The sequence below is a fragment of the Modestobacter sp. KNN46-3 genome (assembly GCF_011039295.1).
The window spans coordinates 1-48127 of record NZ_JAAKGN010000017.1 but is presented as its reverse complement, the minus strand read 5'-3'; the positions used below and the strand labels follow the sequence as shown (position 1 = coordinate 48127).

At 74.3% G+C, this 48127-nt stretch carries 40 protein-coding genes, 1 tRNA gene and 1 pseudogene; 23 read left to right on the top strand and 19 right to left on the bottom strand.

What is annotated here, in order from left to right; translation table 11 throughout:
- Together G5C62_RS06545 and G5C62_RS06540 are read left to right on the top strand one after the other, a co-directional pair.
- Window positions 1-1557: TrkH family potassium uptake protein (locus tag G5C62_RS06545; RefSeq protein WP_206330500.1), on the top strand; the 1557-nt coding region annotated here is incomplete at its 5' end.
- Window positions 1550-2212, top strand: coding sequence for a TrkA family potassium uptake protein (locus G5C62_RS06540; RefSeq protein WP_164700373.1), 663 nt, complete (start codon window positions 1550-1552; stop codon window positions 2210-2212). The genes G5C62_RS06545 and G5C62_RS06540, both read left to right, overlap by 8 nt.
- Before the next feature lie 5 nt (window positions 2213-2217).
- On the opposite strand, the gene G5C62_RS06535 is transcribed toward G5C62_RS06540, so the two are convergent.
- The 4 genes from G5C62_RS06535 to G5C62_RS06520 all read right to left on the bottom strand — a co-directional run bounded on the left by G5C62_RS06535 (window position 2218) and on the right by G5C62_RS06520 (window position 5721).
- A tRNA-Arg gene (locus G5C62_RS06535) sits at window positions 2218-2293 on the bottom strand.
- A gap of 151 nt (window positions 2294-2444) precedes the next feature.
- The gene (locus G5C62_RS06530; RefSeq protein ID WP_164700372.1) at window positions 2445-3371 is read right to left on the bottom strand and encodes a glycine betaine ABC transporter substrate-binding protein; all 927 of its coding nucleotides are present in this window, start codon (window positions 3369-3371) and stop codon (window positions 2445-2447) included.
- A 99-nt stretch (window positions 3372-3470) separates the two neighbouring features.
- Window positions 3471-4469 (bottom strand): proline/glycine betaine ABC transporter permease, encoded by a 999-nt coding sequence (locus G5C62_RS06525; RefSeq protein WP_164700371.1) that lies wholly within the window; start codon window positions 4467-4469, stop codon window positions 3471-3473.
- On the bottom strand, window positions 4462-5721 hold the full coding sequence (locus G5C62_RS06520) for a glycine betaine/L-proline ABC transporter ATP-binding protein (RefSeq protein WP_164700370.1): 1260 nt from the start codon (window positions 5719-5721) through the stop codon (window positions 4462-4464). Before G5C62_RS06520 ends, G5C62_RS06525 begins: the two co-directional genes overlap by 8 nt.
- Window positions 5722-6402: 681 nt before the next feature.
- Between G5C62_RS06520 and G5C62_RS06515 the strand changes: the two genes are divergently transcribed.
- From G5C62_RS06515 to G5C62_RS06505, 3 genes are all read left to right on the top strand, one after another.
- A complete protein-coding gene (locus G5C62_RS06515; protein WP_036334715.1) occupies window positions 6403-6723 on the top strand; it encodes a GNAT family N-acetyltransferase in 321 nt (106 codons plus the stop codon).
- A gap of 58 nt (window positions 6724-6781) precedes the next feature.
- Window positions 6782-8149 (top strand): deoxyribodipyrimidine photo-lyase, encoded by a 1368-nt coding sequence (locus G5C62_RS06510; RefSeq protein WP_164700369.1) that lies wholly within the window; start codon window positions 6782-6784, stop codon window positions 8147-8149.
- A gap of 104 nt (window positions 8150-8253) precedes the next feature.
- Window positions 8254-9063: an Fpg/Nei family DNA glycosylase gene (locus G5C62_RS06505; protein WP_164700368.1), complete on the top strand. Its 810-nt coding sequence runs from the start codon at window positions 8254-8256 to the stop codon at window positions 9061-9063.
- On the opposite strand, the gene G5C62_RS06500 is transcribed toward G5C62_RS06505, so the two are convergent.
- On the bottom strand, window positions 9060-9368 hold the full coding sequence (locus G5C62_RS06500; RefSeq protein ID WP_164700367.1) for a putative quinol monooxygenase: 309 nt from the start codon (window positions 9366-9368) through the stop codon (window positions 9060-9062). The genes G5C62_RS06505 and G5C62_RS06500 overlap by 4 nt on opposite strands.
- A gap of 81 nt (window positions 9369-9449) precedes the next feature.
- On the opposite strand from G5C62_RS06500, the gene G5C62_RS06495 reads away from it, so the two are divergent.
- Window positions 9450-10847 (top strand): FAD-dependent oxidoreductase, encoded by a 1398-nt coding sequence (locus G5C62_RS06495; RefSeq protein ID WP_206330499.1) that lies wholly within the window; start codon window positions 9450-9452, stop codon window positions 10845-10847.
- A 33-nt stretch (window positions 10848-10880) separates the two neighbouring features.
- Window positions 10881-12011, top strand: a complete 1131-nt coding sequence (locus G5C62_RS06490) for a PLP-dependent aminotransferase family protein (RefSeq protein ID WP_206330498.1) — start codon at window positions 10881-10883, stop codon at window positions 12009-12011.
- 52 nt (window positions 12012-12063) lie between these two features.
- Here G5C62_RS06490 and ppc read toward each other — a convergent pair whose 3' ends face one another.
- A complete protein-coding gene (gene ppc / locus G5C62_RS06485; RefSeq protein ID WP_164700366.1) occupies window positions 12064-14868 on the bottom strand; it encodes a phosphoenolpyruvate carboxylase in 2805 nt (934 codons plus the stop codon).
- A 55-nt stretch (window positions 14869-14923) separates the two neighbouring features.
- Here ppc and G5C62_RS06480 point away from each other — a divergent pair, with 55 nt between their 5' ends.
- On the top strand, window positions 14924-15841 hold the full coding sequence (locus G5C62_RS06480) for an SMP-30/gluconolactonase/LRE family protein (protein WP_164700365.1): 918 nt from the start codon (window positions 14924-14926) through the stop codon (window positions 15839-15841).
- A 157-nt stretch (window positions 15842-15998) separates the two neighbouring features.
- Here G5C62_RS06480 and G5C62_RS06475 read toward each other — a convergent pair whose 3' ends face one another.
- A complete protein-coding gene (locus G5C62_RS06475) occupies window positions 15999-17201 on the bottom strand; it encodes an ABC transporter permease (protein ID WP_164700364.1) in 1203 nt (400 codons plus the stop codon).
- Complete coding sequence (locus G5C62_RS06470) at window positions 17198-18106, bottom strand: ABC transporter ATP-binding protein (protein ID WP_036334706.1); 909 nt, start codon at window positions 18104-18106, stop codon at window positions 17198-17200. Before G5C62_RS06470 ends, G5C62_RS06475 begins: the two co-directional genes overlap by 4 nt.
- A gap of 102 nt (window positions 18107-18208) precedes the next feature.
- On the opposite strand from G5C62_RS06470, the pseudogene G5C62_RS06465 reads away from it, so the two are divergent.
- Window positions 18209-18937 (top strand): annotated as a pseudogene (locus G5C62_RS06465) (UdgX family uracil-DNA binding protein); the annotation flags it as partial.
- Window positions 18938-18983: 46 nt separating this feature from the next.
- Here G5C62_RS06465 and G5C62_RS06460 read toward each other — a convergent pair.
- From G5C62_RS06460 to pdxH, 3 genes are read right to left on the bottom strand one after another with little or no spacing between them, the layout of a single operon-like run.
- Window positions 18984-20165, bottom strand: coding sequence for a glucose-1-phosphate adenylyltransferase family protein (locus tag G5C62_RS06460; RefSeq protein ID WP_164700363.1), 1182 nt, complete (start codon window positions 20163-20165; stop codon window positions 18984-18986).
- 29 nt (window positions 20166-20194) lie between these two features.
- Window positions 20195-21613 carry an MFS transporter gene (locus G5C62_RS06455; protein WP_241175736.1) on the bottom strand — a complete coding sequence of 473 codons (1419 nt, stop codon included), beginning with the start codon at window positions 21611-21613 and terminating at the stop codon, window positions 20195-20197.
- Window positions 21610-22257 (bottom strand): pyridoxamine 5'-phosphate oxidase, encoded by a 648-nt coding sequence (pdxH, locus tag G5C62_RS06450; protein ID WP_241175735.1) that lies wholly within the window; start codon window positions 22255-22257, stop codon window positions 21610-21612. The genes G5C62_RS06455 and pdxH overlap by 4 nt, the downstream gene beginning before the upstream one ends.
- A 143-nt stretch (window positions 22258-22400) precedes the next feature.
- Between pdxH and G5C62_RS06445 the strand changes: the two genes are divergently transcribed.
- Both G5C62_RS06445 and serC read left to right on the top strand, forming a co-directional pair.
- Window positions 22401-23531, top strand: a complete 1131-nt coding sequence (locus G5C62_RS06445) for a citrate synthase 2 (protein WP_036334701.1) — start codon at window positions 22401-22403, stop codon at window positions 23529-23531.
- 29 nt (window positions 23532-23560) lie between these two features.
- A complete protein-coding gene (serC, locus tag G5C62_RS06440; protein ID WP_164700362.1) occupies window positions 23561-24676 on the top strand; it encodes a phosphoserine transaminase in 1116 nt (371 codons plus the stop codon).
- Window positions 24677-24730: 54 nt separating this feature from the next.
- On the opposite strand, the gene G5C62_RS06435 is transcribed toward serC, so the two are convergent.
- From G5C62_RS06435 to G5C62_RS06425, 3 genes are all read right to left on the bottom strand, one after another.
- Window positions 24731-26191, bottom strand: a complete 1461-nt coding sequence (locus G5C62_RS06435; protein ID WP_164700361.1) for a circularly permuted type 2 ATP-grasp protein — start codon at window positions 26189-26191, stop codon at window positions 24731-24733.
- A 7-nt stretch (window positions 26192-26198) separates the two neighbouring features.
- Window positions 26199-28055, bottom strand: coding sequence for a S9 family peptidase (locus tag G5C62_RS06430; RefSeq protein ID WP_164700360.1), 1857 nt, complete (start codon window positions 28053-28055; stop codon window positions 26199-26201).
- A gap of 138 nt (window positions 28056-28193) precedes the next feature.
- Window positions 28194-29978: an N-acetylglutaminylglutamine amidotransferase gene (locus tag G5C62_RS06425; protein ID WP_164700359.1), complete on the bottom strand. Its 1785-nt coding sequence runs from the start codon at window positions 29976-29978 to the stop codon at window positions 28194-28196.
- A 287-nt stretch (window positions 29979-30265) separates the two neighbouring features.
- Here G5C62_RS06425 and sepH point away from each other — a divergent pair, with 287 nt between their 5' ends.
- From sepH to G5C62_RS06405, 4 genes are all read left to right on the top strand, one after another.
- Window positions 30266-31267 carry a septation protein SepH gene (gene sepH, locus G5C62_RS06420; RefSeq protein WP_164700358.1) on the top strand — a complete coding sequence of 334 codons (1002 nt, stop codon included), beginning with the start codon at window positions 30266-30268 and terminating at the stop codon, window positions 31265-31267.
- Window positions 31268-31336: 69 nt separating this feature from the next.
- Window positions 31337-33160 (top strand): ABC transporter ATP-binding protein, encoded by a 1824-nt coding sequence (locus G5C62_RS06415; RefSeq protein WP_164700357.1) that lies wholly within the window; start codon window positions 31337-31339, stop codon window positions 33158-33160.
- Window positions 33157-35025, top strand: a complete 1869-nt coding sequence (locus G5C62_RS06410; protein ID WP_164700356.1) for an ABC transporter ATP-binding protein — start codon at window positions 33157-33159, stop codon at window positions 35023-35025. The genes G5C62_RS06415 and G5C62_RS06410 overlap by 4 nt, the downstream gene beginning before the upstream one ends.
- 231 nt (window positions 35026-35256) lie before the next feature.
- Window positions 35257-35730, top strand: coding sequence for a general stress protein (locus tag G5C62_RS06405; protein ID WP_241175734.1), 474 nt, complete (start codon window positions 35257-35259; stop codon window positions 35728-35730).
- A 57-nt stretch (window positions 35731-35787) separates the two neighbouring features.
- Here G5C62_RS06405 and G5C62_RS06400 read toward each other — a convergent pair whose 3' ends face one another.
- Entirely contained in the window at window positions 35788-36018 is a 231-nt protein-coding gene (locus G5C62_RS06400) for a hypothetical protein (protein WP_164700355.1), read from the bottom strand.
- 53 nt (window positions 36019-36071) lie between these two features.
- Window positions 36072-36881, bottom strand: a complete 810-nt coding sequence (locus G5C62_RS06395) for an RNA methyltransferase (RefSeq protein WP_241175733.1) — start codon at window positions 36879-36881, stop codon at window positions 36072-36074.
- A 62-nt stretch (window positions 36882-36943) separates the two neighbouring features.
- Here G5C62_RS06395 and G5C62_RS06390 point away from each other — a divergent pair, with 62 nt between their 5' ends.
- The 8 genes from G5C62_RS06390 (at window position 36944) to G5C62_RS06355 (ending at window position 46493) form a co-directional block, all read left to right on the top strand.
- Window positions 36944-37918: an NAD(P)/FAD-dependent oxidoreductase gene (locus tag G5C62_RS06390; RefSeq protein WP_164700353.1), complete on the top strand. Its 975-nt coding sequence runs from the start codon at window positions 36944-36946 to the stop codon at window positions 37916-37918.
- A 161-nt stretch (window positions 37919-38079) separates the two neighbouring features.
- Complete coding sequence (locus G5C62_RS06385; RefSeq protein ID WP_164700352.1) at window positions 38080-40158, top strand: bifunctional diguanylate cyclase/phosphodiesterase; 2079 nt, start codon at window positions 38080-38082, stop codon at window positions 40156-40158.
- Window positions 40159-40245: 87 nt separating this feature from the next.
- Window positions 40246-40956: an ABC transporter ATP-binding protein gene (locus G5C62_RS06380; RefSeq protein ID WP_036334689.1), complete on the top strand. Its 711-nt coding sequence runs from the start codon at window positions 40246-40248 to the stop codon at window positions 40954-40956.
- The gene (locus G5C62_RS06375) at window positions 40953-41720 is read left to right on the top strand and encodes an ABC transporter permease (protein ID WP_164700351.1); all 768 of its coding nucleotides are present in this window, start codon (window positions 40953-40955) and stop codon (window positions 41718-41720) included. The genes G5C62_RS06380 and G5C62_RS06375 overlap by 4 nt, the downstream gene beginning before the upstream one ends.
- A gap of 74 nt (window positions 41721-41794) precedes the next feature.
- The gene (locus G5C62_RS06370; protein WP_206330497.1) at window positions 41795-42364 is read left to right on the top strand and encodes a TetR family transcriptional regulator; all 570 of its coding nucleotides are present in this window, start codon (window positions 41795-41797) and stop codon (window positions 42362-42364) included.
- A 12-nt stretch (window positions 42365-42376) separates the two neighbouring features.
- Complete coding sequence (locus tag G5C62_RS06365; RefSeq protein ID WP_164700350.1) at window positions 42377-43120, top strand: ABC transporter ATP-binding protein; 744 nt, start codon at window positions 42377-42379, stop codon at window positions 43118-43120.
- Window positions 43117-43803 (top strand): ABC transporter ATP-binding protein, encoded by a 687-nt coding sequence (locus tag G5C62_RS06360; RefSeq protein ID WP_164700349.1) that lies wholly within the window; start codon window positions 43117-43119, stop codon window positions 43801-43803. Before G5C62_RS06365 ends, G5C62_RS06360 begins: the two co-directional genes overlap by 4 nt.
- Complete coding sequence (locus G5C62_RS06355; protein ID WP_164700348.1) at window positions 43800-46493, top strand: FtsX-like permease family protein; 2694 nt, start codon at window positions 43800-43802, stop codon at window positions 46491-46493. Before G5C62_RS06360 ends, G5C62_RS06355 begins: the two co-directional genes overlap by 4 nt.
- Before the next feature lies 1 nt (window position 46494).
- On the opposite strand, the gene G5C62_RS06350 is transcribed toward G5C62_RS06355, so the two are convergent.
- The 3 genes from G5C62_RS06350 to G5C62_RS06340 all read right to left on the bottom strand — a co-directional run.
- Entirely contained in the window at window positions 46495-47319 is an 825-nt protein-coding gene (locus tag G5C62_RS06350; protein WP_164700347.1) for a thioesterase family protein, read from the bottom strand.
- 43 nt (window positions 47320-47362) lie between these two features.
- On the bottom strand, window positions 47363-47905 hold the full coding sequence (gene thpR / locus G5C62_RS06345; protein ID WP_241175738.1) for an RNA 2',3'-cyclic phosphodiesterase: 543 nt from the start codon (window positions 47903-47905) through the stop codon (window positions 47363-47365).
- A 35-nt stretch (window positions 47906-47940) separates the two neighbouring features.
- Window positions 47941-48127 (bottom strand): hypothetical protein (locus G5C62_RS06340; RefSeq protein ID WP_206330501.1); only part of this gene is annotated, 187 nt, incomplete at its 5' end.

The window sequence follows — 48127 nt, the reverse complement described above, 5'->3', positions numbered from 1 at the left end:
GCTGATACCGGGCCGCGGGCCGCCCAGAGCCCTCGCCCCCTGACCGACGAGGCGCGCGAGCTGCTCGACGCCCTCCTCGCCCACGACTTCCTCGGCGTCGCCGAGCTGCGGGCCCAGATCGGCCGGGGAGGTGTGGCACCGTGTCGCCGTGCTCGCCCGCCCCTGTGCCCGCCCGCCGGGCCTGCGGTGACGCAGGGCATCCGCAGCCCGGCCGGCCGCCCGACCCCCGCTCGCGGCTTCCACCACCCGGGCCGGGTCATCGCCGGCGCCTTCGCCGTGGCCGTCGCCGTCGGCACCGCGCTGCTGTCGCTGCCCGTCGCCGTCGCCGGCCCCGGTCGCGCCGACCTCCTCACCGCGCTGTTCCACGCCACGTCCGCGGTGTGCGTCACCGGACTGGTCACCGTCGACACCGGCACCTACTGGTCCGGCTTCGGCCAGGCGGTGATCCTGCTGCTCATCCAGGCCGGCGGCCTGGGGATCATGACGCTGGCCACCCTGCTCGCGGTGGTGCTGTCCCGCCGACTGGGGCTGCGCGCCCGGCTGATCGCCCAGGCGGAGACCAAGGCGCTGTCCGCCGCGGACGTCCGCCGGGTCATCCGCAGGGTGGTGCTCTTCAGCCTCGGCGTCGAGGCCGTGGTCGCCGTCGTACTCGGGATCCGGTTCGCCACCGGTTACGACCAGCCGCTGTCGTCGGCGGCCTACTCGGGTGTGTTCCACGCCGTCTCGGCGTTCAACAACGCCGGCTTCGGGCTCAACGCCGACAGCCTCGTGCAGTACGTGGCCGACCCGTGGATCAGCCTGACGATCTGCGCCGCCGTCATCCTGGGCGGCCTGGGCTTCCCGGTGGTCTTCGAGCTGGCCCGCGAGTGGCGGACGCCGAAGAGCTGGTCGGTGCTTACCCGGATCACCGTCATCGTCACCGTCGTCCTGCTCGTCGGCGGGACCCTGCTGTTCCTGGTCGCCGAGGGCGGCAACCCCGGGACCCTCGGCCGACTGGGCGCCGGGGCGACGTTGCTGGCCGCGTTCACCGCGGCGGTGATGCCGCGCACCGCCGGGTTCAACAACCTCGACATCGCCGCCTACCAGCCCGAGACTCTGCTGCTCACCGACGCGCTGATGTTCATCGGCGGCGGCAGCGCCGGGACCGCCGGCGGCATCAAGGTGACCACCTTCGGCCTGCTGGCCTACGTCCTGTGGGCGGAGATGCGCGGTGACCCCGACGTCGAGGTCGGCCGTCGCCGGGTGCCGAGCACCAACCAGCGCCAGGCGCTGGCGATCGCACTGCTCGGCATCGGCGTGGTCGCCGTCTCCACCTTCGTCATGGAGGCCCTCACCGACTTCAGCTTCGACGTGGTGCTCTTCGAGGTCGTCTCCGCCTTCTCCACCGTCGGCCTGTCCACCGGCATCACCGCCGACGTCCCGCCAGCGGGGCAGGTGCTGCTCGTGCTGCTCATGTACATCGGCCGGATCGGGCCGCTCACCCTGGCGTCGGGGCTCGCGCTCCGCGACCGCGGCCGCCGGCACCAGCTCCCCGAGGAGAGGACCATCGTTGGCTAGCCACAAGGACCCCGTCGCCGTGCTCGGCCTGGGTCGGTTCGGCACCGCACTCGCCCTGGAGCTGGCCCGCGGCGGCACCGAGGTGCTCGCCGTGGACAACCGGCCCGACATCGTCCAGCGACTGTCCGGGCAGCTGGGCCAGGTCGTCATCGCCGACTCCACCGACGCCGACGCGCTGAGCGAGATCGGCATCGCCGACTTCAGCCGCGTCGTCGTGGCCATCGGCGGCCACCTCGAGGCCAGCATCCTCACCACCGCGCTGCTGTCCGAGCTCGAGGTCCCCGACATCTGGGCCAAGGCCGTGACCCGGCAGCAGGCGACCATCCTGAGCCGCATCGGCGCCCATCACGTCGTCTTCCCCGAGCAGGAGATGGGCGAACGGATCGCGCACCTGGTCGCCGGCCGGCTGCTGGACTGGGTGGAGCTGGACCCGCAGTGGGTCTTCGCCAAGACCAAGCCGCCGAGGGAGATCGTCGGCGTCCCGCTCGGCCAGACCGGCCTGCGGAAGAAGCACCACGTCACCGTGGTGTCGGTGAAGCCGGAGAACACGGCGAGCTACACGCACGCCGGCTACGACACCGTGCTCACCTACGGCGCGGAGATCGTCATCGCCGGCCGGCCGGTCGACGTGGAGCGCTTCGTCGAGCTGCAGTGACCAGCTGGTGCCCCCGGCAGGATTCGAACCTGCGGCACACGGTTTAGGAAACCGATGCTCTATCCCCTGAGCTACGGGGGCTGCGGCGGTGCGGCTGCACCACCACCGGGCCGCTGCGCGCGGGCCGGTTGCCGACGAGAGGGTATCGGACGACCGAGGGGCCCGACGGCAGGCGCCGTCGGGCCCCTCGGGTGTGTGCTCCGGTCGCTCAGCGAGCGGCGGTGCGCACCGATCAGGCCTGCAGGGACTCCATGAAGTCCGGGTTCTCCTCGAGCCAGGCGTCGACGGCCTCGTCGTACCGGCCCTCGCCGTACTCGTTGACGACCATGTTCTCCAGCGAGCCGTACTGCTCGTCGGTGAGGGTCGCGTTCTCCATCATCGACGCCACGTCGGCGCAGTCGGCGGAGAAGCCCTCACGGGCCAGTGTGTGCAGACCCTCGGACCCGCCCAGTGCGCCCTCGGGGTCGGCCAGGTCCTTGACCGGGAACTCGCTGTTGGCCCAGAACGGGCGCCACAGGGTGACGACGATGTCCTCGTTGGCGTCGGTCGCCGCCTGCAGCTCGGCCAGCATCGCGGTGGTGGAGGACTCGACCAGCGTGTAGTCCTCCTCCAGCCCGTAGGTCGGCATGACGCTGTCCTTGGTGGTGGCGGTGAGGCCCGCACCAGGCTCGATGCCGACGATCCGGCCGTCGAACATCTCGGCGTTGCCGGCCAGGTCGGCGATCGACTCGATGTCGGTGTACTCCGGGACGGCGAAGGTCAGCTTCGCGCCCTCGTACCAGGCACCGAGGTCCTCGAGCTGGTCGCCGTACTCCTCCATGTAGGCCGCGTGCGTGACCTCGGACCAGGCGGACGGGTAGACGTCGACGTCGCCCCCGGCCAGGCCGGCGTACAACGGAGCCGCCTCGGAGATCTCGGTCATCTCGACCTCGATGCCCTGCTCGCCGAGGACGCTGTCCCACAGGTGGGCCATGCTCAGGCCGTCGGTCCAGGAGGGGATGAAGCCCAGGTTGACGGTCTCGCAGCCGCTGCCGGACGACGTCCCACCGGCGGCGGTGGTCTCCTCCTCGGCGTCCCCACCGCAGGCGGTGGCGGTGAGGGCGACGGCGGCGAGTCCGGCGGCGAGACGCGCGCCTCGGGTGGTCAGGTGCTTGTTCATGTGGTCGTTCCTCTCCTACATCTGGTGGCGGTCGACTGCCCCGCGCACCGTTGGTGCTCCGGCTCCGCGGCAACGGCCCGGGAGGGCCGCGCCGGTCGGCTACCGGGCAGGTCGGTTCGGTGAGTCCTGGTCGGTCCCGACGGGCATGACCGCGTCGGCGGACCGGCTGCTGGCGCCGAGGCCAGCCTTGCCGACCGTGCCGCCGCGGCTGAGGAAGGACGGGAAGCCGGACAGCCGCCCGCGCCGCTGGCCGAAGGCGCTGGTCAGCCGGTCGAGGTAGATGGCGAGGATGACGACCGACAGGCCGCCCTCGAAGCCCAGCCCGACGTCGAGCCGGGAGATGCTGGTGACGACGACGCCACCCAGCCCGGCCGCGCCGATCAGCCCGGCGATGACCGCCATGGACAGCGCCAGCATGATCACCTGGTTGACCCCGGCCATGATCGTCGGCAGGGCGAGCGGCAGCTGGATGCCGCGCAGGATCTTCCCGGGCGGGCTCCCGAAGGCGTGTCCGGCCTCCACCAGCTCCGGGTCGACCTGCCGGATGCCCAGCTCGGTGAGCCGGATGGCGGGCGGCATGGCGAAGATGATCGTGGTCACGACGCCCGGGACGAGGCCGATGCCGAAGAAGGTCACCGCAGGCACGAGGTAGACGAACGCCGGCATCGTCTGCATGAAGTCGAGCACCGGTCGGAGGACGGCGCTGACCCGGTCGCTCTTGGCGGCCGACACCCCGATCGGGATGCCGATGGCGACCGCGATGACCGCGGACACCAGCACCAGTGCCAGCGTCGCCATGGCCGGCTCCCACATCCGCATGCTGATCAGCAGCAGCAGGCCCAGCAGCGAGACGACGGCGAAGCGCACCGACCGCACGACGCCACCGAGCACGGCCAGCAGCACGGCCAGCAGGATCGACGGGGGGAAGAGCAGCGCGTCCCGCAGCCCCTCCACACCGGTCTCGGTACCGGCGCTGATCAGGTCGAAGACCGGGGAGAAGTTCTCGGTGACCCAGTCGAAGCCGGTGTCGATCCAGTCGCCCACCGGGATCTGCGGCAGGGCGCCGTCCTCGGCGGCCCGGAGCACGGTCTCAGCCACGGATGATCTCCTTTGTCGCCACAGCGGTGGCGCCCACCGGGTCGGCCGGTGCAGGCGCGGCGGACGGCACGGGGCGCGGCACGCCCCCCAGGGCAGCCAGGACCGCGCCTCGGGGCACCACCCCCAGCAGCCGGCCGGCGTCGTCCACGACGGTCACCGGCACCTCGTCCTGGGCGGCGGGGGCGAGCAGCTCGCTCAGCGTCGTGGTCGCCCGGACGTCGACCGGAGGCAGCAGGGCGAGCCCGGCCAGTGACGGTGCCCCGGTCGCGACGGCGGCCCGGACGGCGTCCTCGGTGGCCACGCCGGCCACCCGGCCGTCGCCGTCCCCGACGAGCACGGAACCGGAGCGGTGGTCCTGCATCGCCTGCAGCACCTGCGCGGGCGCAGCCGTCGGGGAGACCAGCGTGGGGGCCTCGACCATCACGTGCCGGGCGGTGAACACCCGCCCACGGTCGACGTCGGCGAGGAACTGGCGGACGTAGTCGTCGGCCGGGGTCTCGAGGATCTGGTCGGGCGTGCCGATCTGCACGATCCGCCCGTCGCGCATGATCGCGATCCGGTCACCGAGGCGCATGGCCTCGTTGAGGTCGTGGGTGATGAAGACGATCGTCTTGCCCAGCGAGGCCTGCAGCTCCAGCAGCTGGTCCTGCATCTCGCGGCGGATCAACGGGTCCAGCGCGCTGAACGCCTCGTCCATCAGCAGCAGGTCGGTGTCGGCGGCGAGCGCGCGGGCCAGGCCGACCCGCTGCTTCATGCCACCGGAGAGCTGCCCCGGCTTCTGGTCGGCCCACTGCTCGAGCCCGACGAGCGCGAGGGCCTCCTGCGCCTTGGCCCGGCGGGTGGCGCGGTCGACGCCGCGCACCTCGAGGGCGTAGGCGGCGTTGTCCAGCACGCTGCGGTGCGGGAAGAGCGCGAAGTGCTGGAACACCATGCTCATCCGCTCCTGCCGGAGCCGGCGCAGCGCCTTGTCGTCCAGCGCGGTCAGCTCGGCGTCGCCCACCCGCACGGTCCCGGCGGTGGCCTCCAGCAGCCCGTTGAGCATCCGCAGCAACGTCGACTTCCCCGAGCCGGACAGCCCCATGACCACGAAGATCTCGCCCGGCTCGACGGTGAAGCTGACGTCGATGACGGCCGGGATCGCGCCGCGCTCCCGCACGTCGGCCACGGAGGCGCCGTCGCGGAGCCGGTCGACCGCCTCGGCGGTGCGCCGGCCGAAGACCTTGAACAACCCCTCGGCATGTACTGCGGGCACGGGCAACCTCTCGTCAGCGGACACGGCCCGGGCCTGGCGGCACGACGAGCAGGCGGGCGACCGCTCCGCGGAGCGATCACCACCTGCCGTGTCGTCCCGCCGGGCGCACCGCTCCTGGAGCGGGCGCCACGGGGCGCGGGTGCGGCTCACCGGCCACGACGCCAGGGCGTCGGCACGCACGTCGCGGTGCGCCGGTCAGCGAGCCGGGGTGGGGCAGGCAGGGCCCGCTCCCATCTCGGAACAGGACGCTAACAGCGGATGGCGGACACAAATGACACTTTCAGCCCATCGGGCAATTCCGTTATGTCGTCGTGACTCGCACGGGGTGTCGAACAGCACAACGACAATTCAGCCGCTCGGTCGAGATCGGCACCGTCCGGTAGGTGTCACCCGCCTGAACTGCGGGTATGTGTACTGGAGCGCGGCCCGAGGGCAACCGAGAAATGTGTTTCCACACTGTCATTGAATCGTCATCAGATCTTCATGTGACACCAGCTGGAGTGCAATTGACCCCCGGCCGATCACCGCATCGGCGACTGTGGTGCGCGTGGGACGGGGAACCTCTGGGGTCCCCGACGCGTGGGAGGAGATGCGGGCGACACCGTGTCGCAACCGTTACCTTGTGTCAGCAGATACGAGCCCCGGCAACGGCGCCGGAGGCGCGGGAGGTGGAGAGCACCGATGGAGATCACGGTTGTCGACGTCCCCGAGCGGGGCCGCTTCGAGATCCGGGACGGCGAGCGAGTCGTCGGCCTGGCCAGCTACCACGTCGACCAGGGCGTGATGACCCTGCCGCACACCGAGATCGACCCGACGATGGGCGGTCGAGGTCTGGGCACCCAGCTGGTGTCCGCCGTCCTCACCGCCGCGCGCGAGCGGGGCCTGCACGTGCTCCCCTACTGCTCGTTCATCCGCAAGTACCTGGTCGACCACCCCGAGCAGCTCGACCTCGTCGCCGAGGCCGACCGGCCCACCTTCGGCCTCGCGCCCGCCCACAGCTGAGCCACCCGGCAGCTGGTCCACCCAGCGGCGCCGGTCGTGGCTTCCTAGGCTCGGTCGGGTGCCCACCGCGCTGCTCTGGTTCCGCCGCGACCTGCGCCTGGACGACCACCCGGCCCTGCTCGCCGCCGTCGACGCCGCCGGGCCCCAGGGCAGCGTCGTCCCCGTCTTCGTCTTCGACGACCGGCTCTACGGCCCCTCGGGCGAGCCGCGCCGGCGGTTCCTGCTCGACTGCCTCGCCGAGCTCGACACCGCGACCGGCGGCGCCCTCGTCACGCGCACCGGCGACCCGACCGCCGTCCTCCCCCGGCTGGCGGCAGAGCTGGGCGCGGTGAGCGTGCACGTCACCGCCGACGCCGGCCCGTACGGACGGCGCCGGGACCAGGCGGTCGAGCGGGCGCTGGGCGACGTCCCGCTGGTGCGCACCGGCTCGCCGTACGCGGTCGCTCCCGGGCGGGTGGTCAAGCGGGACGGCACGCCGTTCCAGGTGTTCACCCCGTTCGCCCGCGCCTGGCGGGAACACGGCTGGCACTCCCCCGCCGTCCGCCCGGACCCGGTCCCGTGGCAGCGCGACGTCCGCTCCGACGACCGCCCACCGCGACCGGCCCTGGGCGACGTCCAGCTGCCCGCCGCCGGCGAGGCCGCGGCCCTGGAGGCCTGGCACCGGTTCCGCGACGAACGGTTGCTCGGCTACGACGAGGGGCGCGACCGGCCGGCGACCAACGGGACGAGCCGGTTGTCGGCCTACCTGAAGTACGGCTGCATCCACCCGCGCACGCTGCTCGCCGACCTGGCCGCCGAGGAGGGTTCGGAGTCGGTGCGCCGCTACACCGACGAGCTCGCCTGGCGCGACTTCTACGCCGACGTCCTGTGGCACCGGCCCGACTCGGCCCGCGAGTACCTCAAGCCCGAACTGCAGAGCATGGGCTACGACTCCGGGCCGGACGCCGAGGAGCTGGTGCGCGCCTGGGAGACCGGCCGCACCGGCTTCCCGATCGTCGACGCCGGGATGCGGCAGCTGCTCGGTGAGGCCTACGTGCACAACCGGGTGCGGATGATCGTCGCCTCCTTCCTGGTCAAGGACCTGCACCAGGAGTGGACGCTGGGCGCGAAGTACTTCATGGAGCACCTGGTCGACGGCGACCTGGCCAGTAACAACCACGGCTGGCAGTGGGTGGCCGGCACCGGGACCGACGCCTCGCCGTACTACCGGGTGTTCAACCCGATCACCCAGGGCAAGAAGTTCGATCCGGACGGCAGCTACGTGAAGCGCTGGGTGCCCGAGCTGCGCGACCTCGACCCGAAGCACGTGCACGAACCGTGGACGGCGCCCGGCGGCGTCCCGGCCGGCTACCCCGAGCCGGTCGTCGACCACGCCCATGAGCGCCAGGTGTCCCTGGACCGCTACGCCGCCCTCCGCGCCCGCTGACACCTCGACAGGAATGGCCATTTCTGTCGAGGTGTCGGCTGGGTCACCGGTGCCGTCGTGGCGAGCGGGGCCCCGGCGGGTGAAGCTGGACGGCGTGATCGTCGGTGCCTGAGGGCCACACCCTGTTCCGGTTGGCCCGCGAGCAGCAGGCCGCGTTCGCCGGCCGCGAGGTGCACGTGACCAGCCCGCAGGGCCGCTTCGCCGGGCAGGCCGAGCTGCTCGACGGCCGGGTCCTCGACGAGGTCACCTCCTACGGCAAGCACCTGTTCGCCTTCTTCGGCCCGGACGTCGTCCACGTCCACCTGGGTCTCTACGGGAAGTTCACCTCCGGCACCGGGCTGCCCCCGGTTCCCCGCGGCGCCCTGCGGATGCGCTGGGAGGGCCCGGGTGAGGACGGCGAGGGCGTGTGGACCGACCTGCGCGGCGCCACCGCCTGCGACCTGATCACCGACGGCGAGGTGCAGCTGATCCTCGACCGGCTCGGCCCGGACCCGCTGCGCCGGCGGTCGGACCCGGCCAAGGCGTTCGCCCGCATCTCCCGCAGCCGGACCACCATCGGCGCGCTGCTGATGGACCAGGCCGTGCTCGCCGGTGTCGGGAACGTCTACCGGGCGGAGGTCCTGTTCCGGCAGCGGCTGAGCCCGTTCCGGCTGGGCCGGGACGTCGACGCCACCACCTGGGACGCGATGTGGGCGGACCTGGTGACGCTGATGAAGGCCGGGGTGAAGGCCGGCCGGATCGTCACCACCGAGCGCGCCGACCGCGAGCGCCGGCGCGGCCCGGCGCTCCGGGAGGACGCCCACTACGTCTACCGGCGCGCCGGGCTGCCCTGCCGGATCTGCGGCACCGAGGTGCGCACCGAGGTCATGGTCGGCCGGAACCTCTTCTGGTGCCCCACCTGCCAGGCGGTCTAGAGGGCGCCCTTCGCCTCGTCGCCGGCGGGCAGGGCGTGCAGCAGCCGGACGCCGATCGGCTCGGTCAGGTCGTCCTTGACGGCCTCGGTGAGCTGGTTGAACGTCTCGCCTGCCCCGTGGGCCTTGACGTCGTCCTGGGTGGCCCAGCGCTCGATCATCACGAAGCCGTAGCCGTCCTCGTGCAACGCGTAGAGCTCGCAGCCGGGCTCCTCGTGCACCTTCGGGATCGCCGCGGTGAACGCCTCCCGGACGGCGTCGGCCCGGCCGGGCTTGGGCGAGATGGTGGCGACGATCGTGATGGACACGCAGGGCTCCTCAGCGGTGACCGGGCACGGCTGCCCGGGTTCACCCTGGCGCCTACCCGGCAACGGGACGACGATGCGGGCGTGGCCGAACCCGCTGTGCCCGACCGATCGCTGCCCGGACGCCCGCTGCGCGTCGCCGTCGTCGGTGCCGGGCCGGCGGGCATCTATGCCGCCGACGCGCTCGCCGGGCAGGACGACGTCCCGGTCGCCGTCGACCTGATCGACCGGCTGCCCACCCCGTTCGGCCTGGTGCGGCACGGCATCGCCCCGGACCACCTGAAGATGCGGGCGCTGCGCGAGACGCTGCACCACACCCTGGACCACGACCGGGTGCGCTTCGTCGGCAACGTGGAGATCGGCACCGACCTGGCCCTGGACGAGCTGCGCCGGCACGTCGACGCCGTCGTCTACACCTACGGCGCGGCCGGTGACCGCACGCTGGGCATCCCCGGCGAGGAGCTGCCCGGCAGCCTGGCCGCCACCGACGTCGTCGCCTGGTACTGCGGGCACCCCGACGCCGACCGGGCGCGGGTCGAGGAGCTGGTGGCGCGGGCCCGGGACGTCGTGGTGGTCGGCGTGGGCAACGTGGCCCTGGACGTGGCCCGCGTGCTGGCCCGCTCCCCCGCCGAGCTGCACCCCACCGACATGCCGCACCACGTGCTCGACACCCTGGCCGCCGCCCCGGTCGAGCGGATCACCGTGCTCGGCCGCCGCGGCCCGGCCCAGGCCAGCTTCACCACCCAAGAGCTCCGCGAGCTGGGCCACCTGGCCGCCGCAACGGTGCTCGTCGACCCGGCCGACCTCACCGACGCCGGGGACGCCGCCCTGGCCGCCGAGGACCGGCACGTCGCGCGCAACCTCGCCGCACTCGCCGACTACGCCGGCCACGAGGCCGTGGACGGCACGGTCAGCGTGCGGCTGCGCTTCCACGCCCGCCCGGTGCGGCTGCTCGGCACCGACCGGGTCATCGGGGTGGAGGTGGAGCGCACCCGGGTCGACGTCGACGGCCGGGCGGTCGGGACCGGCGAGCTCGACGTCGTCCCGGCCGACCTGGTGGTGCGCTCGGTCGGCTACCGCGGGCACGCGCTGCCCGGGCTGCCGCTGGACGGGGGCACCGTGCCGCACGACGCCGGCCGGGTGGTCCGGGACGGCGAGGTCAGCCGCGGCGAGTACGTGGCCGGGTGGATCAAGCGGGGCCCGACCGGCGTCGTCGGCACCAACAAGCACGACGCCCGGGAGACCGTCGCCTCGCTGCTGGCCGACGTCGCGTCCGGGGTGCTCCAGCCCGGTGGGGACGACGACTGGGTCGACACCCTGCTCGCCCGCGGCGGGCACCCGGTGCTGCTGGCCGACTGGCGGGCGATCGACGCCGCCGAGATCGCGCTGGGTGCGGTGCACGGCCGGGCCCGCACCACGCTGCACGAGCGGGAGTCGCTGCTCGCCGCCGTCCGGGCCGCCGCGGCAGCGCAGGAGGGCTGAGGTGGGGTGGCGCGGTACGGCAGACTCGGTGACGTGACCGGCTCAGCACAGACCTCGCCCGCCACCACGATGATCTCCTTCGCCCGCGGTGCCCCGTCCACCGACATCGTCGACGTCGAGGGCCTCAAGCAGGCCGCCGTCGCCGCGTTCGACTCCGACCCGGCCGGGATGACCGGCTACGGGACGGCGGTCGGCTACGTGCCGCTGCGCGCGTGGATCGCCGAGAAGCACGGCGTCCCGGTCGAGCACGTGCTGGTGACCAACGGCTCGATGCAGGCCGATGCCTTCCTCTTCGACGAGCTGGCCACGCCGGGCGCCGCAGTGGTGACCGAGCGGCCCACCTACGACCGCACCCTGCTCGGGCTGCGCAACCGCGGCGCCGACGTGCACCTGGTGACGCTGGAGGAGGACGGCATCTCCGTCGACGAGCTCGCCGCCCTGCTCGAGGGTGGGCTCCGGCCGACGCTGGCGCACGTCATCCCCAACTTCCAGAACCCGGCCGGCTACACGCTCTCGCTGGCCAAGCGTGAGCGACTGCTGGAGCTGGCCCGCGAGCACGACTTCGTGCTGTTCGAGGACGACCCGTACGTCGACATCCGGTTCAGCGGGGAGCCGCTGCCGCGGATGCTGGAGCTGGACGGCGGCGCGGCAAGCGAGCACGTCGTCTACGCCTCGTCGTTCTCCAAGACGGTCTGCCCGGGCATCCGGGTGGGCTACCTGGTCGGGCCGCCGGCGCTGATCAAGAAGATCCAGGTCCGGGCCACGAACACCTACATCGCGCCGAACATGGTCGCCCAGGGCACGGTCCACGCCTACCTGCAGGGCGAGCGGTTCCCGGCCGCGCTGGAGCGGGTGAAGTCCGCGCTGGCCGAGCGGGTCGGGCTGCTGGACGACGCGCTCCGCGAGCACCTGCCGCAGGCGTCCTTCCGCCGTCCCGAGGGTGGGTACTTCCTGTGGGTGTCGCTCCCCGAGGGCGAGGGCCACGACGTCGCCCGGATCACCACCGAGGCAGCCGCCCGCGGGGTGGCGATCGTGCCGGGCACCGACTTCCTGCTCGAGGGCGGGGAGAACTCGTTCCGGCTGGCCTACTCGGCCGTGCAGCCCGGCGACGTCGACGAGGGCGTCCGCCGGCTGGCCGCCGCCATCGAGGCCGCCCGCTCCTGAGCACTGTGCGCTGACGGCGGGTTCCGGAGGTGGAACCCGCCGTCAGCGCACATCAGCCGGAGTTGCGCAGGGCGGTGGCGACGCCGTTGACGCTCAGCTGGATGCAGCGGCGCACCAGCTCGTCGTCGTCCCCCTCGCGGCGGCGGCGCAGCATCTCCACCTGCAGGTGGTGCAGCGGCTCCAGGTAGGGGAACCGGTTGCGGATCGACCGGGCCAGCGACGGGTTGTCGGCCAGCAGCTGGTCGTCGCCGGTGACCGCCAGCAGCATCCGCACCGTGCGCTCGTGCTCGGCGGTGATCTGGCTGAACACCCGGTCGCGCAGTTCGGGGTCAGGCACCAGCTCGGCGTACCGGGCGGCCAGCTCCAGGTCGGTCTTGGCCAGCACCATGCCCATGTTGGACAGCACGGTGCGGAAGAACGGCCACCGCTCGTGCAGGTCCTGCAGCTGGGCCAGCCGGCCGGGGTCCCCGTCGACCCAGGACTCCAGCGCCGTCCCGGTGCCGTACCAGCCGGGCAGCATGATCCGGGCCTGCGACCAGCTGAACACCCACGGGATCGCCCGGAGGTCGGTGATCTTGTCCCCGGCCTTCCGGGACGGCGGCCGGCTGCCGATGTTCAGCTCGGCCAGCTCCCGGATCGGGGTCGCGGCGCGGAACCACTCGACGAAGCCGGGCGTCTCGTGCACCAGCGCCCGGTAGGCGCCCTGCGCACGGGCCGCCAGGTCGTCGAGCAGCGTGTAGGCGTCCTCGGCCTCGGTGCCGAGCCCTTCGATGTCCAGCAGCGTCGACTCCAGGGTGGCCGCGACCAGCGCCTCCAGGTTCCGGCGGGCCAGGTCGGGTGAGGCGTACTTGGCCGCGATCACCTCGCCCTGCTCGGTGATCCGCAGCGCCCCGGCGACCGAGCCCGGCGGCTGGGCCCGGATCGCCTCGTAGCTGGGGCCGCCGCCCCGGCCGACGGTGCCGCCGCGGCCGTGGAACAGCCGCAGCCGGATGCCGTTGGCGCGGGCGACCTCGACCAGCGCCAGCTCGGCCCGGTACAGCGCCCAGTTGGCGGCCAGGTAGCCGCCGTCCTTGTTGCTGTCGCTGTAGCCGAGCATCACCTCCTGGTCGTCGCCGCGGTTGGCCACCAGCGCCCGGTACAGCGGCTGGTCCAGCATCGCGGCCAGGATCGTGCCGGCGGCCTGCAGGTCGCCGATCGTCTCGAACAGCGGGGAGATGCCCACCGAGCAGGTGGGGCCACCCTCTGCGCCCGGGTCGAGCAGCCCGACCTCCTTGAGCAGGACGGCGACCTCCAGCACGTCGCTGACCGACTCGCACATGCTGATCACGTAGTTCGGGATCGCCCGTGGGCCGAGCAGCGCCACCTGCTCGGCGGCCGCCACCAGGAGGTCCAGCTCGCCGCGGGCCAGCTCGGAGAGCTCGGCGCCGGGGCGCACCAGCGGTCGGCGCAGCTGCAGCTCGCCGGTGAGCAGCTCGACCCGGGCGGTCTCGTCGAGGGCGGCGTAGTCCTCGCACACCCCGGCCCAGGCCAGCAGCTCGCCCAGGACTTCCTCGTGCACCGCGGAGTTCTGCCGCATGTCCAGCCCGCACAGGTGGAAGCCGAAGACCTCCACCGCGTCACGCAGCCGGGCCAGCCGGTCGTCGGCCAGCGCACCCGCCCCGTGGCTGCGCAGCGAGGCGTCGACCGTCGTGAGGTCGGCGATCAGCTCCTCGGGCAGCTCGTAGGGCGACAGCTCGACGTCCGGCTCCTCCCCCGGGACCGAGCCCAGGACCCGCCGCGCGGTGGCGGCCAGCCGCCGGTAGACCCCGCGCAGGGCCCGCCGGTAGGGCTCGTCGCCACGGAACGGGGAGTCGTCACCGGAGGCCTCGGCCAGGGCGTACAGCTCGTCGGTCGGCTTCACCAGCCGGTCGGACATCGACAGCTCGTCGGCCAGGCAGATCAGCTCGGCGAGGTGGTGCCGCAGCGCCGTCTCGGCCTGCCGGGTGGTCGCCCGGCGGACGGCGTCGGCGGTGACGAACGGGTTGCCGTCCCGGTCACCGCCGATCCAGGAGCCCGGCTGCAGCATCGGGGTGGTCAGCAGGTCGGCGTCCGGCCAGCGCGCGCGCAGGGCCTGGCGGAGCTCGGTGTTGATCGCCGGGACGACCTCGAACAGCGACAGGTCGTAGTAGCGCAGCGCCTCGTCGATCTCGTCGGCCAGCCGCAGCCGGGACAGCCGCAGCAGCGCCGTCTGCCAGAGGGTGAGCACCTCGCGGGACAGGTGCGCCGCCCAGGCCCGCTCGTCGATCCCGTACGGCCCGGCGTCGTCCCGCTGCCGGATCAGGTCGGTGACCTGTTGCTGCACCTGGGAGATCGTCCGGCGGCGCACCTCGGTCGGGTGCGCGGTCACCACTGGGACGACGAGCGCACCGGCCAGTTCCCGGGCCACCACGTCGCCGTCGAGGCCTGCCTCGTCCAGCAGGTCCAGCGACGCCGCCAGGCTCCCCTTCTGCGGGGGTGAGCCCTCCCGCCGGTGGTGCCGGCGGCGGCGCTCGTGGTGCACGTCCTCGGCAATGTTGGCCAGCAGCGAGAAGTGGCTGAACGCCCGGACGACGTGGTTGGCCTCGTGCAGGTCGAGCTGGGCCAGCCGGTCGGCGAGCTCGGAGCGGCCCACCTCTGAGCGTCGGATCCGGAAAGCCTCGACCCGGGTGGCCTCGACCAGCTCGAGGACGTCGGCGCCGGCCTGCTCGCCGATCACCTCCCCGAGGACTCGGCCCAGCAGTCGGATGTCGGCCCGCAAGGGCTCGTCGGTGCGGTCGTCCGGGTCGGTGGGACCCCCGGAGGGGCGTAGGTCGGCAACGTCGACGGTGGCTTCGGACACGGGGGCAGTATCCGCAACCGGTGTGACGGTCGGGTGTCCCGGGGAGGATGGGCGGGTGATCCGACTGCAGGCGACACCGACCAGCCCCGTCCCGGCCGAGCACGGAGAGGGCCCTGTCTTCGACGCCGCCGCGCAGGAACTGCTCTGGGTGGACATCACCGCGGGGCTGGTCCGGCGCGGCACGATCGCCGGGGACGACGTCGTCCCGGTGGCCTCGCACCGGGGCGGTGACACGGTGGGGTTCGTCGCCCCGGCGGCCGCCGGCGGCTGGCTGCTGGGCGCCGGGGCCGGCATCACCCGGCTGACCGCCGAGGGCGACGCACAGGTGCTGATCGAGCTCACCGGAGAGGGCGGCTCGGAGTCCGCGGGCGGCACCCGGATGAACGATGGCGCCTGCGACCGGGCCGGCCGGTTCTTCGCCGGGACGATGGCCTTCGACGAGCGGCCCGGCGCCGGCAGCCTCTACCGGCTGGACCTCGACGGCACGGTCAGCACCGTGCTCGACGGCCTCACCATCTCCAACGGGCTGGGCTGGTCACCCGACGACCGCACCGTGTACCTCTCCGACTCCGGCGCGAAGACGGTGTGGGCGTTCGAGTACGACCTGGACAGCGGCGCCTTCGGCGAGCGCCGGGTGCTGCTGGACTTCAGCGACGACCCGGCCGGCGTCGCCGACGGCCTCACCGTCGACGACGAGGGCTGTCTCTGGACGGCGCTGTGGGGCGGTGCCCAGGTGCGGCGGTGGTCGCCCGAGGGTGAGCTCCTCGCGGTCGTCGAGGTCGCCGCCCAGAACACCACCAGCTGCGCGTTCGCCGGCGACCTGCTGGTGATCAGCACGTCGGTGCACGGCATGGACGACGCCGCCCGGGCCGCCCAGCCGGACGCCGGCCGGCTGTTCACCGTGCGACCCGGGGTCAGCGGCCCGCCGGCGAACCCCTACCGCGGCCCCCTCGGCGCCCTCCGCCAGCGCTGACCGCCGTCGTCCCTGCACCGCCGTCGTCCCTGCACCGCCGTCGTCCCTGCACCGCCGCAGTGATCAGGTGACCTGATCGGACGCTGTCCCCCCGCACCAACGCTGGTGCAGGGGGACAGTCGTTGATCAGGTCACCTGATCAACGCTGCGAGCGGCGTCAGGCCTTCTCGGCGGCCAGGGCCTCGCGGAGCTTGAGCCGGCCGCCGGTGCGCAGCAGCGCCCCGGAGTAGATCCGCCCACCGATCCGGACGATGACGGCGATCGCCACGACCATCAGCAGGACGGCGAGCCCGACCTCCCACCACGCGGCCTCGCCGGCGGCCTGCCGCACCGGCATCACCATCGGCGACAGCCCCGGCACGTAGGAGGTCACCGTGGCCAGCGTGCTGCCCGGGTCCTGAGCCGCCTGTACGGCGACGATGAACCCGACCACGAGCAGGATGGTCGTCGGCGTCAGCACGCTGCCCAGGTCCTCCTGCCGGCTGACCAGCGAGGCGGCGACCGCGAACACCGCCGCGTAGAACGCGTAGCCGATCACGAACCAGGCGAGCACGTTCAGCACGGTGCCGATCAGCTGGCCCGGCAGGTCGATGACGTCGAAGGCCAGCGCCCCGGCCACCCCGACCACGGCGATCACCGCGGTCTGCAGCAGCCCGAGGGCACCCAGGCCGATGATCTTCCCGGCCAGCAGCTGCCACGGGCGCATGGTGGCCAGCAGCAGCTCGACCACCCGGCTGGACTTCTCCTCGACCACGCCCTGCGCGACGAACTGCCCGAACAGGATGAAGAGGAAGTACAGCAGGCCCACCCCGAGCAGCGCGACGACCGTGGCCTGCGTCCGGTCCTCCTCGTCCGCCTCCAGGGCGACGACGTCGACCGCGGGGGCGGGCTCGAGCTGCACCCCTGCCTCGGTGAGCTGGTCGGCCACCGAGAGGGCGGCCAGTGCGCTCCGCACGAGGTCCTCGGTGCTCCCGCCCGCGGACTGCACCAGGAGCTCGGGCCGGCTGCCCGTCGGGTCCAGCAGGGCGGCGTCGACGTCCTCCTCCGCGACGGCGGTGCGGGCGGCGCCCTCGTCGGCCAGCTCGACCACGGTCACCTCGGTGCCCAGCGCATCGCCCTGCTGCTGCAGGACCTGCTCGACGGCCCGGTCGCCGCCGACCAGGCCGATCCGGCTGGTCGACTCCCCGCCGCCGAGGAGCACCTGGAACAGCATCAGGCCGATGATCAGGACGATCAGCACCGCGGAGCTGACCAGGAAGCCCTTGTCCCGGATCCGGGTGGAGATCTCCCGGCCGGCCACGAGCCGGACGAGCTGGGTCGGGCTGTGCGGCTTGATGTCGGTGGATGCGGGCGCGGTCATGCCGCCACCTCCCGGGTGTCGGTGACGGCGTGGCGGAAGAGCTCGACCAGCGTCGGTTCCCGCCAGGCGAAGTGGGCGACCCGGCCGGTGGCCAGGGCGGCGGCCAGCACCTGCTGGTCGTCGGCGCCGGGAGCCAGCTCGAGCACGGTGTCGCCGCGCTGCTCGGAGACCACTCGCACGCCGGGCACGGCGGCGGCCCAGCCGACCGACGCGTCCGGCACCACGACGCGCAGTTGGCGACCGGCGGCCGCGGAGCGCAGCTCGTCGACCGTGCCGCTGGCGACGATCTTGCCGCGGGCGAGGATGCCGACCGCGTCGCAGAGCCGTTCGACCAGGTCCAGCTGGTGGCTGGAGAAGACGACGGGCACGCCGCGCCGGCACTGCTCGAGCAGCGCCTCGGCCAGCGAGTCGACGCCCACCGGGTCCAACCCGGAGAAGGGCTCGTCGAGGATCAGCACGTCGGGCTCGCTGACCAGAGCGGCGGCCAGCTGCACACGCTGCTGGTTGCCCAGCGACAGCTTCTCCACCCGGTCGTTGCGCCGCTCCCCCAGCCCGAGCCGCTCGGCCCAGTGCTCGGCGGCGCGGCCGGCGGCCCGGGCGTCCAGGCCGTGCAGCCGGGCGAAGTAGGCCAGCTGCTCGCCGACCTTCATCTTCGGGTAGAGGCCGCGCTCCTCGGGCATGTAGCCGATCCGGCGGCGGACGACCTCGTCGACCGGCCGCCCCGTCCAGCGCACCTCCCCGGCATCGGCGCGCGCGAGGCCCATGGCGATCCGCATGGTGGTGGTCTTCCCCGCCCCGTTGGACCCGCAGAAGCCGAACATCTGGCCCGGGGCCACGGTGAAGCTCACCCCCTCGAGCACCTGGTTGCTGTCGTAGGCCTTGTACAGGCCGTCGAACTCGAGCACTGCTCCTCCGGTGTCCGTCGTGTGCGTGCAGCCCTTGCCATCCGCAACGAGTGGGAGCCTGTCGCATGACTTTCCAACCCGTCAAGTGAACAGCGCGGTGCGTCGTCCGTTCGTGCTGCGGCGGCGCCCTCGGTCAGGTGGGATCGGGGCATGACGGAGAACCACCCAGCACAGGTGCCCAGCGACGTGGGCCTGGCCGGGCTGCGCGAGGCGGCGGCCGGCTGCCGGGCCTGCGAGCTGTGGGAGCCGGCCACCCAGACCGTCTTCGGCGAGGGCCCGGAGACGGCGCGGGTCGTCTTCGTCGGCGAGCAGCCCGGCGACCAGGAGGACCGCGCCGGTGAGCCGTTCGTCGGCCCGGCCGGGAAGCTGCTGGACCGGGCGCTGACCGACGCCGGCATCGACCGGCGCGACGCCTACGTGACGAACTCGGTGAAGCACTTCCGGTTCACGCCCACGCCCAAGCGGCGGATCCACCAGTCCCCGGGTGCGGAGCACCTGCGGGCCTGCCGCCCGTGGCTGGAGGCGGAGTTCGCCGTCCTCCAGCCGGAGGTGGTGGTCTGCCTGGGCGCGGTGGCGGCCAAGGCGCTGGTCTCACCGTCGTTCCGGATCACCCGCGAGCGAGGGCAGCTGCTGCCGTGGACGCCGCCGGGCGTGCGTGCCGCGGAGGCGTCGCTGGCCGACGCCGACCAGGACGAGGACGCCCCGCACCAGACCTGGGTGCTCGCCACGGCGCACCCCTCCGCCGTGCTCCGGACGCCGGACGACGCCCGGGCCGCCGCCTACGACGCGCTCGTGGCCGACCTCCGGGTCGTCGCCCACGCCCTCGCCTGACACCCCGCGGGGGGTGCGAAGTCGCGCTCTCGGCCGCTCGCGGGTGTCAGTCCTCCTCGGGCTCGGGGTGGCGGGCCCCGGCGGAGAGCTCGGTCCCGGCCTCGACCGTCGACCGCCGGCCGACCAGGGTGACCGCGCCGTCCCCGCCGACCATGGCCCGTTCTCCGACCTGCACCCCGTCGTCCAGCACGGCGCGGGTGACGGTGGCTCCGGCACGCACCCGGGAGCCTGGCAGCAGCACCGAGTCGATGACGGTCGCCCCCGGCTCGACGATCACCCCCGGCGACAGCACCGAGCCGCGCACCTCCCCGGCCACCCGGGTGCCCCCGGACACCAGGCTGTCCTCGACCACGGCGCCGTGCAGCAACCGGGCAGCGCTGTGCCGGCCGCCGCGGGTGTGGATCGGCCAGCCCGACTCGTCCAGGTCGATCGGCGGCTCCGGGGACAGGAAGTCGCGGTGCGCCTCCCAGTAGGACTCGATGGTGCCGACGTCCCGCCAGTAGCCGTTCAGCGGGTGCGCCCGGGCCAGGCCGTCCTTCGTCTGCGCCGGCAGCAGGTGGGTGCCCAGGTCCTCCAGGCCGTCGTCGCCGACCTGGTCCTGGATCGCCTCAAGCCGGTCGAGGGTCTCGTCCGGGGAGAAGACGAAGACCTCGTTGGTGGCGGTCGTCGTCGCCGGCTCGTCGGGCTTGTAGGCGTAGTCGGTGACCTTCCCGTCGTCCGCGGTCTGGACGATGCCGTACCGGGCGGCGTCGTCCGGCTCGACCTCCGTGGTCACCATGGTGACCTCGGCGCCGGAGCCCAGGTGGGCGTCGACGACCTCGCGGTAGTCGAGCTTGTAGACCGCGTCGGAGCTGACCACCACGAGCGCGTCGGCGCCGAACTGCCGGATGAGCTCGGCCTGCCGCCACAGCCCGTCGGCGGTGCCCATGGTGAAGCCGCCCCGCTCGCTGCCCTGGAAGGGCGGCAGCATCATCAGCCCGCCGGTGGTGCGGTCCAGGTCCCACGGGCGGCCGCCGGCCAGGTGCTCGTTCACGGACTGCGGCTGGTACTGCTCGGACACCCAGACGTCGGGGATCTGCGAGTGCTCGCAGTTGGACAGCGGGAAGTCGATGAGCCGGTACACCCCGGCGAACGGGACGGCGGGCTTGGCCCGGCTCTCCGTCAGCAGTTCGAGGCGACTGCCCTTGCCACCGGCGAGGACGAGGACGAGGACCCGCGGGAGTGCCATGGCCGCCCACGTACCCGGGCGCGGGCGGCTCACCCCTCGGGCGGCGCGGCGCGCTCCTCGGCCAGCCGGCGGCGGGCGTCGCGGGCCACCTCGTCGGCCCGGGACGCCCGGAACAGCCAGAACGACGGCACCGCGACGGCGACCACGGCCATCGCCACCACGATCACCACGCCGCCGGAGACCATCGCCGCGGTGACGCCGACGCTGCTGGCCATCAGGCCGGCGCGCAGGTCGCCCAGCCGTGGCCCGCCGGCGACGACCACGATGAACACGCCCTGCATCCGGCCGCGCATCTCGTCCGGCGCCGCCGTCTGCAGCATCGCCGACCGGAGGACCGCGCTGACCATGTCGCCGGCGCCCGCGACGGCGAGGCAGAGCACCGCCAGCCACAGCGTCGAGGCCAGCCCGAAGCCGATGATCGCCACGCCCCACACCGCGATGGCGGCCAGCACGGCGGCGCCCTGCCGGTCGACCCGGCTCACCCACCCCGAGGTCAGCCCCATCAGCAGCGAGCCGATCGACACCCCGGCGAACAGCCAGCCCAGGCTGTTGGCGTCACCCCGGTAGACCGTCTGGGACAGCTCGGGGAAGACCGCCTGCGGCCAGGCGAAGAGCATCGCGATGACGTCGACGACGAAGGTCATCAGCAGCACCGGCTGGGTGCGCAGGAAGGCGAAGCCCTCCCCCACCCCGCGCACGGCCGCGCCGAGCCGCAGCGGACCGGAGACCCCTTCCGGCGGCAGTGGCGGCAGCCCGCGCAGCAGCAGCACGGCGGCGACGAAGCCGAGGGCGTCGATCGTGTAGACGATCGAGAGGTCCCCCAGGCCGATGAGCAGGCCGGCCAGCAGCGGCCCGACGATCACGCCCGCCTGGCGCACCGTCATCGCCAGCGCGTTGGCCGCCGCGACCTGGTCCCGCCCCACCAGCGCCGGGATCACCGCGCTGCGGGCGGGCTGGTTGACCGCGGCGAACCCGGAGACGGCGGCGGCCAGCACCCACAGCACGCTGATGTGCCCGTCCCCGGGCAGCAGCGCCTGCACGGCCAGCAGCGCGCTGGTGACCGCCGCACCCGTCGAGCTGATCAGCATCAGCAGGCGGCGGTCCATGGCGTCGGCGATCGCCCCGCCGAGCAGGCCGAAGACGACCAGCGGCACCAGTGCGACGACCGAGGTGAGCCCGACCATCAGGGAGGAGCCGGTCAGCTCGTAGACCTGGTACGGGACTGCGACCAGCGTCATCTGCTGGCCGAGCATCGTCACCGCGACACCACCGAAGACCCGGCGGAAGGCGCGGTTGCGCAGCGGCGCGGTGTCCAGCGCCCAGCCGCGCCGGCGGTTCACCGGCTGCGGCTGCTCGACCGGCAGACCCCCCTCGACCGGATCCACCGGCTCCACGCCACCACCAAAATGGCCATTTTGGTGGTCGGGGTCGTCGGGGTCCTTGCTCACGGGGCCAGGCGCTGCACGACCCAGCCGCCGCCTTCCTCGTCATCGCGCACGAACACCAGCCGGTCGTGCAGGCGGTCATGGCCGCCCTGCCAGAATTCCACCCGCTCGGGCAGCACCCGGTAGCCGCCCCAGTTCTCCGGACGCGGCAGCTGCCCGGGCGGGGTCTGGGCGTCCAGCTCGGCCACCCGGGTGCGCAGCAGCTCGCGGGACTCCACCACCGTCGACTGGATCGAGGCGGCGGCGGCCAGCTGCGAGCCGCGGGGCCGGGGGTCCCACAGCAGGTCCGACGCCGTCGGACCGATCCGCTCGACGGCACCGGCCACCCGGACCTGCCGCTGCTGGGCGTGCCAGGGGAAGACCAGTGCCGCCCGGGGGTTGACGGCCAGCTGGGCGGCCTTGGCCGAGGCGTAGTTGGTGCCGAAGACGAACCCGTCGACGTCGTAGCCCTTCATCAGCACGACGCGGGCATCCGGCATGCCGTCGGCGTCCGCGGTGGCCACCACCATGGCGTTGGGCTCGGGCAGCTCGGCGGCGACGGCGTCGGCGAACCAGCGGTCGAACTGCTCCACCCAGGTGGCCGCGAGGCCCTCCTCGCCGAAGCCGCTGTCGTCGTAGTCCCTGCGCATGCGGATCAGGTCGGCCACCGGCCCATGCTGTCACCGTTGCAGCGCGCACCGCCCGCTGGCCGGGAGCCGGGGTGCACCCCCGGGCCGGCCAGCCCCTAAGTTGAGGCTCGTCGTGCGCTGACCAGCGTCCGTCCCCACCCGCGCGCAGAGGAGCATGCGAGATGGCCGACGACTTCGTACCGGGCCTGGAGGGCGTCATCGCCTTCGAGACCACCATCGCGGAGCCGGACAAGGACGGTGGGGCGCTGCGGTACCGCGGCGTCGACATCGAGGACCTGGTCGGCAAGGTCACCTTCGGCAACGTCTGGGCGCTGCTGGTCGACGGGAAGTTCGGCCCCGGCCTGCCCCCGGCCGAGCCGTTCCCCATCCCGGTGCACACCGGTGACGTCCGGGTCGACGTGCAGGCCGCGCTGGCGATGCTGACCCCGATCTGGGGCTACCGCCCGCTGCTGGACATCTCCGCCGAGGAGGCCCGCGACGAGCTGGCCCGAGCCGCGGTCATGGCGCTGTCCTACGTGGCCCAGTCGGCGCGGGGCATCGGCATCCCGGCCGTGCCGCAGAAGCGCATCGACGAGGCCTCCAGCATCGTCGAGCGGTTCATGGTCCGCTGGCGCGGCGAGCCCGACCCGCGGCACGTCGCCGCCGTCGACGCCTACTGGACCTCGGCCGCCGAGCACGGCATGAACGCCTCGACCTTCACCGCCCGGGTCATCGCCTCCACCGGCGCCGACGTCGCCGCCTCGCTGTCCGGCGCGATCGGGGCGATGTCCGGCCCGCTGCACGGCGGCGCCCCCTCCCGGGTGCTGCACATGCTGGACGGCGTCGAGGCCTCCGGCGACGCGGTGAGGTACGTGAAGGACCTGCTCGACAAGGGCGACCGGCTGATGGGCTTCGGGCACCGCGTCTACCGCGCCGAGGACCCCCGCGCCCGGGTGCTGCGCCGGGCCGCCGAGGAGCTGGGTGCGCCCCGCTTCGAGGCCGCCCTGGCCCTGGAGAAGGCCGCCCTCGCCGAGCTGCGCGAGCGCCGTCCGGACCGCCCGATCGAGACCAACGTCGAGTTCTGGGCCGCGATCGTGCTGGACTTCGCCGAGGTGCCCAGCCACATGTTCACCTCGATGTTCAGCTGCGCCCGCACGGCCGGCTGGTGCGCGCACATCCTGGAGCAGAAGAACACCGGGCGATTGGTGCGCCCGTCGGCGCGCTACGTCGGGCCCGACCCGCGCAAGCCCGAGGACGTCGAGGGCTGGGACACCATCCAGACCAAGTCGATCAGCGACCCCGCCCCCGCCTGAAGAAGGACCGTCCGAGAGGCAGACCGCACATGAGCATCACCATCCCCACCGACCTGCTCCCCCGGGACGGCCGCTTCGGGTGCGGCCCCTCCAAGGTCCGCCCCGAGGCGCTGCGCGCCCTGGCGACCGACGGGGCCGGGCTGATGGGCACCTCGCACCGGCAGGCGCCGGTGAAGGGCCTGGTCAAGCGGGTGCGGGAGGGCCTGTCCCAGCTCTTCGACCTGCCCGACGGCTACGAGGTGGTGCTGGGCAACGGCGGGACGACGGCGTTCTGGGACGCCGCGACCATCGGCCTCATCCGCCGTCGCAGCGCGCACGGCACGTACGGCGAGTTCTCCGCGAAGTTCGCCTCCGGGGTCGCCGAGGCGCCGTTCCTCGACGCCCCGGTGATCGCCAAGGCCGCGCCCGGCTCGCTGGCGCTGCCGACGGCCGAGGCCGGCGTCGACGCCTACGCCTGGGCGCACAACGAGACCTCGACCGGGGTCATGGCGCCGGTCACCCGCCCGTCGGGCATCGACGCCGACGCCCTGGTGCTCATCGACGCGACGTCCGGTGCCGGCGGGCTGCCCGTCGACGTCGCCCAGACCGACGTCTACTACTTCGCCCCGCAGAAGTCCTTCGCCAGCGACGGCGGCCTGTGGATCGCGCTGATGTCGGCCGCGGCGCTGGAGCGGGTGGCCGAGATCAAGGCCTCCGACCGCTGGGTCCCCGGCTTCCTGGACCTGTCGATCGCCATCGACAACTCCGGCAAGGACCAGACCTACAACACCCCGGCCGTCGCCACGCTCTTCCTGCTGGCCGACCAGATCGACTGGATGCTGGGCCTGGGTGGGCTGTCCGGTGCGGTGGCACGGAGCGAGGAGTCGGCGAGCCGGCTCTACGGGTGGGCGGAGAAGACCTCCTACACGTCGCCGTTCGTCGCCGACCCCGAGCACCGCTCGCTCGTCGTGGGGACGGTCGACTTCGACGAGTCGGTCGACGCCGCGCTGGTCGCCACGACGCTGCGCGCGCACGGCGTCGTCGACGTCGAGCCGTACCGCAAGCTGGGCCGCAACCAGCTGCGGGTGGGCATGTTCCCGGCGATCGACCCCGACGACGTGAGCGCACTGACCGCCTGCATCGACCACGTCGTCGGCAAGCTGTAGGGGCACCGTCCCGAGGCTCGTCCCGAGCTCGTGAGGGATGGGCCTCGGGGTCCTTCAGGGCAGCAGCCAGGTGTCCTTGCTGCCGTCCAGCACGCCGGAGCCCTCGACCAGCTCCACCCGGGTCCACGGCGCGGGCAGCGCCCGGGTGATCGCGCCGGCGACGGTGGACACCCGCAGGCCGGCGACGCGCGGCGCCAGCGAGCCGTCGACGACGGTAGGCACCGTGGAGACGTCGAGCGGTTCCTGGGCCGTGAAGCGGTGTGGGGCGGCCGCCACCTCGGCGTGCAGCTCGGCCAGCTCGGCCGCCGAGCAGCGCGGACCGACCACCACCCCGCGACCGCCGTACCCGTCGACCGGCGTCACGACCAGCTCGTGCAGCCGGTCGCGCACCTCGGCGAGGTCGGCGTCGTCGGCCAGCAACCAGGTGCGCACGGTGTCCAGCACCGGCTCCTCCCCCAGGTAGAACCGGATCAGCTCCGGCACGTACCGGTAGGTGGCCTCGCCGTCGGCCACGCCGTTGCCCGGCACGTTGGCCAGCGCCAGCTCCCCGGCCCGCACCGCGGCACCGAGCAGCACGTCCAGTGCCGCCCCGCTCGGCGTCAGGTGGGCGGCCAGCCCGGCCTCGTCCAGCCGCAGGTGGAGGACGTCGACCTGCAGCCGCTGCCCGTCCACCTGCACCGCGACTCCCCCACCGCGGGTCGGCCAGAGCGTGTCCGGCGTGGCGATCGGGACGCCCATCGCCGCGGCCAGCTGCCGGTGCTCGAACCAGCTGGTGCTGCGCGGCCCCTCCGACAGCAGGGCCAGTTGCGGCGTCCCGGTGCACGCCGACGGTGCGACCTCGGCCAGCGCCGCCCGCAGCAGCGGCACCGCCTCGCCCTGGTCGGCGAGCCCGGCGGCCTCGGCCGTGGCGTGCAGCTCCGGCAGCGCCGCCCGGCTGCTGGCCCGGTCGCTGAGGGCGTACCCGATGCCCGACGGCGTCCGCAGATGGTCCGAGACCGCCACCCAGCCCCTGGGGCCGTGCCGCAGATCCAGAGCCGCGACGGTGGCCCGCTGCTGCCCGGGCACGGCCAGCCCTGCCGCCGACGCGCGTAGCCCCGGGCTGGCGGTGACGACCCACGCCGGCACGATGCCGGCGCGGACCACCTCCGGGTGCCGGTCGGGGTCGGTGCGGCGCCGTCCGGCCGGGCGGTAGACGTCGGCGAGGAAGGCGTTCAGCGCCCGGTGCCGCTGTTCGGCGCCGCGGGCGACGTGCGCCCAGTCGGCGGCCGGGACGACGCGCGGCACCGGGCAGAGCGGGAGCGACCGCTCCTGCAGCCGGCCGTCGACGTAGCTGCCGGCCACCACCCCGCGCGACCGGCGTTCCCGGTCGATGGCGTCGACGACCGCGCCGATCCCGTCGGCACCGAGGTCGTCCATCGCCTGCAGCACCGGGCGGTAGGCCGACCGCCGTGCACCCGTCGCCTCGTCGTCCGCCGAGCCCGGGTAGCGCGCGAAGACGCCGGAGGCGTCGGTCATCGCAGGGTCACAACCAGCGATCGAACCACTCGGCGACCCGCTCCGACAGGTGCAGCACGTTCTCCCGTCCCACGATCGTGTGACCCTCGCCCCGCAGGAGGAGCAGCTCGGCCGGCGCACCGAGCGCGGTCAGCTCCTGGTGTGCCTGGATCGACTCCAGCACCGGCACGTTGGTGTCCCGGTCGCCGTGGGTGAGCAGCACCGGCGACCGCAGCCGGTCCAGCACGGTCATCGGGGAGATCGCGGCCAGCATGTCCCGGTCGGTGACCGGGTCGCCGTACTCGGTGACCGAGGCCGCCGCCATCCACGGCTCGGTGCCCGCGAAGAAGGTGCGCAGGTCGCTCATCCCGGCCAGCGTGGCGCCGGCGGCGAACAGGTCCGGCCAGCGGGTGAGCGCCACCAGCGTCAGGTAGCCGCCGTAGGACCAGCCGTGCGAACCGACCTGCCCCGGCAGCGCGATCCCCTCGGCCACCAGGTGGTCGACGGTGGCGACGACGTCGGTGAACGACTCCTCCCGGGCAGCGAGGTCGTCGGCGGCCATGAACGCCCGGCCGTGCCCGCCCGAACCGCGCACGTTCGGCGCGAAGACGGTCAGCCCGGCCGCGACCAGCGACTGCGCCACCGGGTGGTAGTCCGGGCGTTCCTGCCCTTCCGGGCCGCCGTGGAAGCTCACCACCGTGCGGTTGGGGCCGTCCACCCCCGGCGGGGTGTACAGCCAGCCGTCCAGCTCGGTGCCGTCGGCGGCCGGGTAGCGCAGCCGGACCGGCGTCACCAGCAGGTGCGGGTCGGGGCGGCGGGGCGTGCTGGGCAGCGGCACCGGCTCCCCGTCGACGTCCAGCGGTACCGACCACAGCGAGCGGGGGGACGTGGGGCCGGTCAGCTCGGCCAGCAACGTGCCGCCGTCGGCCGACAGCGACCAGCCGGGCATGACCGGCTGCGGCAGCGGCACGGTGCGCAGCAGGCCGCCGTCGGCCAGGTCCCGCAGCTCCAGCTCGGTGACCCCGTCTGCGTTCCACACGCACAGCACCGTGCCGTCGGCGCGGACGGCGTAGGACTCCAGGTCGGCGTCGGGCCGGGTGATGAGCACCTGGGCCGGGCCCGGCTGCCGACCGGCGTCCACCGGGACCCGGACCAGCGCCGTGCGGTCGCTGCGCGGCAGCCCGGGCCGGGCCGGGAGCGCGGCGCGGAGGAAGACGGCCGAGCCGTCCGGGGCGAACCGGCCGTCCTCGGAGGCGCCGCCACCTGGGGCGTCGAGCGGGATGACCCGCTGCTGGGCGCCGCTGGCGACGTCGACCAGCACGATGTGCCGGTGCCCGCGCGGACCCCGCCGGGCCAGCACCGTCCGCTCGTCGGCGGAGACCGCGGTGACGGCGAGGAAGCCGCCGGTGGCCAGGGTGCGGTGGGCGCCACTGACCACGTCGACCAGGACGGCGTCGGCGCCCGGGCCGTCACCCGGGGCGATCGAGCAGACGTAGTGGCCACCTGCGGTCCACCCGCCGGCGAAGACGGTGGCCCGTGGGTCCTCCCCGGCCACCAGGTGCCGCTCGGTGCCGTCGGGCCGGACCGCCCACAGCTGCGCGCAGATCGAGCCGCCGGGGCTCACCAGGTAGGCCAGCCACCCGCCGTCCGGCGACCACGCGACCGAGACGACCTCCTCGTCGGCACCGGACAGCACCGCCGGCGGGGTCTGCTGGTCCAGCGCGGCGACCTCCAGCCGGGGGACGCCGGAGCGGTCGCTCACGTAGGCCACCCGGTCCCCCGTCGGCGCCAGGCTGGGGCACCAGGCACCCGGGGCGCCGGCGATCTCGGCGACGGCGAGGCGCACCTCGGTGGACAGTCCGGTTCGGCGCAGGACGTCGGTCATGGCACACCTCCTCGGTCGGGGTTCGGTCGGGCGGCGCGACGGGTGCCACCCCGCACCACGCCGTCCGTCGGCTCCGAGTGGAGCAGACGGACGGCGTGGTGGTGTTCCTCGCCGCGCCGTGAGCGCGGCCACGTCAGGTCAGCGGATGCCGTGCCGCTGCAGCCACAGCTCGAGCAGACCGACCTGCCACAGCTGGTTGGCGCCCAGGGTCGTGCGGTGGCTGTTCGGGTCGGCGAGCAGCCGTTCCACGTAGTCGGTGCGGAACAGGCCGCGTTCCCGGGCCTCCGGTGCGTGCAGCGCCGCGCGCACCGTCTCCAGGTAGTCGCCGTGCAGGTCGGTGATCGCCGGCACCGGGAAGTAGCCCTTCGGCCGGTCGATCACGTCCGCGGGGATGACCTTGCGGGCGGCGTCCTTCAGCACGCCCTTGCCGCCGTGGGCGAGCTTGAGCTCCGGCGGGACGGCGGCGGCCAGCTCCACGAACTCGTGGTCCAGGAACGGCACCCGGGCCTCCAGGCCCCAGGCCATCGTCATGTTGTCCACGCGCTTGACCGGGTCGTCGACCAGCATGATCGTCGAGTCCAGCCGCAGCGCCTTGTCCAGGGCCGTCTCCGCGCCGGGCCGGGCGAAGTGCTCGGCGATCAGCGCCCGGCTGACGTCGTCGGTCACCATCCAGCGGTCGGCGAGCTGGGTGGCCAGCTCGGCGTGCGACCGGTCGACGAAGCCCCGCGCGTAGGCGTCGACGGCCTGCTCGGCCGGGACGCCGTCCAACGGCGGGTACCAGTCGTAGCCGGCGAGCACCTCGTCGGCGCCCTGCCCGCTCTGCACCACCTTGACGTGCTGGCTGACCTGCTGGGAGAGCAGGTAGAAGGCGACCGCGTCGTGGCTGACCTGCGGCTCGCTCATCGCCGCCACCGCGCCGTCGAGACCGGCGTGCACGTCGGCGCTGGGCACCATCAGCCGGTGGTGGTCGGTGCCGAAGGTTTCGGCCACCACGTCGGAGTACGCGAACTCGTCACCGGACCGCTCGCCCACCGCCTCGAAGCCGATGGAGAACGTGGCCAGGCCCTTCTGCCCCTCCTCGGCCAGCAGGCCGACGACGAGGCTGGAGTCGATGCCCCCGGACAGCAGCACGCCCACCGGGACGTCGGCGACCATCCGCCGGCGCACCGCCACGCGCAGCGACTCCAGCACCCGCTCCTGCCACTCCCCGGCGGACAGGCCGGCGAACTCGGCCCGCCGCTCGTGCACCGGGCGCCAGTACTCCCAGTCGGACTCCCGGCCGTCGGCCTCGTAGGTGCGCACCGTGGCCGGCGGCAGCTTGCCCACCCCGGCCAGGATCGTGCGCGGCGCCGGGACGACGGCGTGGAAGGACATGTAGTGGTGCAGCGCGACCGGGTCGATGCTGGTGTCCACGCCCCCGGCACGGACGAGCGCGGGAAGCGAGGAGGCGAACCGCACCCGGCCCGGCCCGCGACTGAGGTACAGCGGCTTGATCCCGAAGCGGTCGCGGGCCAGCACCACCCGGCCGGAGTCCCGCTCGACGACGGCGAACGCGAACATCCCCAGGAACCGCTCGACGCACGCCGCGCCCCACCGGTGGTAGGCCTTCAGCACCACCTCCGTGTCGGAGGTGGAGAAGAAGCGGTAGCCGACGCCCTGGAGCTCGGCGCGCAGCTCCTTGTAGTTGTAGATGATCCCGTTGAAGACCATCGTCAGCCCGAGCTCTGCGTCGACCATCGGCTGGGCGCCGGCGTCGGTCAGGTCGATGATCTTCAGCCGCCGGTGCCCGAGTGCGACCGGCCCGGCCTGCCAGCCGCCCGAGCCGTCGGGCCCCCGTCGCTGGAGCTGTTCGCACATCGCGCTGACCGCCGCCATGTCGGCGACGCCGCCGTCGAACCGGACCTCACCCGAGATGCCGCACACGTGCGCCCCTCCCCTGTTCCTGTGGTGCGGCGCCGCGCTGCGCCGGCTCGCTGTCCCGCCGTCCCCCTCGGCACGTGGCCGAGCGGGTCCGGGGCTGCCGAAGTGTCCATTCTGGTCGTTGCGGCGGGGTGCGGCGACCGGGCCTCCCGGTGAGCGCGAGGAGGCCTCGGGGGCCGCTGTCGAGCCGACGCGCCGTACCGGGCGTGTCGGCGGCGCGGGCCCGAGGGTCCGCCGTTAGCGTTGCGTCGGTCTGCGAACCGCGCCGAACCCTCCTGGAGGTCGCTCCCATGCGCTCACTGCGCCTCGTGGCGCTCTCCGAGGACGGCAGGCACCTGGTGCTCGCCGCGGATGCGCCCGACTCGACCGACGGCGAGCGCTTCGAGCTGCCCGTGGACGACCGGCTGCGGCAGCTGCTGCGGGCTGACGCCCCGGCCCAGCCCGCGGCCGAGGTGGCCGACGACCTGCCCCCGCGGGTCATCCAGGCCCGCATCCGGGCCGGCGAGACCCCCGAGCAGGTGGCGCACGCCTCCGGCACCCGGGTCGAGCGGATCATGCGCTTCGCCCACCCGGTGCTGCAGGAGCGCGCCCGGGTCGCCGAGCAGGCCCGCGGCGCGCGGGTGCGGCTGTCCGAGGGCACGCCCAGCGTGCCCCTGGACCAGTTCATGTCCGAGCGGCTGCGGCTGCTCGGCACCGACCTGGAGACCGTCGGCTGGGACGCGCACCGCGCGGAGGACGGCACCTGGCAGGTGCGCGCGGACTGGCAGGCCGGGCACAAGTCCGGCAGCACCCGCTGGAGCTACGACATCCCGGCCCGCACGGTGACCCCGGTCGACGCCACGACGATGGACTTCGCCGAGGGCACCCGGCTGGTCCGGGTCGTCCCGGACGTCCCGGCCGGGCTGCCCGCCGCACCGGTCGACCGCCGGGGCATCTCCGTGGTCCGCGGCGACGAGCACAGCGAGGACGAGGCACAGCCCGACGCCGAGCCGGCCGACGACGACCACGGCGACCCGGACGACCAGGGGCCGGCCGACGGGGCTCGGGACGCCGTCCCGGCCGACGGCGACCAGGTCGACGCGCTCCCCGCCGAGGTGCTCGACGCCGGCGGGCTGCCCGCCGGCGACGGCCCGGACGACGGGCTCCCCCGCCGCAGCGCCTACGACGAGGTCGACCCCGACAACCAGGACACCGCGGTGCTGGGCTCGCTGCTCGACGGCGAGGACGAGGACCCGCGCGCCCGCATCCCCGCCTGGGAGGACATCGTCTTCGGGGTCCGCCGGAACCGCTGAACCCAGCGACTCGGCCGGGCTCCTAATCCGTTCGTCCCGGTCGGTCCCCCGGCATAGCCTGACTCGGCCATGACCGAGACCGCCGCCCCCGCCGACGACACCCGGGGCCGGCTGTCGGCCCTCACCCGGCTGCTGCCCTTCGCCCGTCCCTACCGCGGGCTCATCGCGCTGACCTTCACCGGCGCACTGCTCGCCACCCTCGCCCAGCTGGCCGTCCCGCTGCTCACGCCGGCCATCGTCGAGGGGCCGATCGCCCGCGGCGACCGGTCCGCACTCATCCCGCTGCTCGCCCTGGCGCTGCTCTTCGGTGTCGCCGAGGCGGCCCTGTTCTTCCTGCGCCGCTGGGCGATGAACATCAGCAGCCTGCAGATCGAGCGCGACCTCCGCGACACCCTGTACCAGCGGCTGCAGCGGCTGCCGGTCGCCTTCCACGACCACTGGTCCTCCGGTCAGCTGCTGTCCCGGGCGACCTCCGACGTCTCCACCATCCGGCGCTTCGTCGGCTTCGGCGCCGTCTTCCTGATCGTCAACCTGCTCACCTGCGTCGTCGTCGGCGTGCTGCTGGTGGTCACCTACTGGCCGCTGGGCGTCGCGGTGCTGGCCACGACCCTGCCGCTGGTCTTCTTCGGACTGCGGCTGGAGAAGCGGTACAACGCCGAGTCCCGGCTGGTGCAGGACGAGCAGGGCGAGCTGGCCACCGACGTGGAGGAGGCCGTCCAGGGCATCCGGGTGGTCAAGTCCCTCGGCCGCAGCGGGATGGTCTTCGGCCGCTACGACCGCAAGGCGCTGCGGCTGCGCGACATGGAACTGGGCAAGGTCCGCACGCTGGCGCTGATCTGGTGCCTGTTCGAGTTCCAGCCGCAGATCACCCTGGCGGTGATCCTGGTGGGCGGCTCGCTGGCGGTCGGCAGCGGCGCCCTGACCGTCGGCGGGCTGATCGGCTTCGTCGCGCTGTTCACCGTGCTGCTGTGGCCGATCCTCTCCCTGGGCTTCCTGCTCGCCCAGGCCCAGGAGACGGCCAGCGCCTGTGACCGGATCGGCGAGCTCCTCGACGCCCCGCTGACCGTCACCGACTCCCCCGGCGCCCGGCCCGCCCCGGTGGGCACACCGGCCCGGTTGCGCTTCGAGCACGTCGGGTTCCGCTTCCCCGGCGCCGGCGACCCGGTGCTCACCGACGTCGACCTCGAGGTGGAACCCGGCGAGACGATCGCGCTGGTCGGCGCCACCGGGTCGGGCAAGACGACGATGACCGCGCTGATCGCCCGGCTCTACGACGTCACCAGCGGGCGGATCACCCTCGACGGCCACGACGTCCGCGACCTCCCGCTGGCCCAGCTGCGCACCGTGGTGGCCACTGCGTTCGAGGAGGCGACGCTGTTCTCGATGAGCGTCCGGGAGAACGTCACGCTGGGCCGCCCGGACGCCGGGGACGCGGACGTGGCCGAGGCGCTGCGGGTGGCCCAGGCCGACTTCGTGCACGAGCTGCCGTGGGGCCTGGACACCCGGATCGGCGAGCAGGGCCTGTCGCTGTCCGGCGGGCAGCGGCAGCGGCTGGCGCTGGCCCGGGCGGTGCTCGGCCGGCCGTCGGTGCTGGTGCTCGACGACCCGCTGTCCGCCCTCGACGTGCACACCGAGGCCCTCGTCGAGCGCGCGCTGCGGGAGGTCCTCGCCGAGACGACGGCGCTGGTGGTCGCCCACCGGGCCTCCACGGTGCTGCTCGCCGACCGGGTGGCCCTGCTGGAGGAGGGCCGGGTCACCGCCGTCGGGCGGCACACCGACCTGCTCGCGCAGGTGCCCGCATACCGGGCGCTGCTCTCCTCGGAGTCGGAGCTGGCGGGGTCGGTCGACGCCGACCGGGGCCGCACCGACCTGAGCGGGGTGGGCTGCCCATGACCACCCCGGGCACCGGCGCCGCCGTGACCACCACCACCGGCGCACCGGCCGACGCGCACGCCGACTGGCGGGGCGTGGCCGGAGAGGACGCCGACGACCTCGACACCTCCGCCAGCTCCTTCCTCCGCGGCCGCTCCCGGCGGCTGCTCGGCGAGCTGCTGCGGCCCCACCGGCGGGTGCTGTGGCAGCTGCTGGCCGTGATCGTCGTGCAGAACCTGGCCTGGCTGGCCGGCCCGCTGCTCATCGGGATCGGCATCGACGTCGCCGTCCCGGCGCTGCTGGACGGCGACGCCTGGCCGCTGGTCTGGACGACGGCGGCCATGGTCGCCGCGGCCGTGCTGGACGCCGCACTGCGCTACCGGTTCCTCATCGGCTCCGGGCAGGTCGGCCAGGCGGTGCTGCTGACCCTGCGGCGGCAGGTGTTCACCCATGTCCAGGGGCTGCCGCTGTCCTTCCACGAGCGGTACACGTCGGGCAAGACGATCAGCCGGCTCACCAGCGACGTCGAGGCGCTCGCCGAGCTGCTGGACGAGGGGCTCGACGGGCTGCTCACCGCCCTGTTCAGCGTGGTGTCCATCGGCGTCCTGATGCTGGTGCTCGACCTGCCCCTGGGCCTGGTCGCGCTGCTCGGCCTCCCGGCGCTCTACCTCGTCGGCCGCTGGTTCCAGCGCAGCTCCACGGTGGCCTACCGGCGCACCCGGCAGACCATCGCCGCGCTGATCGTGCAGTTCACCGAGACCTTCGGCGGCATCCGGGCGGTGCAGGCGTTCCGCCGGGAGCCGCGCAACGACGGCCTGCACGCCGAGCTGAACGAGGCCAACCGGAAGGCCCACCACCGCGCCTTCTGGCTGATCGCCGTCTTCGTGCCGACGGTGACCATGATCGGCAACCTGGTCACCGTCGCGGTGCTCGGCTACGGCGCGCTGCGGGTGATGGACGGTGACCTGGAGGTCGGCTTCCTGCTGTCGTTCCTGGTCTACCTGCGCCGCTTCTTCGACCCGCTGCAGGACATCGCGATGTTCTACAACAGCTACCAGTCGGCGAGTGCGGCGCTGGAGAAGCTGTCCGGCGTCCTCGAGGAGCGCTCCAGCGTGCCGGAGCCCGCCGATCCGCTGCCGCTGCCCTCGCCGACCGCCGGGGAGGTCGTCTTCGACGGCGTCCGGTTCGGCTACGGCGCGGCGACCGTGCTCCCGCAGCTGGACCTGACGATCGCGGCCGGGCAGACCGTCGCGCTCGTGGGGGCGACCGGCGCGGGCAAGTCCACCCTGGCCCGGCTGGCCGCCCGGTTCTACGACCCGGGCACCGGACAGGTGCGGCTGGACGGCGTCCCGCTGGACCGGCTCGCCGACGCCGACCTGCGCCGGGCGGTGGTGATGGTGACCCAGGAGAGCTTCCTGTTCTCCGGGTCGATCGCCGACAACATCTCCTTCGGCAAGCCGGACGCCACCCGGGCCGAGATCGAGGCGGCGGCCCGGGCGATCGGGGCCGACGCCTTCATCCGGGCGCTGCCGGCGGGCTACGACACCGAGGTCGCCAAGCGGGGCGGGCGGCTGTCCGCCGGACAGCGCCAGCTGGTCAGCTTCGCCCGGGCGTTCCTCGCCGACCCCGTGGTCCTGGTGCTCGACGAGGCCACCAGCTCCCTCGACGTGCCCAGCGAGGTGCTGGTGCAGCGGGCACTGCAGACGCTGCTGGCCGACCGGACGGCGCTGATCATCGCCCACCGGCTGTCCACGGTGGAGATCGCCGACCGGGTGCTGGTGATGGAGGCCGGCCGGGTCGTCGAGGACGGGTCCCCCGCCGAGCTCGTCGGCGGGGCCGGGCGGTTCGCCGACCTGCACCGCGCCTGGGCCGACAGCCTCGTCTGATGAAGGGGGAAGGACCCCGTCCTCCTCACCCCTCGCACGCTCGGGGCGAGCCTCTGGACGGGGCCTGACCCACCGCCCGCGAGCTCGCGGCTGGCCCCTGCAGAGGGGCCGAGGAACAGGGGGTCCGCGGAGGTCGTTCCGGGTAGTACGCCGGTCGTCGCCCTGCGGGATGCGAGGGGTGGCCGGAACGTCCGGCCTCCGCCAGCAGGCCGGCGCGGAACGGAGACAGACATGTCAGCTTCGGTGTCCATGCCGCTCGGCGGCGTCCAGGTCGGGTCCTACGAGAACTACGAGCAGGCCCAGCGGGCGGTGGACTTCCTCTCCGACGAGAAGTTCCCGGTCGAGAACGTGACGATCATCGGCACCGACCTGCGGATGGTCGAGCGGGTCACCGGCCGGCTCAGCTGGGGCCGGGCGATCGCCGCCGGTGCGGCCAGCGGCGCGTGGTTCGGGCTCTTCGTGGGTCTGCTGCTGGGCATCTTCGCCGCGGACGGCGGCGGCTGGATCGGCTCGGTGCTCACCGGCCTGCTGATCGGGCTGGTGTTCGGCGCGGTCTTCGGGGCGGTCGGCTACTCGACCAGCCGCGGGCAGCGCGACTTCACCAGCACCAGCAAGGTGGTGGCCAGCCGCTACGACGTGATGTGCGCGCCGCAGCACGCCGAGCAGGCCCGCGCCGAGCTCGCCAAGCTCTCCCTGCGGGGCTGAGCCAGGCCCTGCTGCGCCAGCCGGAGGGGGCCTTCCCCGAGGGCGGCGAGCGGCCGATCACACCCCGTTCATGCCGCCCCCCGTGCGCTGCCCCTGGCCGTCCGCGCCCCGGTAGGCCCGCACGTCGCCGTGCACGGCGGCCCCACGGAGCCTGGACCCCACGTCACCGGGCAGCCGGGGACCGTCAGCGGACATCCGGGCACGGCGGGCCTTGGCGTGGTGGTCCAGCAGGGCCGCCGCCGTGAGCAGCGCCACCAGCAGGGCCCCGGTCACGATCAACAACGTCATGGCGGAACGGTAGGGGCCGGAACGCCGCAGCGCGAGCGCCCCACCGCGCGACGTCAGCGCAGCGTGGCGAAGGCGACCGCCGCGGCGACGGCCACGCCGAGGGAGTCCACCCCGCTGCGCATCGGGATCCGGGCGCGTACCCGGGCGGCCGCCTTGGCCGCGTCGGTGAGCCCGGGGCCCTCGGCGCCGAGCAGGACGGCGGTGCGCGGGTGGGCGGCGAGATCGACGTCGCCCAGGTCCACGGCGTCGGCCGCCGGGGTCAGCGCCACCGTGAGGTAGCCGGCGCCGTGCAGCCGGTCCAGGTCCGTGGGCCAGTCGCCCAGGACCGCGATCGGCAACGACAGCACGTGCCCCATCGACACCCGCACGCACCGCCGGTACAGCGGGTCCGCGCAGGTGGGGTCCAGCAGCAGGCCGTCGACCCCGAGGGCCATCGCCGACCGGGCGATCGACCCGATGTTCTCGTGGTCGTTGAGCCCCTCCAGCACCGCCAGCCGGCGCGGCGCGGCCGGGTCGGGGCCGGCCAGCAACTCGTCCAGGTCCGCCGGCGGCAGCCGGTCGGCGGAGGCGAGCACGCCCCGGGTCAGCCGGAACCCGATGACGTCGGAGAGCACCCACCGGTCGGCCTCGTAGGCCGGCACGTCGTCGGGCAGCTGCAGGTCGGCCACCCGCCCGGGGATGCCGAAGACGCTGCGCACCGGGTAGGGCGAGGCGAGCAGCCGCTGGACCGCCGGCACCCCCTCCACGATCACCGGTCCGGTGCCGCGTTCGGTCCCGGGCTTGCGGTCGCCGGCGATCAGGTCGCGGAAGTCGGCGACCCGCTCGTCGGCCGGGTCGGTGATCAGCACAGGGGGGACGGGCACGCCGACGATCATCCCCGGCCCCCGACGCGCACGATCCGGTGGCCGCCAGCAGGATCGACCGGGTGAGCAACGCGGAGACCACGACCGTCGTCGGCGGCGGCATCGCCGGCATCGCCTGCGCCCGAGCCCTGGCCGACCGGGGGCTGCCGGTGCAGGTCCTGGACCGGGGTCGCCGGCTCGGCGGCCGGATGGGCGGCCGGACCCTGCACGGCCGCGCCGTCGACCTGGGCGCCTCCTACTTCACCGTGGGCGAGGACGACGGGTTCGCCCGGGTCGTCGCCGGGTGGGTGGACCGCGGTCTGGCCCGGCCGTGGACCGACACCTTCGCGGTCGCCGGCCCGGCCGGCATCGAGCGGACGACGTCCGGGCCGCTGCGGTACGGCACCGCCGGCGGCCTCCGCGGCCTGGTCGTCGACCTCGCCACCGGGCTGGACGTGCAGCTGGAGCGCACGGTGCAGGCCGTGACCCCCGGATCCGGCGGGCACCCGGCCGTCGACGGCGACCCGGCGGCCGCCGTCGTCCTGGCCATGCCCGACCCGCAGGCGGCCCGGCTGCTGCCCACCGGCTCGGCCACCGCCGGCGCGTTGGACACCGGCGGCTGGCAGCCGACGCTCGCCGTGGCGCTCGGCTGGCCCGACCGCCGCTGGCCGGCCGACCTGCACGGCGTCTTCGTGCACGACTCCCCGGTGCTGGACTGGCTGGCCGACGACGGCGACCGGCGCGGGGACGGCGCCCCGGTGCTCGTCGCGCACACGACGCCCGAGGCCGCCGCCGCCCACCTGGACGCCCCCGAGGGTGCGGTCCCGGCCGTGGTCGCCGCCGTGCGCACCCTGCTCGGCATCGCCGAGGAGCCGGAGTGGACCCACGTCCACCGGTGGAGCATGGCGAAGCCGACGGCTCCCCGGGACGAGCCGTTCGCCCTGGTCGACGGGGTGGGTCTGTGCGGTGACGGCTGGTCGGCGCCGTCGAAGGTCGCCGGCGCATGGCAGTCTGGCGACGCGCTGGGCCGGGCGCTGGCCGGCCGGCCGCCCGCCTGACCTCAGCACCGGCTCTCCCCGCCGGACCGGACCACCCCGGAAGGGAGCGCCGTGCCCTCGCCGCGGAGCGCTGCGCACTGCAGGTCACGGTGACCCACCCTCCTGGGGGAGACACCCACCGCCGCGCTGAAGTGCGCAGCTCAGGGCGCCGATCCGTCCGCATGGAGCGGACGACCGACGACGGGGACACCTCGGCCCGCTGGTCGGCGTTCACCGTCCTCGCCGTGGGCATGGCGCTGCTGGGCCTGGCCGTCGGTGCGGTCTTCCCGTCGTTCGCCGAACTGCTCGGCGTGCCCGCCCGGTACACCGGCGCACCCACGTTCCGGGCGGCCTGCCTGGCCGCCGGTCTCGTGCTGGGCTGCGCCAACTGGCTGCTCGTCCGGCAGGTCATCGGCTCCCGGCTGCGGGTGCTGGCCGGCCGGCTGTCCGACATCGCGACCACCGTCGGCAACCCGGTCGCCTCCGCGCAGGGCCCGGCGCGGCCGGCCGCCGACCTCGCGCTCCCGGTCGGCTCGCGCGACGACCTGGGCATCACGGCGGCCGCGTTCAACGCACTGCTGGCCGCCCTGGACCACGAGCGCCGCTTCCGGTCGGCCGTGCACGCGAGCAACGACGTGATGGCCCTGCTGACGCCGACCGGGGAGATCTCCTTTCTCTCCGACTCGGTCGCCGACGTGCTCGGCTGGACCCGCGAGGAGCTGCTGGGCCGGCACGCCGGCGAGCTGCTGCACGTCGAGGACGCCGACCTGTTCACCGACTCGGGGGCACCGATCGCCCCGGAGGGTCACGCGCTGTCCCAGGTGTTCCTCGTCCAGGCCCGGCACCGCGACGGCAGCTGGCGGCACCTGGAGGTCAGCTCCTCCGACCGTCGCGGCGACCCGGTCATCGGGGGTCTGCTGATCACCGCCCGGGACGTGACCGACCGGCTGGAGCTGCAGCAGCGGCTGGCCTTCCAGGCCACCCATGACGCGCTCACCGGGCTGCCCAACCGCGCGGCCCTGCTGGCCCGGGGCGCCGAGCTGCTCACCGGGCCGGCCCGGCTCGCCGTGCTGCTGATGGACCTCGACCGGTTCAAGGAGGTCAACGACACCCTCGGGCACAGCTACGGCGACCGGCTGCTCGCCCAGGTCGGCCCGCGGCTGCGACCGCTGGTGCGCGACGTCGACCTGGTCGCCCGGCTCGGTGGCGACGAGTTCGCCGTGCTGCTCCCCGGCGTCACCGCGGCGGAGGCCTGCGCCGCGGCCGCACGCCTGCAGGCCGCCCTCGGGACGCCGTTCCTGGTCGACGGCCTCGCCCTCGACGTCGACGTCAGCATCGGGGTGGCCGTGGCCGGTGCCGAGTCGCTGGACATCGGTGCGCTGCTGCGCCAGGCCGACATCGCCATGTACACGGCCAAGGAGCGGCAGAGCGGGGTGCAGCTCTACGACCCCAGCGCCGACGACCACGACCGGAGCCGGCTGCTGCTGCTCTCCGAGCTGCGCCTCGGGCTGGCCGAGAGCCAGTTGGTCGTGCACTACCAGCCGCAGCTGTCGCTGGGCTCCGGCCGGGTGACCGGCGTGGAGGCGCTGGTCCGCTGGCAGCACCCGGTCCGCGGCCTGCTGGGCCCCGCGGAGTTCCTCCCGGCCGTCGAGCGGACCGCGCTGATCGAGCCGCTCACCGACGCCGTGCTGGACGCCGTCCTGGCGCAGCTGCGGGAGTGGTGCGCGGAGGGGATCGCCGTACCCGTGTCGGTGAACCTGTCGGCGCGTTCGCTGATCCGCGCGGACCTGCCCGACCGGGTGCTGAGCCGGCTGCGCACGCACGGCGTCCCTGCGGCGATGCTGCGGCTGGAGGTGACCGAGAGCGCACTGCTGACCGAGCCGGAGAGGGCCCGGGAGGTGCTGGGGCGGCTGCACGCCGCCGGGGTGGCGATCTCGATCGACGACTTCGGCACCGGCTTCTCCGCGATGAGCCACCTCAAGCACCTCCCCGTCAGCGAGATCAAAGTCGACCGCAGCTACGTGGCCGAGATGACCTCCTCGACCGAGGACGCCGCCGTGGTCCGGTCGGTCATCGACCTGGGCCACGAGCTGGGGATGACGGTCGTGGCCGAGGGCGTGGAGGACACGCTCACCGCCGAGGCGCTGGTCTCCCTGCGGTGCGACGTCGTCCAGGGCCACCTGTTCTCCGTGCCCCGGACGGCCGGCGACGTCACCGACTGGCTGCGCAGCGCCGCCCGCTCCCCCGCCGACCGCTCCTGAGCCGTCCCGCACGGGCGAACCTTGACGCTCGACGAAGAACTCACCTACCGTTGAGTTCATCATCCGTTGAGTTCTTCGGAGGCCGTCATGGACGCCGTCACCGTCACCGATCTCGTCGTGCACCGCGGTGCCCGGCAGGTCCTGCACGAGGTGGGCTGCTCGGTCCCGTCCGGGCAGGTCACCGGCCTGCTCGGACCAAGCGGGAGCGGGAAGAGCACGCTGCTGCGCGCCGTCGTCGGCGCCCAGCGGATCCGGTCGGGCACCGTGACCGTGCTCGGCCGGCCCGCCGGTTCGGCCGCGCTGCGGTCCCGGGTCGGCTACGTCACCCAGGCGCCCAGCGTCTACGCCGACCTCACGGTGCGGGAGAACGCCCGCCACTTCGCCGCCCTGTACGGGCGGGGAGCGGCGGCCGCCGACGCAGCGATCGCCGACGTCGGGCTGGCCGACGCCGCCGGCCAACTGGTCGGTGACCTCTCCGGCGGCCAGCAGGGCCGGGCCTCGCTGGCCTGCGCCCTGGTCGGCGAACCGGAGCTGCTCGTGCTGGACGAGCCCACCGTCGGGCTGGACCCGGTGCTCCGGGTGGAGTTGTGGAGCCGCTTCCACGCCCTGGCCGCGGCCGGGACGACGTTGGTCGTCTCCAGCCACGTGATGGACGAGGCCGGTCGCTGCGACCGGCTGCTCCTGCTCCGCGACGGCCGGCTGCTCAGCGACTCCACCCCGGCCGAGCTGCGCGCCCGGACCGGCACCGACGACCTGGAGCAGGCGTTCCTCTCGCTGGTGCAGGAGGTGGCGGCATGACCACCGCGCTCTCCCCGAGGTTGACCTCCGCCACCGCTGGCCGGGTGCTCCGCCAGCTGCGGCACGACCACCGCACGGTGGCGATGCTGCTGGTGCTGCCCAGCGCCCTGCTCGGACTGCTCTACCTGCTGTGGGCCGACGTGCCGACCCCACCCGGGCAGCCGGAGACGTTCGACCGGGTCGGGCTGACGATGCTCGGGGTCTTCCCGTTCGTGGTGATGTTCCTGGTGACCAGCATCGCCATGCTGCGGGAGCGCACCTCCGGCACGTTGGAACGGCTGCTCACCACCCCGCTGTCCCGGCTGGACCTGCTGCTCGGCTACGGCCTCGCCTTCGGCCTGGCCGCGGCGGCGCGGGCGGTGGTCACCGTGGCGATCGCGACCACGGTCTACGACCTGGACGTCACCGGTTCGCTGTCCCTGGTCGTGCTCATCGCCGTCGTCGACGCCGCCCTGGGCGTGGCGCTGGGCCTGCTCGCCAGTGCGTTCGCCCGCAGCGAGTTCCAGGCGGTGCAGCTCATGCCGGTGGTCGTGCTGCCCCAGTTCTTCCTCTGCGGACTGCTGGTGCCGCGGGACCAGCTGGCCGGCTGGCTGCAGGCGGTCAGCGACGTCCTGCCGCTGAGCTACGCGGTGGCGGCACTGCAGGAGGTGGGCGCCTCGGCGGAGGCGACGGGCACCATGTGGGTCGACGTCGGCGTGGTGGCCGGCGCGACGCTGCTCGCCCTCGGGCTCGCGGCGGCCACCCTGCGGAGGAGGACCAGCTGAGCGACCCGGCGGCACGACCACGGCGCACCCGCCCGACCGGACGACGTCCGGGCAACCCCGACACCCGGGAGGCGGTGCTCGCCGCGGCCCGGGCCACCTTCGCCGAGCGTGGGTTCGACGGCGCCTCGATCCGGGTGATCGCCACCGCGGCAGGGGTCGACCCGGCGCTGGTGCACCACTACTTCGGCAGCAAGGACAAGCTCTTCCTCGCCGCCATCGAGGCCCCGGCCGACCCCGAGGAGCTGCTGCCCGAGCTGCTCGCCGGCGGGACGGCGGACCTCGGCGCCAGCGTCGTCCGGCTGCTGCTGCAGGTGTGGGACGGCCCCGGCCGGGCGGCGGGGCTCGCCCTGGTCCGGTCGGCCGTGACCAACGAGTGGACCGCGCGACTGCTCCGGGAGTTCCTGGTCTCGCAGGTGCTTCGCCGGGTGGTCGGCACGCTGGGACTGCCCCGCGCCGAGGGCGAGGCGCGGGGCTCCCTGGTCGCCTCCCAGCTGATCGGGGTGGTGATGGCCCGCTACGTGCTGCGGGTGGAGCCGCTGGCGTCGGCGTCGGCCGACGAGCTGGTCGCCGCGATCGGCCCCACGGTGCAGCGGTACCTGACCGGGGACGTCGATCTCCCTGGTGTCGTTGCGCCCAGCACCTAGGCTCTCGCCTCGATGACCAGCGACGAGGCCTTCTCCTTCGCCTCCGACTCGCTGGCCGACCCGGTGTTCACCGCGCCCGAGACGCCGCCGGCAGCCGTGTGCCGCAGCGTGCGCAAGACCTACCGGACGGCGAGCGAGTCGGTGACCGCGTTGGACGACGTCAGCGTGACGATCCCCCGCGCCCAGGTGACCGTGGTCGTCGGCCCGTCCGGGTCGGGCAAGTCCTCGCTGCTGCGCCTGCTGGCCTGCATCGACTCCCCCGACGCCGGGGAGGTGCTCATCGCGGGCCGGCGGGTCGACCAACTGGGCGCCCGGGCCCGCCGGGCGCTGCGGCAGCGGCAGGTCGCCTACCTCTTCCAGCGCCCCGGCGAGAACCTGCTCCCCTACCTCGACGCCGTCGCCCAGGTCCGGCTGGCCGCGTCGCTGCGGGGCGCCCCGGTCACCGTGGCCGCGGCGCTCGCCCTGCTCGACCGGCTGGGGCTGCGCGAGCGCGCCGACCACCACCCCGCGCAGCTCTCCGGCGGGGAGCAGCAGCGCCTGGCGGTGGCCTGCGGCGTCGTCGGTGACCCGGCGCTGGTCGTCGCCGACGAGCCCACGGCCGAGTTGGACACCGCGGCCGCCGAGCGGGTGCTCGTCGCGATGGAGGACCTCGCCGCGGCGGGGGTCGGCTTCGTCATCTCCTCGCACGACCCCCGGGTGATGGCCATCGCCGACGGCTTCGTGCGGCTGGACCACGGCCGGCTGGTGGCCTCGTGACGCCGCGCCTGCAGCCGGCCGGCGGGTTCGCCGGCACCGGGCTGGTCAAGCGGTTCCGGCGCGGCGCGGAGACCGTCTCGGCGCTGGCCGGGGTCGACATGCGGGTAGACCCCGGGGAGTTCGTGGCCCTCGTCGGCCCCTCCGGGTCCGGGAAGAGCACCCTCCTCGCGCTGCTCTGTGGCTGGGAGACCGCCGACGAGGGCGAGCTCGTCTACCTGGGCCCGCTCGCCGACCGCCGTCCCGACGCCTTCGGCTGGCGGGACCTGGCGCTGGTGCCCCAGGCCCTCGGGCTGGTCGCCGACCTCAGCCTGGTCGACAACGTGCTGCTGCCGGCCCGGCTGAGCGGCACCCTGGCCGCCGAGGAGTCCCGCGCCCGGTCGCTGCTGACCGCCTTCGGCGTCGACCACCTCGCCGACCGCTACCCGCACCAGGCCTCCCTCGGCGAGCAGCAGCGGGTCGCCGTCGCCCGGGCGCTGCTGCTCCGCCCGGCGGTGCTGCTGGCCGACGAACCCACCGCCCATCAGGACCGCGGCCACGCCGACCGGCTGCTCGACGCCGTCACCGACGCGGCCCGCGAGGGGTCGGCGGTGCTCATCGCCACGCACGACGAGATCGCCTGGGGCCGCGCCGACCGGGTGCTGTCCATGCGCGACGGTGTGGTCACCGAAGGCGCCCCCTCGTGAGCCGGCCACCGCTGTGGCGCCTGGCGCCGTGGACCCGGGCGCCCTGGCTCGGGCTGCGGCAGCCGGCCGTCGTCGTCGCCGTGCTGGTGACCTCGGCGATCCTCGCCTGCGCGGTCGCCTCCGCCCCGCTGTTCCTCTCCTCTGCCCGCTCGGCGGCGCTACAGCAGCAGCTGTCCCAGCGCTGCGACGAGGTGGCCCGCCCGCAGACCGGCGTCCAGTCGGCTCTCGTGGACGAGCAGTTCCAGCCGCTGGACGGCGGGGACGGCAGCACCCGGCCGGAGCTCGACGGGTCGCTGCTGCAGGCCTGGACGGACGCCGGGCTCGCGGCCGAGCCGGTGCTGGCCACCGCCTCCATCGGCTCGTCGTCCCCCCGTTCCGAGCCGGCCGTCATCGGCGGTCCGGATGGGTCCCCGCTCTCCGCGCAGGTCAGCCTCTTCCACCGCCCGGCCGCCCTCGACCACGTCGAGGTGGTCGACCGTGGCGAGGAACCCGGGATCTGGGTGCCGGAGTCCGTGGCCGCGCAGGAGGGCCTCGCGGTCGGTGACCCGCTGACCTTCAACACCCAGACCGCACCGGTCGCCGGCGTCTACCGCGACCTCGCCGTCGCCAGCGCCGACGACCCCTGGTGGTGCGACTACCGGCTGCTCTTCTCCAACGAGGCCTCCGCGAACACCGCCCCACCGGCGCTGCTGCTCGCCTCGGACGAACGCACCTTCTACCGGCTCGCCACCGCCTCGTGGGGCTGGGCGACCCGGCTCCAGCAGGCGCCGGTGGACGCTGCGTCGCTGTCGGTCAGCGACGTGCGCCGTCAGCAGGACGTCCAGCAACGGATCACCGCGGGCACCGGCCTGCCGCTGGAGTTCGACGGCACCGGTCTGGGGATCGCCGTGCCCAACGACCGGCTGCCCGACGTGCTGGAGCGCGCCGCCCTGATCGAGTCCGGGCTGCGTGGCCCGGTCGTCCCGGTCGCGGTGGCCGGTGCACTGCTCGCCCTCGTGCTGGTCGCCGCCGCCGGGAGCTTCTGGGCCGAACGGCGGGCCACCGAGGTGCGGCTGCTCGCCGCCCGCGGGGTGGGACCGGTGCCGCTGGCCGGCAAGGCCGCGCTGGAACTCGGGCTGCCCGCGCTGGTCGGGGCGGCCCTGGGCTGGGCGGCGTCGCGGGTGTTGATCGCCGGGCTCGGCCCCGCCGACGACCTCGACCCCTCGGCCACCACCACGGCCGCCTGGGCCGGGGTCGCCGCCTTCGCGGTCGGGCTGGGCGCGGCCTCGGCCGTGGCCGGGCTGCGGGCCCGCGGCACCGCCGAGCGACCGCTCGGTGCGGCCCCGAGGTGGCCGGCCCGGGTGCCGTGGGAGCTGGCCCTGCTGCTCGGAGCCGGTTGGTGCTGGCTGTTGCTGCAGTCCCGCGACGCGGTCGTGAGCGTGGCCTACGTGGCCCAGGTGAACGGGTTGCTGGTCGCCTTCCCGCTGCTGGCGATCGCCGGCACCGCCGTCCTGCTCGGCCGACTGATCACCGCGCTGCTGCCCCGGCTGCGCCGCTGGGCGGGACGCCGCTCCCCCGCCGTCTTCCTCGCCGTCAACCGGCTCACCGCCGCCCGGCTGGCCAGCGCGACGCTGCTGGTCGCGGTCACCCTCCCGGTCGCCGTGCTGGGCTACACCGCGACGTTGACCGCCAGCTCCCAGACCACCTTGGACGCCAAGGTCGGCGTACAGATCGGCGCGGCTGCGGCGGCCGCCACGGTCACCCGGTTCGAGGTGACCCCGGCACTGGAGGCGGCCGGCACCTACGTCGTCCGCTACGACGGCAGCGCCGAGGCGGCCGGCGACGATGGCGGGCGCACGGACGTCCAGGTGCTGGCCGTCGACCCCGACGACTTCGCCGACACCGCCTTCTGGGACGACTCCTTCGCCGACCGCTCGCTGCCGGAACTGATGGCCGCACTCACCGGACCGGAGGTCGACGGCCGGCTGCCGGTGGTCGCCGCCGGGCTGCCGGCCGGCGACCCCGACCTCCGACTGGGCAGCACGGAGGTGCCGGCAGAGGTGACCGCCACGGCCCGGGTCCTCCCCGGACGCCGCAGCGACGACCCAGTCGTGCTCGTCGATGCCGATCGGCTGCCGGAGATCACCCGGAACGCCGGGGCCGCGCCCGCCGCCGAGCTGTGGACGAACGGTGACCTCGGCGCCGGGATCGACGCCCTCACCGACGCCGGCGCGCAGAACATCCGCGTCCTCACCCCCGGCGGGGTGCAGGAGAGTGCCAATTTCCTGGGCATCACGTGGACCTTCGGCTACCTCTCCGCGCTGGCCGTCTTCGTCGGGGTGATCGCCGTCGGCGGGCTGCTGCTGTACCTGGAGGCGCGTTCCCGCAGCCGCGTCTCCGGCTACGTGATGGCCCGCCGGCTCGGGCTCTCCCGGGGCGCGCACCTGCGCTCGCTGCTCGTCGAGCTGGTCGGGGTCGCCGTGGCCGGGCTGCTGCTGGGCGCCCTGCTGGCCGCCGGGGCGGTCGCGCTGGTGTACCGGCGGCTGGACGTCGACCTGCTCCGGCCGCCCACGCCGCTGCTGGACGTGCCCTGGCCGGCGATCGCCGGCACCGCGGTGGCCACCGTCGCCGTCGCCGGGCTCGCGGCGCTGTACGCCCAGCGGGCCGCCGATCGCGCCGACCCGGCGAGCGTGCTCCGCGAGGACGCCTGAGTCAGCTGCGCGGCGCCCGGGCGAGCTGGCGGCTCTGCGCCACGAGCCGGCCGGTGGAGTCCCAGATCCGGTAGTCCTCGTCCAGCCAGCCGCCGGCGATCTCGTTCGCCCGCGCCTCGACCAGGCACCAGCCCGGTGCCGGCAGCGCACGGACCAGCACCTGCAGCTGCACCGTGGGCGCCCAGCCGAACACCCCGATCGCCCACGACGTCGGCGGCAGCGCGTCGGCGAAGGTGACCAGCGCCAGCGGGTCGGGCTCGCGGCCGTCGGCGAACCGCAGCCAGGCCCGCATCATCGGCTCCTCGCCCGGCTGCCCCAGCGCCCAGCCGGCGGTCAGCGGGTCCAGCCGGACGTCGACCCGGTGGGTGAGCCCCGGCACCGACACCGACGACGGCGCCAGGTGGGCGTTCTCGGCGATGGAGAAGCAGTCCTGCACGGGGGTCGCGGTCGGCATCGGCGAGGAGAAGGCCGCGGCGTCGGCCGTGAGCGTCGCCGTCGTCGCCTGGACGGTCACCGCCGGCCCGGCGGCGTCGGCCAGCACGACGGCCGAGTGGGCCAGCGTCCGGCCGGCCGGACCCGGGGTGACGGTGAGCGTCGCCGGCCCGGCCGCGGCGGCGTGCAGGTAGCTGGCCGACAGCGCGACCGGGTGGGCGTGCGGCGACTCCAGGACGGCGGCCCGGCCGGCGACGGACAGCAGGTACCCGCCGTTCAGGATGCCGCCGCCGACGTCCCACCCCGGGTGGAGCTCGGCGACCAGGCCACCGCCCTCGGTGCGGGCGACGGCGGTCGCGGTGTCGAACGCGGAACGGGGATCGGGCTGCGGCACGGCGGACAGAGTGCCAGGCCGACCACCACCGCAGGTCGACGGCTCAGCCGACCGGCCAGGCCGCCGTCCGCTCGTAGCGCGGCTCGGGGCCGAGGTGGCTGCGCCACAGCACCACCTCGCGCACCGGCCAGACCGGCCCGCGGTACCCGGCGAGCCGGTCGGGCAGGTCGCCGTCCGCCGGCTGGCCGGGCCGCCACCGCCCCACTGTCAGGTGCGCCCGGAACGGCCGGTCCTCGACGGGGAGGCCGACGGCCCGGGCGGCGGCGGCCAGCCGCCCGGCGAGCGCGGTCAGCTCCGGCACGTCACCGCCCAGCCCGACCCAGCAGACCGAGGGACGACGGCGCGACCCGAACCGCCCACCACCGGCCAGCTGCAGGGACATGGGCGGCGTACGGGCGACCGCAGGGGCCACCGCCGCGCGCAAGGGGGTCAGCAGCGGCCCCGGCACCTCGTCGAGGAACGCCAGGGTCAGGTGCCAGCGGGACGTCGGCGTCCACCGCGGCGCCCCGGGGGCCGGACGCAGTGGCTGGAGCGCCCGGTCGAGGTCGCTGACGGCCGGTGCGGGCGGGTCGACGGCGAGGAACAGCCGGCCGGCCGAGGGGAGCCGGGGTGCCGACTCGGTCAGTCGGTCACCACCAGCCCGGCGGCTTCCAGCGCCCCGAGCAGCCGGATCCGCTCGAGCTCGCGGGCCTCCTCGGGGACCTCGGTCAGCTGCTGGGGCACCTCGAGCAGCACAGCGGCCTCCACGAGCAGGTCGTCGTAGGCGGCCAGCAGGCCGCGGCGCCGCTCCATCGGCATCCCGCCGGGC

Coding starts and splice junctions, on each gene's coding strand:
- G5C62_RS06530 (WP_164700372.1), bottom strand. CDS start 3,371: ATGAACAAGCACCTGACCACCCGAGGCGCGCGTCTCGCCGCCGGACTC.
- G5C62_RS06515 (WP_036334715.1), top strand. CDS start 6,403: ATGGAGATCACGGTTGTCGACGTCCCCGAGCGGGGCCGCTTCGAGATC.
- G5C62_RS06475 (WP_164700364.1), bottom strand. CDS start 17,201: ATGACCGCGCCCGCATCCACCGACATCAAGCCGCACAGCCCGACCCAG.
- G5C62_RS06460 (WP_164700363.1), bottom strand. CDS start 20,165: ATGGCACTCCCGCGGGTCCTCGTCCTCGTCCTCGCCGGTGGCAAGGGC.
- G5C62_RS06445 (WP_036334701.1), top strand. CDS start 22,401: ATGGCCGACGACTTCGTACCGGGCCTGGAGGGCGTCATCGCCTTCGAG.
- serC (WP_164700362.1), top strand. CDS start 23,561: ATGAGCATCACCATCCCCACCGACCTGCTCCCCCGGGACGGCCGCTTC.
- G5C62_RS06435 (WP_164700361.1), bottom strand. CDS start 26,191: ATGACCGACGCCTCCGGCGTCTTCGCGCGCTACCCGGGCTCGGCGGAC.
- G5C62_RS06430 (WP_164700360.1), bottom strand. CDS start 28,055: ATGACCGACGTCCTGCGCCGAACCGGACTGTCCACCGAGGTGCGCCTC.
- sepH (WP_164700358.1), top strand. CDS start 30,266: ATGCGCTCACTGCGCCTCGTGGCGCTCTCCGAGGACGGCAGGCACCTG.
- G5C62_RS06415 (WP_164700357.1), top strand. CDS start 31,337: ATGACCGAGACCGCCGCCCCCGCCGACGACACCCGGGGCCGGCTGTCG.
- G5C62_RS06410 (WP_164700356.1), top strand. CDS start 33,157: ATGACCACCCCGGGCACCGGCGCCGCCGTGACCACCACCACCGGCGCA.
- G5C62_RS06405 (WP_241175734.1), top strand. CDS start 35,257: ATGTCAGCTTCGGTGTCCATGCCGCTCGGCGGCGTCCAGGTCGGGTCC.
- G5C62_RS06400 (WP_164700355.1), bottom strand. CDS start 36,018: ATGACGTTGTTGATCGTGACCGGGGCCCTGCTGGTGGCGCTGCTCACG.
- G5C62_RS06385 (WP_164700352.1), top strand. CDS start 38,080: ATGGAGCGGACGACCGACGACGGGGACACCTCGGCCCGCTGGTCGGCG.
- G5C62_RS06380 (WP_036334689.1), top strand. CDS start 40,246: ATGGACGCCGTCACCGTCACCGATCTCGTCGTGCACCGCGGTGCCCGG.
- G5C62_RS06375 (WP_164700351.1), top strand. CDS start 40,953: ATGACCACCGCGCTCTCCCCGAGGTTGACCTCCGCCACCGCTGGCCGG.
- G5C62_RS06365 (WP_164700350.1), top strand. CDS start 42,377: ATGACCAGCGACGAGGCCTTCTCCTTCGCCTCCGACTCGCTGGCCGAC.